The following is a 52,777-nucleotide window of genomic DNA, read 5'->3' as shown; positions in this document are numbered from 1 at the left end:
TCGGCAAGGGTGCAGTTTGGCACGGCAATCGCTCCTCTTTGTCGGGATTTATCACCAGGATGCGGCCGCCGTCTATCGCCGGATAGGGGGATTGACGGAGAAGCGCTGGAATGGATGAAGACGCCACATGCCTGAAATCTCGTCTCACCTGCGGCCCAATGGGTACTGTCGAGGCGGTCACGTTGTTACAGTGACAAGGGAGCTCGGCAATGAGCCCTTCAAGAGCCACAACCATTGCGCGCTCTGGTAAGTGCGGACGGCGAGATCGATCTCGCCCGCTGTCGGCGCCTCATCCTCTTCATCACCGGTCGCATGGCCGAATTCGATCTCGTGGTTGATAATTCAGATGTCCGGGGTGGGCTCGGAGCGGCCTTGCGGCGGCGCGGCGTTCCGAACCTGGTATTGTCGGGTGCCCGGTCGACACAAACGGCCCTAACCGGTCACTCACTCGCTGATACGCCGCAGCAGTGCAGGCCGCCATAGCCGCCGTTCACTGCGACTGCGAAGCGCATCAGCGAAAGACGTTGGCAATTCGGACTTTTCAGCCGTTCGCCCATGGTCATCGTTCTATTCCACGATCACCACTTGACCTGTCAGGGCACCTTCCACGCACTTGGCGTATGTTAGCCCAACGTCCTGCGATAGGACCGGCTTGTGCCCATGAAACCATTTGCCATAGCGCGATGCAGAAACATCCAACATGCCCGGACTCACCACGTTGATCCGAAGCCCGCGTGGCATCTCTATCGCCGCGCTTTTGACGAAACCCGCCAGTGCGCCGTTGGCTGTGGCTGCACTCGTGCCCATGCGGATAGGGTCGCGATCAAGAACACCGCTAGTCAGCGTGAATGATCCCCCATCAGCTATCGCCTCCAATCCTGCAAGAACCAAGTTTACTTGGCCCATAACCTTGTGGCGTAGACCAACCATGAACGTCTCTTGGTTGAGTTCTGAAAGTGGCGCGAAAGTCGCATCACCCGCACAAGAAATCACAGCGTCGAAATCTCCGATTTCATCGAACAATGCTTTCACAGCGTGTATATCAGCCATATCAACGCGATGGTCTCCGCTTGAGCGTCCGACCGTGATGATCTCGTGCCTATCGCCGAGTTCTTTGCAAGCAGCCTGTCCAACATCACCGGCCGCGCCGACCACGATAATCTTCATTCCCGCACCTCCAATATCTCTTCATATCTCTTTAGCTTTCGGTCGAGGATGGCTCGGCAGCGATCTAACTCCGTCTGTCTGATCTCAAGACTTTTCCTGTGTCTCAACAAAACGGCCTTGCGTTGTGGGACTGTCTCGTCACCGGATGCGTAGAGCGCTGCGAAGGCGCGCATTTGAGACATCGACATCCCCGTTGCGCGTAGTGATGCTAACAGCGCCAGCCAATCGGCATCATTTGCCGAGAACCTGCGCTTACCGTCTCGGCCCCGTTGGATGGGTGGGCAAAGCCCTGACTTCTCGTAGAACCGTATTGTCGAAATACTGAGTCCGGTATCCTCAGCAACCTCCGCAATTTTCATAACAATTTGACCTCTCAGCTCAGGTCCATACCGACCTGAAGCTACTTTAGGTCAAGCGAAAATTTGGAAACACTTTGCCAAAGCCGCCCTTTGCTGCTCTCCGATGAATGATCAGGTTGGGCCCGAAGCGACCTAGCGGCGGCGCGGTGTACCAATCCTGGTATTGTCGGATGCCTGGTCAACACAAACGGCCCTGAGCGGTCGTTCAACACCAGTTGGTTTAATGGCGGCTTTGCATCCCTGGTTCACGACCTTCGGATGCCACACCGTCACGAAAGGGAACTCAAATGGGAAATCCCGGTTCCCGTCAACTTTAACTAGTGCATAGAGCCAGAACTCAAAGACAATTCCAGCGTTTCCCTCGGTAGTTTGGGAGTGTAATCAATTGCCGGGTAGTGCTATATTATTGGGCAGAACAAGCAGGAAATTGCAGCCATTGACCTTGGCCGCCACACCAACAGCCGGCTGGGCCGATCGAAGTCTGATCGCTTGACGGATCCGGGCAAGGTGAGGGTGACGATGACAAAAACTACACGAAAGAAATGCATCATCGCGCGTTCATGCAGCAGAAGTAACAGGCTTCTGCGGGTCATTGTCGCTGCGGCTACGATTTGCCTTTCTCCGGTCCTGAAGGCTGCGGCGGCCGACCCGTTGGTGATCCGGGTCGGAGTGGCCGACAACCTTGCTCAGCGTATTAACGGCACGATCGAAAGGTACCCTCGACTTTGTGAGGATGACAGCTTCTTTTCCGACAAGTGGCTGCGTACGACCCTTGAATTTGTCATCCTTTGCAGGGCAGTCCGTCTAGGCGGGTTGGACGCGACTTACCAACTCATTCCGTTTCCGAATTCCGCACGTACCAGGTTCGAACTGAAAAACGGATCGGTGATGGTGATGGTCGACTTTCCCTGGGGCGATTTTGCACGGGACGAGAGTTTGTACCAGAGCGACGCCGTGCTGCCAGAAGGGAGCTTTGTTAAGGGCTTGTACACCCGTCCTGACCGTTCGGACGTCCTCGCTGTGAGATCGCTGGAAGATTTGAAAGCCTTTACCGCTGTGTCCAGCAGCAACTGGAAACATGATTGGGCAGCACTTGAGCTCATGGGCGTTCCCCGGATGGATGTTGCCGCATACGAGCAAATGGGGCGCGCGGTCGAGTTCGGCCGGGCAGACTACCTTATCGGTGAGTTTTCCGGCGCCGGCGACCTGTCTCAGTACATCAACGGCGTGCGGTTTGAGCCAGTTCCCGAGGTCAAGGTAGCGCTTCCCGGAACACGCCATATTGCCGTGTCGCGCAAAGTTCCCCACGCGGCAGAGGTGTTTTCCGCCATCCAGAAAGGGCTACGGATCTTGCGCGACAGAGGCCTGATATTGAAAGGCTATCGGACCTCTGGGTTCTTCAACCGGAAGGTTGAAAACTGGAACGTACTGTGTTGCGAACCCGCCAGTTAATCTCCACGTCCTCTTGGTGGTGCCGGGAGGGGTGGCTTTCGGACACGTTTTCGGCGAACCGGACAATCACAGCAACCAGGACCACGGCAGATTCCGGCCCAAAGCCGACATCCACCTGCGGAAATGATGCCGCGGCGCAATCCGCTGAACCGGTCATTTGTTGCACCGGCGAAGACCATTGCCGCAAGACGGTGGCCGTGCAGACTTAACGGTCACTGCGGTTTCGGAGAAACACCATCACCGATACCTTCCACCATCAGGCGGACAATTTTCCGGACGTCAGTCGCCGGAACCTCTCCCATGTGGAGCGCGCTTAGCATTAACTGTCCGAAGACCCCCAACATAACCAGTGCCATAAATTCTGCCGCTTCATCTTTCCGTATGCGCCCCTGCTTCTGGCCGAGCACCAGTATGTCTCGTACGAGGCCTTGAAATGAGGGGCGGTGTGGAGGCGGGACAAGTGTAGGCCGCTCAGAAGGGGCCAGAGCAAGCTTTGCCAGCGCAGCATTGGCGAGACACCAGTGTGCGCTGTCGATCAGCACCGTTTCGAGCAGCGCTACGGCATCTTGCTCCGCGGCAATGCACGCGCGATAGCCAGCGTCTTGGGCTTCCGCCCGCGCGATGAGAGTGTGTGCGATTTCTTCCTTTGAGCCGAAAAGGTTGTAGGCAGTCTTGCGCGTCAGGCCGGCACGGCTCGCAATCTCCTGAACCGAGGCACGGTCGAATCCCAGTTCCCGGAACGCGGACTCCGCTGCGTCGAGGATGAGAGCTCGCGAGCGTTCAGTGCGTTTCAGACTTGTCATGGTTACACAGTAGTGTAAATTTACACACGTGTAAATATAAGGAGAACCAAGCTATGCTCGAAGAGTTCGGACCAAATATCTGGATCTTCGATGGCCCCACGGTGACGGCTGCCGCTGGGTTTCACTATCCCACCCGCATGGCCATTATTCGCCTACGCAACGGGGAACTAGTGCTGTGGTCTCCCGTAGCGGTTTCACCGGAGCTGTGCGCTGCAATCGATACTCTGGGCACCGTGCGATATCTGATCCCGCCGAACTCTTTGCATGACAGTTTCATCAGTGATTGGCAGAGTAACTATCCGTAAGCGCTGTCTGCGGCCCACCGGGTTTCAGCTTGACGGCTTGAAGTTCCACGGCAGGAGTTCGTCGATCCGGCTTTTCGGATGACCGCCGGCAATGGCTTCGAGTGTGGCCTTGAGATAGGCGAATGGCTCGACATTATTGATTTTCGCGGTCTCAATAAGCGATGCGATGCGGCCCCAGGTGCGGCCGCCCTCGTCATGGCCGGCGAACAATGCATTTTTCCTGTTCAGGGCAATTGGCCGGATCAAATTCTCGACACTGTTGCTATCGATCTCGACACGGCCATCGTGAAGGAAGGTCTGTAAACCGTCCCAGTGACGATGGATATAGGCGAGTTTCTCGCCGAGGCGTGACTTGGCGGAGACCCGGAGCCGTTGCTTTTGCAGCCATTCCCCGAAGTTGGCAACCAGAGGCGCGGTGCGGGCCTGCCGGGCCGAGAGCCGCTGCCCTGGCGCCGTGCCGCGGATATCGGCCTCGACCCTGTAGAACTCGGCGATCCGGCGCAAGCCTTCGGCGGCGATCTCGGAGCCGTCGCGGTCGAAGACCTCCTTCAGTTTCCGCCGTGCGTGGGCCCAGCAATGGGCCACGCGGATCGGCTCGCCGCCCTTGCGGGACGGACGCGTCAGCCGGTTGTAGCCTTGGTAGCCATCGAGTTGCAGGACCCCGTCGAAGCCACGCAGGAATGTCTCCGCGTTCTCTCCGCGGCGGTCGGGCGCATAGAAGAAGACCACACCGGGTGGATCGTCCCCGCCCCAGGCCCGATCGTCACGGGCCAAGGCCCATAGATATCCGGTTTTCGTCTTGCCGCGTCCCGGATCCAGCACCGGCGCCGTGGTCTCGTCCATGAACAGCTTGGTTGACACCTTCAGATGCTCGGCCAGCCGGTCGACCACCGGGGCGAGGTGGAACGCGGCGGTGCCGACCCAATCCGCCAGCGTGCTCCGATGGATATCGATGCCCGATCGGGCAAGGATCTGGCTCTGCCGGTGCAAGGGTAAATGGTCCGCGTACTTGGCAACCAGAACATGCGCGATGGCCCCTTCCGTCGGCAGACCGCCTTCGATGAGATGAGCCGGTGCCGGCATCTGCGTGACGCCGTCGGTACAGGCGCGGCAGGCGTATTTGGGGCGGACAGTGACGATCACGCACAGCTGTGCGGGCACGATATCCAGCCGCTCCGTGCGATCCTCGCCAATCTTGTGCATCACGCCGCAGCCGCAGGGACATTGCAGGTTGTCGGGTTCGATCACACGCTCGATGCGCGGAAGGTCCTTCGGCAGGTTGCCTCGATTGCGACGGGCCGGACGGCGGGGTTTGCCCTCAGAGCAGAGCTGCGTATCCTGGCTTTCCTCAACCTCGGCGATGGCTGTCTCGAGGTCTTCGAAGGCCAGTTGCCGTTCGTCTTCGCTGAGCTTCTCCGACCTTTTGCCGTGAACCGCGTGGTTCAACTCCGCGACCAGGTGCTCCAGGCGCCTGTTGATCTCCTTGAGCGCATCCCGTTCCCGCAGGAGCGCGGCGACAGCATCACGCTGGTCAGCGGGGATCGCGGAAAGATCGATGGCGACAGTGGAAGGCATGGGTCGAGAATAACCCGGGGCGGCTGCGGATGCCCGCCATTTCCGGTACCTGATTCATTCTGCCGCAGCGGGCCGGCTGGTCTCCAGAGCCTTGACCTTGCGCCAGTCCAAACCGGCGAACAGGGCCTCGAACTGCGCCCGGTTCAACGTCATCACGCCGTCACGAACGGCTGGCCAGGTGAACGTATTTTCTTCAAGCCGCTTGTAGGCCATCACCAGCCCGGACCCATCCCAGAACAAGATCTTCAATCTGTCCGCTCGCTTGGCCCGGAAGACGAACACAGCGCCGGTGAACGGGTCCTCCTTCAGCACCGATTGCGTCAGCGCGGCAAGCCCATCGTGGCCCTTCCTGAAGTCGACCGGCCGCGTCGCCACAAAGATGCGGACATTGTGCGACGGCAGCATCAAGATGAAGCCACGAGCGCATGAACAATCTCCGCTACCCGCACCGCGGGCGTGTCGGCTGCCAGATCGATCGTCACATCGCCGAAGACGATGTGGAGCATGTCGGTCGATCGCGATGGAGCCTCCTGAGCCTGAGCGGCAGCTGGCTCACAAAGCACGAGTGGTGCGAAGGCAGTAGTTTCTTCAGCGGTCTCGGCGGCGGGCAGGATCAGCTTGCCCTGCTTGGCCAACCGGCGCCATGCCGAAAGGTGGTTCGGCTTCACTCCGTAACACGCCGCCACGCTGTTGACCGTGGCGCCCGGTGCCAGCGTTTCCGCGACAGCCTGCGCTTTCACCTCATCAGGCCATCGACGTTGACCCGACGCATAGAACTCGACACCAAGGGATCTGAGAAACGAATTTGTAGCACACATTGCGAAACGCACTCCCAACATTGAGATGCGTATCAAGTCGCAACCCGGATCAAGACGGGCAACGTGGGGTGCTGCCAACGCTTACAGTTTGATTGGGGTGAAATGAGAACTCCACCGCTCTTGAAGCTGCGCGAGGAGCGAAACGCCAAACGACTTCGCCATATTGCTTTGGGTCTTGGTATACGCCGAATGAACGAGCAGCATATTCCTGCAATGAAAAGCCGGATGCAAAGCTGAAGCTCTCATCAAGGGTTTGAGCACTCAGAATCCGGTCCATGCGAAAGTTCCGCATGCCTTCACCGCGATCAGGCTGGCGCGCCACCAGATAACTGCGATGTCCCAGCAAGAGGCCATGCGGCTCGATAATCCGTTCGGAAGCATCCCCCGTCCCATATCGTAGCCGCAGGCGGAACGGGCCTCGCAGACCTTCGATCACTGCATCCAGTACCGCTGGTGCCAAGCTGACGCGTGGGCCGGGCCGGGTGACCGATCCCATTGCCAAGAGGACCGCCTCAACGTCGGCTTCCGTGCGCAGGGCATCTTTCGGGGTCAGGCGTGCCAGCAATTCATCGCGTAGGTCATCGAGCGCGGAAGCGTGGCGTACACGGCCGTCACCGCGGGCCGCAAGACTAGCAATCTCCAGCGCCTCAATTGCTGTCTCCTGCCGAAGCTGGAGACGGCCGAGCGCCGGATCTACAATTCGCCAGCGCCGCCGACGGTCCTCGCCATCAATCACTTCCACGTTAGCAAATACCGTCTCAAGCGCATCAGTCATGCGCTGCGCCGTTCGATGAGAAACAGCGAATTCTTCGCAGATCTCCTCCAAACCGATCCCGATCCGCCGCGCGCCAGCTAACTGCGCCAGCCTTACTAGATCCCGCGCCTTTGAGAACGGCATGATGGAGCTACCTAACGTCAACTATGAGATTTATTGACACCCATGCACGTTATGGCTGTACTCACACCTTGTCGAGATAGAATAACCTTCAATGGAAGTCTGGGCGTTCATTGCATCATGAATCTCTGGATCCTGGATTTCCATCTTCTTCGCCGCTTACATCCAGAATTGGAACTGGCGTGGGCCGTTCGCAGTCACTTTGTCCCCCATACGTCTTGCCAGGCCTTAAATTCCGATGGCCTTACTTGATAGCGGGCAAAGTTACCCTCGTGCATTCCGATGAGCTCGTCCTCCACGATCTCAGTGAATCTGGCTCTATCTTCCGCCTCAATGCGACTGCTCGCCCAGGCTGATACCTCGGTTCCGACCTGCTTGCGCCCCACTTTCGCACGGATCAGCATGGCGACAATCTCGCGCAACTCGGCGCGATATTTCAGCCGGAACGGATCGGGTTCGCCGAGGGACTGCCGGACCGCCGCATACCTTGCAGCTGAGCGTTCATAGGCCCAGAAGAAAACGTCTCTAAGCAGCGATACGTCGTTGAGTTCATAGACGCCAAGAATTGCATCTGTGTAGGCGCGCTGAGAAACGTCAGTGAACGAAAGTGGTGCGAGGTTGCTGCGGATCAACGGGATATTTGCGGCTAGGCGCGAGACCCGTTTGTTCACGTCGTCAAACGGTTGCAAATATGGCAGCTGGACCATAACGAAAAATGCCTGTTCAAATGGATCCTCTATTGCCGCCGCCTTTTGCAGCATCTGATTAAAAGAAGCCTCGATCAGCTGAGGCACTTCGAGGGGATGAAAAACCGACTGATCAATACCAACAGGGACAAAGCGTAGGCGACCGGATGCCGAGGGATCCGGCAGTAGGTTGTTGGATAGCATGGCGTGAAGGTTCAGGAGTGTATATCTGTTGAAGTCGATCTCATCTGCGGTGCCGACCAGGAACTCGATCGCATCCTTATGGTTAAGGATCATCTGCGCTTCAATGTGGTTTCGGCCAGTAGCTTCTTCGCCAAATTCGATCAGGCGCCTCGTATCGAGCAAGGAATAGGTGTTGCCTTCGAGGCGGCTGGAGTTCCAGGCGAGGTCGATCAGTAACCGATTGAGAATGAGCTTCGCATAAGTGCCTGCCGGCTGGGGTGCGGTTTTGGGCTTGCCAATTTCCTGGAGACGTTCGCGCTCTTCCTCTTCAAGATAGAATGTGGAATTTGGTTCGTACTGATCGAGGAAATCGACGTTATAGCCGACAGGCTTTCTGGCTCCTGTTGGCTGTGTGATATAAGCACGAACCGCCTGCCCTTCCTCCGAAAGCCTGATCAGACGACCATAGTCATCTTCCTGCTGTGCTGGCTCGCCACCAGCAGGTTGTCCTGATGTCGCAAGGTGATACTGCGCCCATCGACCGCTGCCTGTCATACGCAGCAGCCCGACTTCCACGAGCTGTTTTAGCCGGTACTGAAGTGTGCGGCGTGGGATAGCTTCGGAGAGGCTCTTCGCGATATCTGGTGCGGAAATGCCGTCGGGATGTTCAGCAACGATATTCTGCAGCTCTTTCAGTGCGTCTTCAGGTAGTTTGTTCGCCATTGCCGAATTTCTTGCGCGTAGGGGGTAGGCGCAATTATCGTTGTTTAGGCGCAATTTTCAAGCGTAAGCGCAAACTTGCGCGATGGACGCAAGAATCATTGCGCGTAGGAACCAGGAAGGCCAACCTGAGAAAAACTGGTCAGGGGGACACGCCGTCAAAGACGTGATGATTGTGGTTGAAGAGCTTGCGCGCCGCTCTCAAATTCCCAGGTTCATTGGTGGCTTTACTTTGTATCGGAAGACCTAGAATACTAAGTTTATGCCGTTCAAATTTGTCCACACAGCAGACATTCATCTCGACTCCCCACTTCGCTCACTGGCGCTGCGCAATGGTGACCTTGCCGAACTGATTGGCGATGCCACGAGGCAGGCTTTGGTGACGATCGTCGACGTGTGTATCGATGAGCAAGTGGATGCGCTGATTATCGCCGGCGATCTCTATGAACCGCCCCGGGTTTACCGAAGAGATTTTGTTTCAAAGATTATGCGGCTTTATCAAGTCGGTTCAAGTTTTCAAAGAAGGCCTCCTCGGCTTCTGTGGGAGTTTTGTATTCGATGGCGCTGTGGAGGCGTTCGGTGTTGTACCAGCTGATCCATTTCAGGGTTTCCCATTCGATCTGACTGGCTGATTTCCACGGACCGAACAGATTGATGACTTCTGTTTTGAAGAGCCCGATGACGTTCTCGGCCAAGGCGTTGTCATAACTGTCGCCCACGCTGCCAACCGATGCGTCGATGCCGGTCTCCGCCAGCCGTTCGGAGTAGCGGATGGACAGATATTGACTGCCCCGGTCCGAGTGATGGATCAGCCCGTGCACCTGTCTTTGCAGCCTTTGGCAGATTGCCTGGTTCAAGGCATCGAGCACGAAGCTCGTGGTCATCGACGTGGAGACCCGCCAACCAACGATCTTGCGGGCATAGACATCTATGACGAAAGCTACATAGACCATTCCTTGCCATGTTGAGCAGTAGGTAAAATCCGAAACCCAGAGCTGGTTCGGGGCCGTTGCCGTGAAGTTCCGGTTGACCTTGTCCAGTGGACAAGGCAAGGCCGGGTCCGGGATCGTTGTCTTCTTCTTGCCCCGGGTTACACCCTGCAAGCCAAGCGACTTCATCAAACGTTCCACAGTGCAGCGGGCAATATTCCGGCCTTCTCTGCGCAGATGGTGCCAGATCTTGCGTGCTCCATAGCGTCCCTTGCTCATCTCGTGAACGCGCAGGATCTCCCGAGCATCCGCGATATCTTTCTTCGAACGCTCCGAGGCCAGATCCGGATTACGGGAAATGGCTGCGTGCGCGTAGTAGCTTGATGAGGCAATCGGCAAAACGCGGCAGATCGGCTCGACCCCAAAGGCTTCCTGATACTCTTCGATGAACGCAATCATTTGCGGAACGGGCGGTCGAGCTCCGCCTGGGCAAAATAGGCAGACGCCTTCTTCAAGATCTCGTTGGCTTGGCGAAGTTCCCGGTTCTCCCGCTCCAGAGCCTTGATCCGCGCCTTTTCCTCGCTCGTCGGACCGGCGCGCTCGCCTGCATCACGTGCGGCCTGAAGGCACCACACACGCAGGCTATCTTTGGAGCAGCCAAGCTTCGACGCAATGGCACGATAGGCCGCATTGTCACTGTCATAGTCGCTGCGGTGGTCTTGAAAGAGCCGAACACCGCGTTCGCGAAACTCAGCCGTATATTTGGGTGGAACTATCTTCTGATCCATAAGGGCCATCCTGTGAGAGTTTTACTCTCCGGTAAACCCGGGGCGGTTCATTGCGTCGGATCAGGACAATACAATCGAAAGCGTGCCGCCCTTATAAGGCGGCCGTTTCTCGTCTTCGCGTTTGAAAGCCTTGGTCCGGATTGATCGGGCCAAGGCTTGCTTGACGACCGGCAATTTGCATTCCCGCTTTCACCGTTGTCTTTCCTGGTGAAGATTTAACTGTCCAGCAATTAGCGTCGACCAGGCGAGTTCCCGCATCCTTATCGTCGCTCTCTTCCGAACCGCGACGCCGTCACTTTTTCAGTCATCTCCATCCTCCGGAAGAACATCGCCCGACCGCACCGCAGCGGCTCATTTCCACTGGTGAACACGATCTGCTCATCGGACCGCATCTGCAGAACTTCATGCGGCTGAATGAGAGGACGCTGAGAAAGCTGGCGGGAGCGGTTCCGCGAAACTTGCCCGCCGCGTGAGGACCGGCTGACCTGTTCGACCTCGATTGTCGTCAGGCCACAACGCTCGGAAATATACCGCGCCGTGTCCGGATCGTTGATCGCGGCGAAGGACACCCAGGAGGCGGATTCAAACCACTTGGAGGTTGCGTCGCGGCCGCCGAACGCCTCCCGCATCTGACCGAGCGACTGGAACAGCATCAGAAGCGAAATCCCATATTTGCGGCCGGCATCGCGTGCCGTCTCGATGATGCGCATGTAGCCGAGCCGTGCGGCCTCATCGAGCAGGAAGAGAACCCGACTCTCGATTTCGCCGTCGCGGTTATAGACGGCTTTGAGGAACGCGCCGATGATCACCCGGGCCATGCCCGGATGATTTTCCAGCGTGGACAGATCGATGTTAAGGAAGATGGTCGTCCGGCCGTTGGCGATGATGTCGGTTTTGAAAGTGTTGCCGGAGACGAGCGCGGCATAGGTCTCATAGGAGAGCCAGTGGGTTTCCTTGGCTGCGGTCGCATAGACGCCGGAGAAGGTTTGCGGTGTCATGTTGATGAAGGGACCGACAAGTTCCTTGACGAACTCGTTCGGTGCCGTGTCGTGGATTTCGGCCAGGAACTCTTTCAGGTTTTCTTCCGGTTTGGTGAGAATGCTGCGCACCGTGCGCAGCGACCGTTTTCCGGAGGTATTCTCCAGATCGGAAAAGACGACATGGGCGATCACGCTGGTGATGAGCTGTTCCGCATTGGTGCGGAAGAAGTCGTCCGCTCCGGAGGCGATCCGCGGCTTTTCCGACATGAGCCAGGCCGCAACCGTTGCCATGTCCTCTTCCATCGAGGAGCCGAATTGACCGATCCAATCGAGGACATTGAACCCGACTTGTCGGTTTTTCGGATCGAGGCAAATGACCTTCTGGCCCATCGCGTTGCGGCTGCCTGCCACCATCGGTGCAATTTCGGTCGAGGGGTCCAGAACGATCATTGAACCGGGATATTGGAGACAGGAGGGAATGACCACGGATGTCGTTTTGTATCCACCTGAGCCGGCAAAGACGATGCCGTGTGTGGAACCAAAGCCCTGGTCGAAGGCAACGAGGGGAGCCTTGCCACCCTTGCCCCAAGTGTTGTTGTGGCGCGGATCGAAATTGATTTCCGAAACGCTGTCCTGATCGACGCGATAGCGTTCTCCGATGACAATCCCTCCATCTTCCGGAAACATCCTTGCGGCGGTCTTACCGTCCATCCAATCGCTTTCGCCGTGGATGCTTCTGCGGCCGGAAACCCGTTTCGGCCGGTTGTCGCCGAAGGTACTGTTGCCCTTCAAGCCTACCTTCAAACCGAACAGACCGACAAAGAGCGCTCCGACTGCACCACCGATCGAATAGAGATCGGCGTACTGCAGAACCGACCCAGGCTGTACTTGCGCCGCGAAAGCATTGAGCCGTAGCGCCTCCCGGAGCGCAGCAATAGCAAAAACCGTCAGGCCGCCGGTCAGCACACCGAAGCCAGCCCATTTGATGTCGAGACTACCGCGCGCTGAGAAGAGAACGATGAGGCCCAGCCCGGCAGAGACAAGAAAGGGAAGGGTAAGCCCGGTCCGGCCGAGCAACAGATAGGCTTTCTGCGTCGTGGCGAAGGAAGCCAGCCTGGTTTCAATCCCGGTTAGACCCCACACCGCTGACAGCATAAGGGCTATCGGGATCAGGAACAGCAGCGCCCTTTTGAGTGTCATTCTAGAATGCGGCCTTTCCGATTGCGCGCCATCTGTCGCGCTCGTTTATGTCGCCAAGGCGCTTCGATGCATCCATTAGAATGCCGAGAAGGATGGCCTTGTCTGTCTCGCGAAGCCCGGCTTTGACGATGAGGCCGCCGAGCTGGATCTTTTCGCGTGCGTCTTTCTTGCGGTCCAGCAATCGCGTTCGCCTTATCCGGTTTTCAAATGTTCTGAATTGCCCTTCAATTCTGCGGAGCTGCAGCGTGAGCTTGTGAAGCGGCCGGCTTTTGAAATCGGGCGGCGAGGTCGTTCAAGGCTTTGGCGAGTTCGGCCTCATCGATGTCGAGTTCGGCGAGACCACTCTCCATGACGAGCTTGGCAACGCGCTCGGACTGCTTTTTGAGCACCTGTCTTTTCTTCTGCTGGAGCTTTGCAATCTGCGCTTCGATGTCGTCAATCTGCTCGGAGGCGGTTCTGGAATTGCGCGGAGCCATCGGATTTTCCTTGTTTTGAAATGGGTTGTTTAAAGGCAAGGGGCTCGCTCATAGCGCGTCATTTTCCTCAAGTCGAGCTTGGTTGCAGAACTTGTCGTGGATACAACCAGGAAGGAGTCCGCTGAATCGGAGCGAAACGGCCTTACGACTGACTTATGCGCTGATTGAAGATCCGGTTTTCCAGCCCGTGAGGGCCGCAGTCCGGTTTTGAGGAAAACCGGACGGAGCAGGCGAAGGCTTGAACGCGCTCCCCATAAAGCGCTGAAGAGAAAGCCGAAGCCTGTGGTAAACCGGGTCTGGGCGGTGGAGGACTTGCCACATCTCCTGCACGGCAGACCGGTAAAGAACGGCCTTTTAGCTAAAGCCAGGGCGGTGCTTCCAGCGCCCTATCGCCGCAAACGGCGATAGCTCTCAAGCGGAAACGATTTTCAATCGTTGAGTGCAGAGCGCACTTATAGGATTGCATCTGCAATCCTGTGCTGGTACGAAAGTTGAATTGCAACCAATGAGCTGCATTCCCCGTCTTCGCCGTTCTGGCGCTTTGTTTTCTCACCTTCCTGTTTCTTCGACCTAGCCTGCCTCTTCACATCCGGAATCCCTGCCCTCGATGGCCATCTACCATTTCCATGTTCAGGTGATTTCCCGGAGCGAAGGCCGGTCGAGTGTTGCGGCGGCCGCTTATCGGCATCGTGCTCAAATGACGGTGTCGAACGATTACGATCACAAGAGTTTCGACTACGCGCACAAGGACGGCGATCTGGTCCATGAGGAACTGGCGTTGCCCGATCAGACGCCGGAATGGTTCCGGACGCTGATCGACGGTCGGAGTGTTGCGGGTGCCAGTGAAACACTCTGGAACGCGGTCGAGGCGCATGAGACGCGTGTCAACGCACAGCTTGCCCGTGAGATCGTTTTGGCGCTGCCGTCTGAACTCAGCCGGGAGGAGAACATTGCCCTGGTGCAGGCCTATGTTGGGCAGGCCTTCCTATCGCGGGGCATGGTTGCGGATTGGGTCTATCACGACAAGGAAAACAATCCGCATGTCCATGTCATGCTGACGTTGGCGCCGCTCAACGAGAAGGGCTTCGGGTCGAAGTGGGAAACTCTTCTTGATGAGAATGGCGAGCCTGTACGAAAGGGCGGCAAAATTCAGTATCGAGCTTGGGCGGGCGACAAGGAAACGCTGAAGGCGTGGCGCGAGCTTTGGGCCGTTCATGCGAACAAGAGCCTGGAGCTTGCCGGACATGATGCCCGGATCGATCATCGCTCCTATGAGGCTCAAGGGATCGAGCTACAGCCGACATCGAAGATCGGTGTGCAGGCGCGCAACATTGTTAGCCAAGCAAAAGCGCAAGGGCGCGATGCCGGTCTGGAACGCTCGTCATGGCATGCGGAAAGCCGGCTTGAGAATGTCAGACGGATCACGCGCCGCCCGGAAATCGTCATTGACGCGATCACGCGCGAGAAGAGCGTTTTCGATGAACGAGACGTCGCAAAATATCTGCACCGCTACGTGGACGATCCGGGCAGATTCCAGGATCTGCTTGCACGCGTTCTGAATTCTCCGGATGTCGTGAAGCTTGCGGTCGAAGCGGTTGATCCGGAAACGGGCGAAATGGAACCGGCGAAGTTTACCAGCCGGGAGATGATGCGGCTTGAAGCGGAGATGGCGCGGCGGGCGGATCATCTTGTGTCCGTGTCCTCGCATGGTGTGGATGCGCGTTTGCGCGACCGAGTGCTTGTCAGTGTCCAAAAACTTTCGGATGAGCAGCGTGTTGCGATCGAGCGCATCACGGGTGACGAGCGCATGGCGTCGGTCGTCGGCCGGGCCGGGGCAGGCAAGACGACGATGATGAAAGCCGCGCGTCAGGTATGGGAGGCAAACGGCTATCAGGTTGTCGGCGCCGCCCTTGCGGGCAAGGCGGCCGAGGGACTGGAGAAAGAAGCCGGGATCGCCTCGCGCACATTGGCATCCTGGCAATTGTCCTGGGGCAGAGGCGAGGGGCTCCCTGACAGTCGATCAGTCTTCGTGATCGACGAAGCCGGCATGGTCGATAGCCGCCAGATGAGCGTCTTTGTCGAGATGGTCGCCAAGGCTGGAGCCAAGCTCGTTCTGATCGGAGACGCGGAACAGCTGCAGCCGATTGAAGCGGGGGCCGCCTTCCGCTCGTTGACGGATCGAACCGGTTACGCGGAACTTGGCACGATCTACCGCCAGCGCGAACAGTGGATGCGCGATGCGTCGATGGATCTTGCGCGTGGCAATGTCGCGAAGGCGATCCATGCCTATCAGGCCAATGGTCATGTGATCAGCATGCCGCTCAAGGATCAGGTTTTCGGGAACCTGATCGACGACTGGTCCCGCGACTACGATCCGTCGAAGTCGATGTTGATGCTGGCGCATTTGCGGGAAGATGTGCACCGGCTGAACCGGATGGCGCGGCAAGTGCTGATTGACCGCGGCGTGATCGAAACGGGAGAAAAATTCCGCACCGAGGAGGGTGATCGGTTATTTGCCGCCGGCGACCAGATCGTGTTTCTGAAAAACGACCGTGACCTGAACGTAAAAAATGGAATGATTGGCCGGGTCATCGAGGCGGGCGAGGGGCGCATCCTCGCTGAGATCGGCGATATCGGTTCCGATCAGATCCGGTGCGTCGAGGTCAACCAAAAGACCTATCGCAATGTCGATCATGGCTACGCGACAACGATCCACAAATCGCAAGGCGCCACCGTCGACAAGGTGAAGGTGCTGGCAACGCTCTCCCTCAACCGGCATCTGACCTATGTGGCGATGACCAGGCACCGGGAAGACGTGAAGCTCTATCACGGCGCGTTGTCCTTCGCGAAGAGTGGCGGATTGATAGAAGTGCTTTCCAGGAAGGGCGCGAAAGATACGACGCTCGATTATGCGGGCTCGGAACTCTATGCCCAGGCACTCAGCTACGCCAATAGCCGGGGGCTCTATGGGCTTCGGGTCGCCAAGGCGTTGGTCCAGAACCAGCGTCGCTGGTTTGCCGAGCAGAAGGCAAAACTCTCGGAGCTCGGTGAGCGGCTCTTGTCCCTCGGTGAAAAGCTGGGGATTGGCTTGACCGGTCTTGAGCGAGGTCTTGCTGGGGAGACGAATACCGTCCAAAGACAGTCGCGCGAACATCCTACCACATCACAACCCTGGATCGCGGGCGTGAAGATGTGGGCCATGTCCATTCCTGACGCTGTGGAGGACAATTTGCAGTCGGATGCCACGTTGACAACTCATTGGGCCGAAGTTCAGAACCGCGCCCGGCTTGTTTTCGAGCAGCCGGAGCAGGCCGTCAAGGCGATGCGGATCGAGGACATCTTGAAGCTGGACGGCGAAGCGCAAACCACGGCTCGCGACAGGCTCGCGGAAGAACTGGTCAATGCGCCCGAGCAATTTGGTGCGCTGCGCGGCAAGACCGGCTTGCTGGCAGGCAAGGTTGCCCGCGAGAACCGCGAGCAGGCATTAAACAACATTCCGCAGCTCAGCGATGATGCGAAAACCTATATCCGTCTTAGAGCCGAGATCGGCGATTTGCGTTCCGTAGAACTGGAGCGCGAACGCGATCTGTCACGTGTCGATATTCCGGCGCTGTCACCTGCGGCCGAGACGGTCTTGTCGCGGATCCGCGATGCCGTCGACCGGAACGATCTCAATGCCGGCCTGTCCTTCCTTCTGGCGGACAAAATGGTCGAGGCCGAGCTCGGCGAAGTTGCCGCCAAGCTGGACCAGCGGTTCGGGGAGAGGGCGTTTGTCGGCACCGCCAAGCCGGAGGGAGTTGCTTTTGAGAAGGCGGCTGCGCTGGCTGCCGACGACGATCGGGTTAAGCTTGCTGAGGCATGGCCGAAGTTCAATGCCATCCAGAAAATCAACGCCAAAAGGCAATCTCACGAGCAAGCTCAGGTGCAGGCCTTGAAAAAGGATCTTTCCAAGGATCAGGGCATGACCCGGTGATAAACGAGGTGAGGCGGAAGGGTCGGCGAGGGGCTCTGCTGATCCTGTCGCTTGCCGGAATGGTAATTGGCGGCATCGCCGCCGCCGGTGCCCTCGGAGGATACCGGATCAACACAACACCGAGCTTTCCACTTGGGCTTTGGCGGATCGATGCGCTCTCCCGCGAAGTTCGCGTGGGCGACACCCTGTTCATCTGTCCGCCTGCAGATGCGCCGGCGATCAAATTGGCTCGCGAACGGCTCTATCTTCCCGCGGGTTTCTGTGAAGGCGGGATAGCACCGCTCATCAAAACCGTCGTCGCCCTGCCCGGGCAAACCATCGCCATGGAGGGCGACCAGGTTGCCATTGATGGTGAGCGTCTTGTGCATTCTTCCGTTCAAGCGAGAGACGGCCTGGGGCGCGCATTGCCGACCTATGCTGGGGGCGTCGTTCCCGCCGGCGCACTCTTTGTTCATTCCAATTATGTGGCTTCCTTTGACTCAAGATATTTTGGACCCATCCCAGCGAGCGGTATTCTCGGACTGGCGCGAGAAGTGTTCACCTTCCAACCTTAACTTTGCGCGCAGTCTGTTTTGTATTCTGGGAGGCATGGCGACCGGCACAATCGGCTGGTCCGGGAACGTGCTCCTGTTGCCGGCCGGAATGCTGTTTCCGGCTTTCTGGGCTTACGCCCCGTCGCGATCCGTGGCGGCACTGGTCGCCGCCGCGCACTTCCTTGGAGCATCTCGGGGCTTGCCGCAGGGCGCCAGTATCTTCTTCGGTTCCCAATATGCCATCGGCTTGGGGCTGTGGTTCGCGGCGTCGCTCGTCTTTGTCATCCTTCACTCTGCGCTTTGGACGCGAAGATCCGGTTGGCCACGAATACTGCGCTACCTGATCGCAAGTGTTCTGATGAGCCTGCCGCCCTTCGGGATTATGGGTTGGGCCAGTCCGATCACAGCGGCAGGCGTGCTTTTTCCGGGGTGGAGCTGGTTGGGGCTGGCAGCAACCGCGATCCTGTTGCTTGCGATGACCACAAGCTTTTGCCGGATCGCGGTCCCAGCTGTCGCCGGATGTGCTGCTTGGTCCGCCGCATTCTGGACGCAACCAAAGGTAATCGAAGGCTGGACCGGCATCAACACCACTTTTGGTTACGAAGGGGCTGGACAGCCTGCCGGTTATGAGCATCAGCGGGAATCCATTGCCATGGTTCGCAAGGCGGCCGGGCAGGGGGTGAATGTCGCCGTCCTGCCCGAGAGTGCTCTGGGGCTATGGACCCCGACAACGGAACAGCTTTGGAAAGACGCTTTATCCGATCTACCCGTGACGGTGATCGGAGGAGCCGCGGTTGTTCAAAAGAGTGGTTACGACACGGTGATGGTGGAGATCTCAGCGAAGGGATCGCGGATCCTCTATCGCGAACGGATGCCGGTACCTGTCTCGATGTGGCAGCCCTGGAGGCGGTTCACGGGGGAGAGCGGCGGCGCGAACGCCTACTTCTTCGACAATCCAGTCATGCAGGTCGCGGGCATCCGCGCCGCGCCTCTGATCTGCTACGAACAACTCATCATATGGCCCGTCCTGCAATCTATGGCCACGGGCTCAGACATCATCCTTGCAATCGGCAACGGCTGGTGGACCGGTGAAAGCAACATCACTGATATTCAACGCGCTAGCGTCACGGCATGGGCGAAGCTGTTCGATGTGCCGCTGCTGATCGCATTCAACGAGTGAACCCATGTTAGATGCTGCCCTGATTGACCAATGTGCCGATCCTTCTCTGAAACCCGCTATCATTGAAGAATTCATCGCCGCCGCGGGTTCTGAGGATTCGTTGAATGTGACCGTTCGAACTGGGTCGAAGACGTTTCTGGTGCCGAAACCCAAATCACCGCAAGAGGCCGTGAAACTGGTTCAGGATCATCTCGGCAAAGCCGTTGTCCGCGTCGGGATCACGCAATATCCGATTGGCATTGGCATCTCGGACAAGTCCCAGGTCTCCGCGGACGTGTTCGACACCTGCAACAACATCAAGATCGGGACGGCGCTGTTTGCCCTCGTCTACCGGGTCGTTACAAAGTGGTATGGCACACCGGTTCAGGAGGCGTTTGAAGATGCGATCGAGGCATATCAGACCGGGTATTTCGATGGGGAGTATGTGTTCACGGTGGAAGACCCAGGCGAGAGCGTTGGACTAGCAGCTCCGGAACCAGCAGCCTTAGAAGAAGGTGGTCTGACACCAGACACCGAAAATACGGGTTCGGACCCAAAGGAAGAACTCCGGCAACGGCTGTGGGCGCAGGATCCGAACAAGGCGGATATTAGCGTCGATCTAACCGGGATCGGGGACTTCAATAGAGAATGATCCGAGACATCTCTATCGCATTTACCTGGTTTCCGCATAGTGAATCGCCCCGCGTTTTCTAGACGCCTTCAATGTTCATTTCGTGCTGCCGTTTAAACTCGACGGGTGAAAGCATCCCGTTTCTGACGTGTTTGCGCTTTGGGTTGTAGTACATCTCGATGTAGTCGAACACATCCTGCCTCGCGTCTTCGCGCGTTTTGTAGGTTCGTCGCCTTACCCTTTCTCGCTTGAACAGGTTGAAGAAGCTATCGGTGACAGCGTTGTCGTGACAGTTTCCGCGCCGGCTCATGGGATGTGCGAGGTTGTGAGCTTTGAGGAACGAAGCCAAGTCCATGCTTGTGGACTGTAAACCCTGGTCCGAGTGGATTAGAACCTTGTGTTTTGGTTTCCGCCGCCATAAGGCCATGAGCAGGGCCTGCAACACGACATCCATGGTTTGGCGGCTCTGCATCGACCCGTTGCCCGACAGGCGTTGCACGGCAACGCCGAGAGGAGGCCCACGACGCGGCGGGAAAACAGGTCGATCACGACGGCAAGATAGGCAAAGCCTTCCAGTGTCCTGAGTGGAGTAAGAAGCGCAGTAGCGCTTCTCCTCCCCGAACCGTACGTGCACCTTTCAGCGCATACGGCTCTCCATTCAAACTTGGCCCATGGCCATGGCAACATCATGATAGCGCGAGGTGACGGTGCTGCGGGTTTCACTCCGGAAGATATATGGATCGACCTCCGGATTGCGCCAACGGAATTGAGCCTTCGGGCTTGAGACAAGCCGTTTCAAGTCTTTTCCGATGGCTTCACCACGTTCATTGCGACCGTAAACGAGCCAGGTTTTCGCCTTGCCCGGTTCCGGGGGCCTAAACCACTTCCGCATCAAGGGTTTGATACGGCTCCGGTATTTATGCCCCAGCCAGTGCGCCATTTTCCAGAATACGACATGGGCGATTCGCCGGAAGACATACGCCCTGAAATCGGTGAACTTATAGAACGCCGCCCAACCCGCCAACTGACGGTTCAGGCTGGCGATCATATCGACCGCACTGACACTATGATTGCCGGAAAGGGTCTCGGTCTGTTTGCGGACAAACGCCTTGGCCTTTCCCTGGGTATCGTCGTGACAACGGACATGCGTCCGTTCGACCCTCGCTTGCGAATGATCCGGTGCCCCAGAAAGACGAACCCGTCATCGACGTGCGTGATATGGGTTTTCTCCATATTCAACGTCAACTTCAGGCGGTCCTCCAGAAAGGCCCGGCATTCTTCACGTATCTCCATAGCATGGGCCTTCGTCCCCTTGACGATGACGACGAAGTCATCGGCGTAGCGACAGTAGGCTATCGCAGGTTTCCATCGCCGGTTCTCCCGAACCGTAATGGGTCGTCCCTGCTGTATGCCGAAGTTCCATGCCCAGCGATCCTTGCGGGTCTTCCGGTTCAGGTATTTCGCCTCCACCCAGAAATCAAACTCGTGGAGCATGATGTTGGACAGGAGCGGTGACAGCACGCCACCTTGCGGAACACCTTTGCTGGCAGCCCTGAACAGGCCACGGTCGATATGACCCGCCTTAAGAATGCGCCAGAGGAGATCGACAAACCGACCGTCCCGCACCCGCCGCCGCACGCATTTAAGAAGCAGCCGGTGATGGACCGTGTCAGCGCCGGAAGCTGGAGTTTCCCGGCTGCTATCTCGGTGACGGGCTGGGGATGCCACCGGGATTATGAAGTGCGATCGGGACGTTGTATCCGATCGCTGAATGAGGTCGTTCCTCATTGTAGTGTCTACGCCAATCCTCCATCTTTTCGCGGGCATCCGCAAGCGTCAGGAACCAATGGGCGTTCAAACATTCCGCCCGGAACTTGCTGTTGAAGGCTTCGATGAAGCCATTATCAGTCGGCTTGCCGGGCCGCGAGAAGTCGAGCGTGACCTCATTTGCATAGGCCCACAGGTCAAGATCACGGGAGATGAACTCGCTGCCGTTGTCCACCCGGATCGTCTTCGGGTAGCCAATCAGGCCGCACACCCGCTCCAGTGTCTGCACCACATCCTCGCCGCGGTAGGTGAAGCGTGGATCGGTCGCCGGGCAGAGCCGTGAATGGGTATCGACGATGGTCAGAATGCGCAGCTTCTTGCCAGTCGCCAGCTGGTCGTGGACAAAATCCATCGCCCAGACGTCATTCGGCGCAACGGCTTCCTGGCGGTCTTCACGCAGCTTTGCTTTCACCCGCCGTTTGGGATGCTTGTTGCGCAGTTGCAGGCCCAACTCATTGTAAATCCGGCGCGTCTTCTTCATGTTGATGAACCATCCCTCGCGGCGTAACAGCACATGGACACGCCGGTAGCCGTAGCGCACCCGCGTCTCGCAGATCTCCTTGATCCGTAGTTCCAGGCCGGCCTGCCCAGTGCGGCGGGACTTGTAGTGGTAGGTCGAAGTGTCGAACTTCAGGGCCTTACAGGCCCGTCTGATCGATATCCCCCAGTCTGCCAGCATCCCGTCAACAAGCTTGCGCTTCCGGACAGGCCTCAGAGCTTTCGGCGGATGACGTCCTGCAGCATCTCGCGGTCCAATGTCAGGTCCGCCACGATCTTCTTGAGCCGATTGTTCTCGTCCTCGAGTTGCTTCAGCCTGGAGTGCTACCCAACGTACCCCCGGGACGGGCTAGAGTTTTCCGGATCAAATCAGGAACACGGGCTGGCTGCGTGTTCTGATTTCATCAGGTCCATCGGCACCTTGTTACCGATGGCGCCGTGAGGTCTGTGTTCGTTGTAGTCCTTGCGCCAATCCTCCAACTTTTCGGCTGCATCTGCAAGGCTCAGGAACCAGTGCGCATTCAGGCACTCCGCCCTGAACCGGCCATTGAAGGCCTCGATGAACGCGTTGTCCGTCGGTTTCCCAGGCCTTGAGAAGTCCAGCGTGACGCCCCTTCGATAGGCCCAAAGATCAAGATCCCGGGAGATGAACTCGGAGCCCTGGTCGACCCGGATCGTCTTGGGGTAGCCAATCCAGGTGCAGGCAATTTCCAAGGTTCTCACCACATCCTCGCCCCGATAGCTGAAGCGCGGATCAAGCGCCGGCACATAGCGGGAATACGTGTCGATCACCGTCAGAACGCGGATCTTCCGACCGGTCGCGAGCTGGTCATGCACGAAGTCCATGGCCCAGACATCGTTCGGCCCGACTGCTTCCTGCCGGTCTTCGCGCAGCTTTGCCTTCACCCGGCGCCTGGGATGCCTGTTTCTCAGTTGCAGACCCAATTCGTTGTAGATCCGTCGCGTTTTCTTCTGATTGATCATCCAGCCCTCCCGGCGCAGCAAAACATGCACGCGTCGGTATCCGAACCGGACGCGCGTCTGGCAAATCTCCTTGATCCGCTGTACCAAAGCGGCCTGACCGGGCCGACGGGATCTGTAACGGTAAGTCGTCGGGTCAAACCGGATCACCGCGCATGCACGGCGAATGGACACCGACCAGTCCGACCTCATCTCGTCGACCAGCGTTCTCTTCCGGGCAGGCCTCAGAGCTTTCGTTTGACAATATCCTGAAGCATCTCCTTGTCGAGCGACAGGTCCGCGACGATCTTCTTGAGCCGGGCATTCTCCTGCTCCAGCTCTCTGAGCCGCTTCATCTCCGACGGCATCAGACCCGCATACTTCTTGCGCCAGTTGAAATACGTCGCCTGGCTGATGCCGGCTTCACGGCAGATCTCCGCAACAGGAACACCTTCTTCCCCGCGCTTGACGATGAACGCCTTCTGCGCGTCCGAAAACTTCGATGCCTTCATCAATTCCGCTCCTTCCCAGCCAGGAAAATCGTCGCGGAAAACTCTAACCCAAATCGGGGGTATTTACCGGGAGCACATCAAATTTGACGTGCCACCCGCAATTCGGTTCGTTCTGAGCTGGAATTTTCCAATCATGATTCCGTTGACGGGAGAAGGAGAGTTTCATGAAGAAGTCGAAGATTTCCGAAGCGCAGATCGCCTTCATCCTGCGCCAGGCGGATGAAGGCACCCCCGTCGCGGAAGTGTGCCGCAAGGCCGGCATCAGCGACGCGACGTTCTATAATTGGCGCAAGCGCTACGGTGGCATGACGCCGTCCGAGGTGAAGCGGATGCGACAGCTCGAGGACGAGAACAACAGGCTGAAGAAGATCGTTGCCGATCTAACGCTCGACAAGGCCATGTTGCAGGACGTGCTGTCAAAAAAGCTTTAAAGCCTGCTCGCCGCCGCCGTCTTGTCAATGAGGTCCGTGAGGACTGGAAGGTGTCCATCCGCCGCGCCTGTTCGTGTCTGCGGATCGACACCTCACTCTATCACTACAAGTCGAAGCGGGGCAATCAGGCAACGTTGAAGGCCCGGATCAAGGAGATCGCGGCGACGCGGGTGAGATACGGCTACCGGCGTGTCCATGTACCGCTACGCCGGGAGGGGTGGCCAGTGAACGCCATACGGATCTATCGCCTCTACAAGGAGTTGGGTCTTCAGATCCGCAACAAGACACCGAAGCGGAGGGTTAAAGCGAAGCTGCGCGAAGACCGGGCAGAGGCCGTGCATTCAAATGACTTCTGGGCGATGGACTTCGTTCATGATCAGCTCGCCACAGGCCGCAAAATCCGCGTACTGACAGTCGTCGATACCTTCTCGCGCTTCTCGCCGGTGGTCAATCCGCGCTTCAGCTATCGCGGTGAGGATGTCGTGGCGACGCTGGAACAAGCGTGCCGGTCCGTCGGCTACCCGAAGACGATCAGGATCGACCAGGGATCGGAGTTCCTCTCCCTTGATTTGGACCTTTGGGCCTATCAGAGAGATGTTGACCTGGACTTCTCCCGGCCGGGCAAACCCATCGAAAACGCCTTCATTGAGTCTTTCAACGGCAAGTTCCGAAACGAATGTCTCAACGCGCACTGGTTCCTTACGCTTGAGGACTACAACACCGTCCGTCCCCATAGCGCCATCGGTAACAAGCCGCCGAATTCGCTCATGAATGGCTCGTCGCCGGCCTCCCCCCTCTGAGCCGACACCTCCGGAAATTCCGGCCCGAGGCGATCCAAAGACGGGGAGCACGTCAACACCGTGGACAGAGCTAACCAATAAACACGGACAATCAGGGGAGCAGGTCAAAATTTATGGTCAACTTGTTAGAAGAAAGTAAACTAGATCGTTATGATTCACCACGAGTAGGCGGTATACTACCAGCAAGCAGCTTGGCCAAATAGTTCTCAGGAACCTGTGTCTGATCGTCCCATTTCTGTGACCACTGAATCATCGACAGAAACACAGGAGCCAAATCGCATCCTTTTTCGGTCAGCAAATAAATGGATTTACGTGCATCCTCTGGATCGGCCTTCTTTTCGAGAATCTCAATGTTTACTAGGTGCTCTAAGCGACTGGCCAGGACATTCGTTGCTATACCCTCTTCTGAATTTATAAAGTCGGAATAGCGCATTGCTGAGCCAAACATTATGTCTCGAATGATTAACATGCTCCATTTGTCACCAATTGCAGCTGCCGCAAATCGGAAGGGACAACCTATCCATTTTTCTTTAGAGATTTTTGCCATAGCGTTTGAATAACACAATTGAATTTAGTTGTAAAAAAGAAGTGGAGGTTTCATGAGTGAAGGTGGCAAAGCTTTTTTCAAATTGTATACAAAATAGTCCATGTTGCGTTAGTTGCCATTTTCGTTGAATAGCTACGAAGGCTCAACCAAAATTTATCAATTGGTATTGTTATCCTTGGAATAGATCTGGGAAAGATTTCATGATTTATCATTACAGTCTTAGCGTAATTGTAAGCCCTTCATTCAGAGAATGGAACGAGGTTACAAAGAATCCACTTCAAGGCAATTGGTTTCGTATCAATGAATACCTCGTATTTTTTGGAACTGAATAAATTCAAAAAATTCATAGTGTTGCGTGAAAATGCAGCTCCTTGCAAGCCTGCAGAATTGTCTGAAACAGGACGCGCTTCCTCTAAGTAAGCTATCTGCGTTAATATGAGGACGTCCAACCAACACCCCTGAGAGAGCGATCATTCGGTTGGACAGTGTCAATTGCTCCAATGGACCGGTAGAGATTTATCAAAGCCATCGAGGGCTTCTATGCGTTGCGCCCAAGAGTGACCTTTTGGAAACTTCTTATGGAGATCAACAAAACCCAACTCTTCCATAATATATGTATGTTTCTCGATCGCTCTAGCAAGTAGGCGAACTTCTGGATAAGAAACAGCGTCTGCAGCACTCGGAGTGTTGCCGGCCATGAATTCGTCATCTACCAGACGGTTTTCAAGCCACTGCAATTCATATACTACTGTATCTGCGGCGTCTTGCAGTTCTGGCGTAACTTTATCTGCGCCCTTGAAGAAGATCGGGAGCAGCAAGCCATTCATGGCTTTTCTCAGTTTGTCCGTCGTGTCCCGGGTAACCGACCAAATTTTTGCATGCTCTTCAGGACTGCTGCCAAAAAGACGGCCGCTCAGGATATTTCCGATCTAACCACGACAGAATTGCAAGCGAGTCAGTGATAACAGTTTTACCTGCAACAAGTGAGGGAACGCGACCTCGTGGGTTGATTAGCAGATAAGAGTCTGACTTGTGTTCACTTTTCGATAGGCTAAGATATTCAACCTTCATATCCAAGCCTTTGATTACCATACCAAGCAAAACGCGCCAGCCCCGTGGGGAGCCACTGATTGTATAAATGGTTGGTTCCATACTCAAATCCTTCCATATGGTTAGTGTTTCACGAGCATCCTAAGCACAATAAAGTCTTCATTCACTTTGATGACGTTTGGTTGTCCGATCGGAATTGTTGAATCGATGTTTACATTTCCATCTCAGAAATTTCGGCTCGGATAGACTGGCAGCCTAACGGATTAATCGGGCAGGTATTCGTAGAGATGCTTCTAATTAAAGCTGCCGACGCAAGTAGCCTCGAGGAAATACAGTAGTCGTGAGGCTCGTCCTGGGATATTTTGCAAGTCATAATAATTTGATATACGATTAACTTGTTTTATGCAAGTGATTATTGTCTCCAATTTGCGGCCAATGAGCTGCTCCTCGTTCTGTCCTCGCTTATAAGTCATGGAGTTAATGCACCGGCGTGCTGCCCGATACATCCGCGGGGTGGACTCGAGAAAATCGGTCCAATTGAGTGCTACCCAACGTGCCCTAGGTGTGGACTCCAAAAAGGTTGTTCACTCGCATTGAAGATCTGAGACTGGTTGGTGACCAAACACAATCAGCTTCAGGATCGAAGGAATGAACAACCCGCATAAGAATGCTCGCACGTGTTTTTACATTCGAGAACAAATCGTTGAGCGCTATCAGAACGGCGAGACGGCGCCTTCGATTGCAGCTGCGTTCGGGATTTCCGTACGCACGGTCTACAAGTGGCTGAAGCGGTTTCGCGAGCACGGTCCTTCCGGGCTGATCGCCCGCTCCAGTGCACCCAGGACCTGCTCCAATGCATATATGCCTGGTTGGCGGAACCTGATTGTCCGACTGCGCCAATTGCGGCTGACAGCAGACGCGATCGGTGAAGTGCTCGGCTTCCCAAGATCCACCGTGGCTCATGCTCTCAAGGTCTGGGGTCTGAACCGCCTCAGCCTGCTCACACCTCCAGAGCCGATTCGCCGCTACGAACGAGATGCTCCTGGTGACCTGCTGCACCTGGACATCAAGAAGCTCGGACGCTTCAACAAGACCGGGCATCGCGTCACCGGCCACCACAGGCGCAAGCGCTCAAGGGGCGTCGGCTATGACAATGTGCATGTGGCCATCGACGATCACAGCCGCGTTGCCTATGTCGAGGTACTGCCGGACGAGCGTGGCTACACCTGCGCCATGTTCCTTGTCCGGGCCGCCAGATGGTTCGTCACCAAGGGGATCATCATCAAGCGGGTCATGACGGACAATGGCGTGGGCTACAGGTCGAACCTCTTCGCCACGACGCTCCAGCAGATCGGCGCGAGACATGTCCGCACCAAGCCCTACACGCCGCAGACCAACGGAAAGGCGGAGCGCTTCATTAAAACCCTGCAAGCGGAGTGGGCTTACGGCGTACCGTACAGAACTTCAGAACAAAGAAATGCCGCCTTGCCCCGATGGCTCGATATCTACAATTGCCAGCGACCGCACGGCGGCATTAACTTCAAGACACCGATCAGTCGTCTGATCCCCAATCAGTGAACAACCTCATTGGAAAGCACACCTAACGCCTTGCTCCGCCCATCTGCAAAACCGGACATAGACCGAGTTCCAATTCGCGGAGCGCTCGTGCATGTTCCGCTGAGGGCGGCCAACACGGAGGACATGCAAAAATGCCGATGAAATAACTACGATTATCCTGAGCCAGGCAAGACTTTCGGCCTCGCTCTGAAGGAAGCATTGCTTCAATCAATCCCCATTCTGCATCCTTCAAATCGCTACGTGCCAAGACTGCCTCCTAAAGGATTGTCTTGAATCACAACCCAGCTGTATTGGGAATCGCCTTTGTCAACACGACCTACGCAAATATGGAAATTCGGCCTAAGAGCTTTCTCCCAATCAAGTGCAGAAAAATTTAGGTCAGCACCGTCTGTTCCTGCCTAACTATCCTATTCGGTACAAGGCAAGCATAGCCGCAGCGCATCAAAGCGATCTGATTATAGGATCGCTCGGGTCTTCGATGGGGTAGAAAGGCGCCGATCTCTCGGGAATCCAGAATAAGCCCACTAGAACCGGCTTCCAAATTTGGCGGAACAAATGAGTATGCAGCCGGTGCCACAATTCCTCGAGCTATTCTGACGACACCCACCGATAGCACGTCAACTATCTACACCGAACACTAGGATAGGCGGACATTTATCTCCGATCACCTTCTGTTATGAACTAATTGCTTTTCAATTGAGGCTAAGCTGGAGATAAGGCTTCAGCCGATACCTTCCAAGAAACACTTGAGAACTCTATTGTACTCTTCTGGTGTTTCATAATAAGGCGAGTGGCCTGCATCGATCTCGGCAAACTTCGCAGCTGAAAAATACGATGCCAGCTCCTTGAGTACCTTTGGCGGCCAGAATGCATCGTCCGCCCCGGAAACTATCAGGACCGGACAAGCGACGTCCTTGCACACCGCAACGTCTTTCAGAACTTCGGAACGGAACATGTTTCCGTAAAGGTCATAACCGCGTATCTGTGTATTGAATGCCGAGATCTCGCGGTAAAGGAAGGCATCCACCGGTTTTTCTTTGCGAAACCTACCGCCCAGAGCAACATTCGACCCTCCAACCGCCTGGATCTGCCGAATGATGCTCTCCATTCCCGACACGCCGCTTGACAGGTTGATGCCCGCGATCGTGTCACCAAGGGTCAGGGACTTCACTCGGCTGGGGTGATCGACCGCGAGCTGCATGCCGGTCCACCCGCCCATGGACTGGCACACGATATGCGCAGATTCAATGTTCAACGCATCGAGCACCGAAATCGCGTCCTTGCCGTATTCAACGAGGCTGAAGTCTTCACGAATGCACCGGGAGCGTCCAAAGCCCCTGTGGTCGAAAGAGATACATTGATAGTCCGGCGAAAAAAACTCGAACTGTTTCCACCAGATGGACGCGTTTCCGCCTGCGCCGTGGCAAAAGAGGATCGGATCTCCTTCGCCTAGGCTGGTAAAGTAGATAGGGACGTCGTTTTGAGTCATGGGCATCAGGAAAACACTCCAAGGAAACCGCCTATCAGCAGCCAGATTGCGTAGATGATGAGCCCGGCTCCAACAGCGCGGGCGAGCAGATCCGCCCGTGGTGCGGCCTTTTCGATCAGAAAATAGAGGGTCAGCGCTGCCATGACGTGGATGTTCATAGTGCCCACGGCAAACATCAGCGCCATCAGGAGCCAGCAACAGCCCACGCAATAGAGGCCATGAGCCCACCCCATGGTGAAGGCGCCGACTTGCCCCTCTTTCCAATGGTTCATGATATAGGCCATTGGAGATCTGCAGTGGTTGAGGCACATCTGCTTGAACGCGGAGAACTGGAACAGTCCTGCTGCAAGGTAGATAAAGGCAACAAGTTTGTTGTCATTCAGAGCGGACATGGGCTGCATCAGACCCGTCTGTTGCAGAAGAAACTGCAACAAGGAACACGCAATACCGAATGCTGCCCAGAGGGCCAGATATCCCGAAACGAATATCAGAGTCGAAACAAACGGTAGACCAGCGTCCCGCCTCTTCTTGTTTATGCCGGAAAACGCTAACACCATGCCAGTAGTCGACGGCACCATCATGCCAATCATCATAATGATCCACATAACGGCGAGAAATCCAACGGCTACAAGTTGGCCAAAAGTTATGGATTTCATGCTCCGGTCCATATTCGGCATCGTCGTCTCTTGCGCCACCATGTGGTTGCCCGACACCGCCATGTCTCCCATGTGCATGCCCTGCATCGTTTGAATGCCGGTCATGTCCAAGAAGCTTGACTGGACCAGCAGATAGGCCCAGGACGCAGCGCAAATGACGATCAACACAGCGAAGATCACCAGCCGATCTCGGTAAAGGGTGTTTTCTGTAATCGTAGGATTGCTCATCGATCAGACTTCCGGGAAATTGAGTTTCACAGGTTCCGGCCCTTTCAGGTCAAAGGGCATGTGCTTGCTGCTCTGTCCCTTATTGTTCCAGATGAAGCCTGCATGATTGACGAAACTCATGACTGCCTTACCCCAGGTTGCAAGGGCGCCTGCACCCACCTCAGACCCTGTCGGATTGGTGGTCTGTACTAGTTGGCCCGGCCAAGTGGTTGGTCCCGTCAGGGCCTCGATATGTGCGCCGGCGTAACCGGGGGCCTCTGCCTTCCAGTAGGACATGTCCTCAGCCATCTCGAAGTTGATCGGCACATAGTCAACTGCAGTAATTTCCGCGATAGTGGAAAAGATATGAGCCATGAACCCGCCTGCGTCCTTTGAAAAGATGACGCCAAGGGCCTTCCGCTGCTCGGGTGTTGCCCGCTCATCCACGAGCATCGTGACGGTCATCTTGCACTCACCCGCCCAAAGCGCGCCGTAGAAGACGCCGGGTATCATGACGGACAGGTCGTCGATGCGAGTATCGCCATATGCCCCTTCTTTGATGTGATAGATCACGAAGCCCTCGCAGCGATTATCCGTTGGGCGTTCGGCAAACTCACAGGGGCAGCCGACATCGCAGCTGCAGCTGTCGAACCAGTCACCTTTCATCCACCAATTCTCTACGTGAGTCATATAAACCTCCGGCTGATTGACAAAACGTTACACGGATGTAACGTTACATTCGTGTTATATAAAAGGTCAAGGTTGATTAGATGATCCCGCGCGAAACTGGTTTGGCGGCTACACATGTGGAACTGGCGGAGGAGCCGCAACCTCCCCTCCTTCAAATGATGAACATTCGGAAGACATTCCCCGGTGTCGTTGCTCTGGAAGATATCGAGCTGACCTTGGAGAAGGGGGAGACCCATGCCTTGCTGGGCGCAAACGGCGCCGGGAAAAGCACGCTCATCAAGATTCTCGCCGGGGTTCACGCCGCAGACAATGGCCGGATTTACATGAATGGTGAGCGAACCGGTTTCGAAGGCCCTCTGGATGCGCAGCGTGCCGGCATCCGGGTTATCCATCAGGACCTCTCGCTTCTGGAAAACCTTTCCATTGCAGAGAACATTTTCCTTGGACGGGAACTGCGCGGCGCACTGGGTGTCTTAGACCATAGGCGCATGCGCAAGGAAGCCATGGTCGCACTTCAGAAAATCGGCGTGCAACTCTCCCCTGAAACATCCATCTCGGATCTCTCCATGGGGCCGCGCCAGCTCGTTGAGATTGCCAAAGCGCTGGTCGAGGAGGTCAGTGTCCTTATCCTGGACGAGCCTACCGCATCTCTCAGCGAGGTGGAAGCTTCCAAGCTCTTCGCCATCCTGCGTGATCTTGCGAATTCCGGCGTCGGACTAATCTATATCAGTCACAAGCTCGAAGAGATCGCGCCGCTCGCTGACAAGATAACCGTCCTCAGGGACGGCCGCAGGGTTGGCACCTTCTCGGCGGACCAAATGAGCCGATCGAAGCTCGTATCCTTGATTTCAGGAGGGATTAAAGCGGAGGCACTTTCACATGTCCGAAACGTGGGGGCTGAACTTCTTCGTGTGCGGGGCCTGACGTGCCCCGGTGTGTTTTCAGACATCGATCTTTCGGTGAGATCCGGGGAGATCACCGTTATCACGGGACTTGTCGGGGCCGGAAGATCCGAGGTTCTGGAAACCCTGTTCGGGTCTAGGATGGCCAGTTCCGGTCAGATCTGCATCAATGGATCGGAAGTACGGATCAGGTCGCCGAAAGACGCTGTGTCGTATGGCATTGCGCTCATACCGGAAGACCGGCGCGCAAACGGACTGTGTGTCGACACTACTATCGAAGACAGCATCTGCCTTCCAAACTACGGGAAGTTGGCGGGGCCGCTTGGCGTAGACCGAAAACGCTGCCGGCAGGCAGCGGACCGGCAAATCAATGCCTTGATGATCAAGGCACCCGATGCGCATTCGAAGGGGGGAACCCTGTCCGGAGGCAATCAGCAGAAGGTTGTGATCGCCAAATGGATGGAAAGCAACGCCCGGATATTCCTATTCGATGAACCCACCCAGGGCGTCGACGTCGGCGCAAAATCGGAAATCTATCATCGACTGAACCAGCTCGCAGGAACCGGACACGCAATTCTCGTGGTGTCTTCGGACCTCGAGGAAGTTCTCAAACTTGGCGACCGGATCCTTGCCATGCATCACGGACACATCGTTCGGGAATTTGAGCGCGCCGGCGCAACCGCGAACGGCATTATCGACGCAATCACCTATGGAGCTTCTTAATGACTATACTCACTCGGGATACAGGGATCCGTATCCGAACGGGCAGGTCTGTCGACCCGGCAATCATCGGGCCATCCGTCGTGCTGTTGACCATGCTCGCTACTTATGCAGCGCTAAGCCCGCATTTCCTGACATTTTCGAACTTTTCAAATGTTCTGGTGCAGGCAGCTCCGCTTGTTATCCTCGCGACCGGGCAGACATTTGTTGTTCTTATAGGTGGTCTCGACCTCTCCCAGGGATCGATTGTCAGCCTCGTTAGCGTCGTCACGGCAGCTGTGATGATGAACCATGGCATTGAAGTTGCTATCCTTGCCGGCTTAGGCTCGGGTACCTGCGTCGGCGTGTTGAACGGCTTTCTGGTTGGCAGGCTGGGATTGCAACCATTTATCGTTACGCTAGGCATGCTCTACATGGTTGCCGGCGTTGCCCTGGTGCTATCCGAGGGATCGGCAATCTTCGGATTGCCGCAACCGGATGTCGAAACCTTCTTCTGGTTCGGCGGCGGTAAAATCGGTTTTTTACCCGTTCCCCTCATCATCGCCGTTCTGGTCGTGCTGGGAGCACGTCATGTCCTTGGCAGCCGTGTGCTCGGTCGTCACACCTATGCCGTTGGGAGTAACGCCTCTGTGGCTGCCCTCTCGGGTGTCGATGTGCGCCGTACGAGAATGTGGGTCTTCCTAATCAGCGCCCTCCTTGCCTCTCTCGCTGGCTTCCTGCTCAGCGGCCGTGTCATTTCCGGCCAGCCATTGCTGGGCGCGGGCGACCTTCTGCTGCAGTCCATCGGTGCAGTGATCATCGGCGGAACGAGCATCTTCGGCGGTCGCGGTGGTGTGTTGCGCACGGTGCTCGGCGTGCTCGTCATCGCCTTCATGGTCAACGGCCTCAATCTCCTGGCAATTTCCACCTTTACGCAACAGGTCATAATCGGCGCGATCATCGTCTTTTCCGCATGGCTGAATACTCTCGGAAAAACAAGAGCGTAACTCAATTTCATGGACAAAAAGGAGCAATTGTTATGTCCAGAAAGAACAGCGTGTTTTTTAGACTGGCGGGTCTTTGTCTCACAGGCATTCTATCCCTGAGCGCAGGGGCTATCCCGCAGACAATGGCAGAGGAAAGAGAAATTGCTGTTCTCCTGCCGGCGGCAGGTGCGCCATATTTCCGCATGAAAGCCTATGGCTATGTCGACGAAGCCAAGCAGCATGGCTTCAAGGTGTCCATCTTCGATGCGGGTGGTTTCGGAAACCTGCAAAAGCAGATAACCCAAGTCGAAGATGCGGTGACCCGCGGTGTATCGGCGATCATCCTGGTCCCAGCCAGCTCCGAAGGAACCTCGCGCGTCGTGGACCGCGCCGTGGAGGCGGGTATTCCGATCATCAATGACGGGATCGCGACAGAAAGCTCGAACCTGACAAGTTTCGTTGGCGAGCCCAGCTATACAATGACAGAATTGCTGGCTGCGCATTTGGTTGAGAAACTGGGCGGCAAGGGCAAGGTCGCGATCCTGACAGGCCCGGGCGGGCTGGACCTCACAAGGCTCCGTAACGAGGGGCTGATGAACTATCTTGCCCGTTTTGAAGGGATCGATGTCGTCGCGGAAAAGGCGACGCCTGTGTCCTCGTCAGATGCATTCACAACAACACAGGACTTCCTACAGGCCAATCCTGACATCAAAGGGATATATGCTTTCACCGGAGCCATGGCGATTGGTGTCGTGCAGGCACTGAGGGTTTCGGGCAAGACGCCCGGCGAGGTAACTGTTGTCACGGCGGACCTGGAACCGGAAACGGATCGGCTCATTCGAGAAGGTTGGATCAGTGCCACCGTGATCAGTCAACCTGTTGAAATGGCACGGATTGCCGTTCGAACTGCAGTTCAGGCTGCGGACGGTGAAACTGTCAACGCAGAAATCCTGACGCAGCCAAGCATTGTCACGAACGCGACCATCGATGCTGTCGATCTGTCCGGCCAGTTTGTGCCGGAAGACTGGAACTGATCCACGAATCGAACCGCACTGGCCAGCCAGTGCGGTGTTCTTTTTCTCAGCTAGTCTGCATCAATCGGTCAAGTAAGCGGTAAGCTGCAGTTCAACCAGCCCCCCGTCAGGCAGACTCGATGCACCGATCGCGGTTCGAACGTGGCGCCCGCGATCCCCGTAGAGCTCCAACAGAATTTCCGAAGCGGCGTCGATCACCTTCGAATGCTGCGTGAAACCGCTCGCGGCGTTTACATAGCCTGTGACTGTTGCAACCTGCTCAATGCAATCCAGCGTTCCACGAGCGAGCTTAATGAGCGCGAGGCAACGCAGCATGCAGACCTGCGCCGCCCTGCGGGCATCATCGATCGGGTCGTCCGGCCCAAGATGGCCTCGAATGACGTCTCCGTCGACCCTGGAAAGCTGGCCAGAGGTTGTAAATAGGCCGTTGTGTTGGGTCCAGGTCTTGTATCTGCCGTTAGGTTGCGGATCATTTGGCAGATACAGAGCCAGTGCATTCAGCCTGGATTCAACGGGGCATGAAGCGTCTTGCATGGATCAAGTCCTGTTCGTCCCTGAGCAAAATGGCTCTGACGGCGGGAGGGTTGCGCGAGCGATCTCGTCGATTACCTCATCCGGCGGAATGCCATCGCGAAAAATGAGACGGAAATAGATGGCGCCAAGCATCCTGTCGATCGCCAAGTCGATATCGAGAGCCGGGTCGATCAGATCGCGCGACTGCCCGCGCAGTATCGCTTTCACCAGAAACAAGCGACGGCCTATTTCAATCTTCTTGAAGAGGTTTCCCAATTCGTTGTCGCGACGAAGTTCGGGTATCAGATTGACTAGGACGAGATATCCATTGTTCTTGCGCAGCAGGGCCGTAAAACCCTTCAGCATGGTCGCTACGTCGACTTGCGGTGAGCCGGTGTCAGGGACTTCCGGGATCGCTTCCTTGAAGAGCATTGAAAGCGTGTCAACGACCAGGCCCTGCTTGGAACTCCAGCGCCGATAAAGCGCGGGACGGCTGGAGCCTGCTTCTTCCGCAACATCCGAGAGCGTTAGGTCGCGATATCCCTTGTCTCCGATCACCTTGACCGTTGCATTCAGAAAGGCCGCTTCAAGATTCTGGTTCCTAGGACGGCCGACCTTTGACTGGCTCTTTTTTGTGCTCATCTTCTTAGAGGCTGCTTTTTCTGATTTTCGTCAAGCTTCACAGACAATAGCCGCCGTACCGTCAAATGACAGACCCTGCGGACAGGGGTCTCGGGAAGTATCCACATTTTCCAAAAGGACAATGTCGGCAAATTCGGCAAGCGCTGCAACGGGCAACAACCCTTTAGCGCTAGCCGCATTAGACCGGATCAGGACGTTGAACTTTGCCGAGCGCGCCGCCAGGGCCGCTTTGCGAGCCTCCGTAAATCCTCCTGCAGCCTCCAGGGAGAGTTCGATCCAACCAAATCGGGAACCGAGACGCTGCAAGTCGGAAGAAGTGCAGAAAGCGGCGGGAGCACACAGCTTGTCAAGTGAAGCTGCAATGCCCTCGGCCAAGATGGTATAACGAGACGTCGCTCCACATATCAGCTCCGGTCCATCGCTGGACAGCCCGGCAAGCATCTCAGGTAAATCCTCGGGAGGAACAGGCTCGCTAAAATCCAGAAGCACCTTGCCCTGCGGATTGAGATCTCGAAATTCCGCTAGCTTCCGACTGGCATTTTCTGGGGCGCAAGACAGAAAAACCATGCTGTTTGTTGCAGCCGCGGAAATATTATTTGCCGGGAACGCGGTCTTGTTGAGAGCCATGCGGTAGGAGACGTCCAACAGATATTCGTTTGATGATACCTTTTCTTGGCGCCTGATATCCCAGATGGCGCAATCCAGAGCACATCTGGCCGCTGTTGCAGGAAAGATGTCATTGAGCTCAGCCCTGGTGATGCCGGTTTTGAGGAGCTGTCGTATTTCCTGGAGTTCTTTGAGGGTCGAAGAACAAGTCTCTCCTTGAAAGCCAACAGGGCAAACTTCCGAACGGCCACAATACTGATCAGTATGGAGCTCAATCTCGATATATTCGAACTTTGCGCCATTTAGACCAGTCCTTGAAACCAATGAACTTTTAAATTCGGTGAAAATCAATTCAAAACACCATTTCCTAAGTCTAGATAGAGTTGTAGAGAAACATTATTGCCTTATGTGCGCTCAAGATGTCAAAGCCGTGAAATAATCAACGGGAGTCGAGCAACAGAGGATTCTGTTGCCAGACCACGCGGTAGCACGACAAGTTTACATGGCAACCGGAAAAGCAACGTTCGTCACGCCGCTGACGTTCACCTGGTTGGTTTTAAGTTTGGTAAATGTGCGAATACACTCTGTTCCAAGGTCTTCGCCCATTCCGCTCAGTCCGTGTCCCTCGTAAGGAATGTTCCAGCGGATACGGTTGATGCAATTGGTCCAGAGAATTCCCGCATTCAAGTTCTCCGAAAGCCGCCTGGATCGGGCAAGATCGGAAGTCCAAATGGTCGCTGCCAGTCCAAACTCAGTGTCATTTGCGATATCCACCGCATCCTGTTCCGTCTTGAACGTCAGGACGCATGTGATAGGACCGAAGATCTCCTCTTGCGCAATCCGCATGTCACTTGTGACATCTGTGAAGAGTGTCGGATTGAGGAAATAGCCGCTTTCGCATCCTGCGATCACGGGCGCATCCCCGCCAAACTTGAGGGTTGCACCCTCTGAAACGCCTAGATCAATATATTCCCGGACCTTGTCGTATTGACGCTTTGAAACGAGTGGTCCCACCTGTGTCTCGGCTCGAGCCGGATCTCCTACAGTCACCGTTTTCTTCAAACGCTGCTCGAGCTTGCTCAGGAATGCTGGAGCGATTTCTTGCTGTAATAGTAAGCGTGTTCCTGATGTACAGATCTGGCCTGTGTTCCAGAAACTGGAAAAAAGCGCACCGTCAACTGCGGCATCAATATCCGCATCATTGAACACAATGTTGGCTGTTTTTCCGCCTAGCTCCAGATGTGCGCCCTTGACCTGCCCTGCAGTGCTCGAAAGGATTTTTCGGCCAACAGCCGTGCTGCCGGTGAATGTGATCTTCTTGACGAGAGGATGCTGAACCAAAACTTCTCCGGTGACGCCATCACCCTGGACCACATTGACGACGCCGGCTGGAATGCCGGCTAAAAGGCAAAGTTTGGCGAATTCGATGGCAGTTACTGGTGTTTCTTCCGAGGGTTTCAAGACCACCGAATTTCCAAGGGCAAGAGCCGGTATCGACTTCCAGACGGCGAACAAGAACGGTAAATTCCATGGCAAAATGGAAGCCACGACACCATAAGGTTCTCGAGTAGAATATGAGTGGTAGCCAGGATCGTCTGCATAGACAGAGCCTAGAGCCTGTTCAGGCAGCGAGGAAAAATACGAAACAAGGCTGGAAGCTCTCATCACATCCCTTCTCGCGTTGACCATGGGTTTGCCACAGTCCCGCATTTCCATCATGGCTAAGAAGTTGATGCGCAGCTCGATGTCCGCAGCCAGCTTTCGCAGAGCTTGTGCACGTTCTGCCGGCGGTCTTTTGGACCAGATGCCGCTGACAAAGGTCGAATGTGCGTTTTCAACCGCGGCACTTACGTCGTCGTCGGTGCCATATTCGACCATCGCATATTTGGTGCCGCTTGCCGGATTCACACTTTCAAAGCGTTTCGATGACAGCGATTGTTGTTCTTCTCCGGCATAAAAATGCGAGACGTTGAGGGAATGCATTCCGCAGCTCCATATGTTCGATTATTACGTTACTAACATGTAACGTAATGACGCATGTGTCAATCTGTGAATCATGTTGCTCGCCAGAGCCGCGTCATTCTGAATGTCGCGACCCAAACACTACGAACTAACTCGGGAACAATGCAATTGGATCGCAGATGTCTTGCCCGGCAAGGCTGGTGATCCGGGCCGTTCCGGGAACGACAATCTCATTTTCGTCAATAGTGTGCCGCAGGTGTTGCGGCCCGGTCCTCACTGGAATGACCTGCCTGAGCGCCACGGCAAGTGGAAGACCGCCCACAAGCACATTACTCGCTGGGCGAAGGCCGGGGTTTGGGAGCGTGTATTCGATCACCTGATCAGTGATCCGGATAATGACTATGTCAGTATCGGCCCCTGCCTTGAGTGACTAACTCACAGAGACCTAGACACCAAGCACCCTGAAGACGGGCGCTGCGGGCGCAACATCTTCTTTCGTCAAGACCCCCCCGGCCGAGGCTTGCTCGTCCAGTTGCGCAACGTTCAAAAATCGCCTTTGATTGGTGACAAAAAGCGTGCGCCCCTGAGGACCGCCAAGGATTGGCATTGTCGGGCGCGTTGCAGGAACGCTTAGCCGCTCCAGTTCGCCTTCACCGAGCGACAATTTGCGAACATCGCCTTCACCGATCACGGCGACCCAAAGGTGGCCATCGCGATCGAAACAGGCACCGTCCGGATGGGCACCATCCTCGAACTCATGCACAACGTGCGCAGATTGGACCTCGCCACTTGCCGGGCCAGTGCGAAGGAACTCCAGACGCCGGGATGGCGTGTCTACAAAGGTGAGACCGGTTCCATCGGGATGCGGTGCGATAGCATTTGGAACAAGGATATTCTCGCGAACCGTATGGATGCTGCCGTCCGTGTCGCGTCGATAGAGTCGGCCAATCGCACGGCCCTCACCGGTCATATCCATCGAACCAAACCAGAGCCGCCCCTGGGCGTCAGGCTTGCCGTCGTTCAACCGTACGGTGACACGGTCAGTTTCGGTGTCGCTGACCTGCTGCAGGGAGCCGTTTTCAGGATGATGGACGAAAAGCCCCGTTTCAAGGCCAATGACAAGTTTTCCGCTTTCCCCAAGCGCGACAAAGCCGGGTTGCCAGGGGAGAAGCGTGGCACGTGTCGTGCCTTCCATATTGGTGCACAGAAGACGCTGCGCCTGAATATCAATCCACCACAGACATTGGCGGGTGGGATCCCACAGCGGAGACTCTCCGGTAATGGCGTGAGGATTTGAAAGAAGCTGAAAGGTCATCAGCTTACAAACCAAAACGCACAGCTGGCATGCCGATGACTTCGGTTTCAATACGGATTAGGTTGCCGGCCTGTGGCGCAATACTCGAGTAACCTGCCGGCATGCGCAGATAGGTCGATGTCACGTAAAGGGTTTTTAACTCGGGACCACCAAACGTGAGTGCTGTTGGCATAGGGACCGGTAGATCGATCTTGCGATCCAAAGTACCATCAGGCGAATAGCGGTTGACCGACCATCCGCCATACATCGAGGCCCAGACAAAGCCCTCGGTATCGACTGCGATACCGTTCGGAAGACCAGTTTCCGGTGACCCCTGCACGAGAATGTTTCTATTGCCGAGTGTACCATTTTCCAGAAGCGGATACTTGCAGAGCGCGCCACTTTTGCCGTCGGACAGGTAAAGCCATTTTCCATCGGGAGACAGGGCCGGATTCTTGGGCAATCCGGCATTTTCAAGCATCACATCGACGGACAGATCCGCACTGATCCGGTAGAGGCTGCCAGTTCCCGTGGCGTTGTCGAGCGGCATGGTGCCAACCCACAGATTGCCGTCCCGGTCGAGGCCCGCCGAGTTGAAGCGGTTGTCCGGTTTGTCTTCTTCCGGATCGAACAGCAGTGTAACCTGTCCGCTCTTGGGGTCGAGCAGCTGGATGCCTTGCCGTCCTGCAAGTAAAAGGCGCCCACTTTCAGTCAAGCTTAGCCCACCCGTCAGGTCCTCAAGTAAAATCCGGTTTGGCTGAAACGTGCCATCGTCGAGCCAGCGTAACGCAGGCGCTAAGATGTCCAGCCACCAAAGTCTATTTTCAACCGGACACCAGATCGGGTTTTCTCCCATGAAGTCGCGCCCGGTATTGAGAACCTGGAGCTCAACTTCAATTTTCTCCGGCTTGGGGGGCAATTTGGCAGGGCTGTCAGTACACGAAACATTGCCGGATGCCCGCTGCGCAGCTTCCTTCACCAGTCGCCCGGTTTCATGAAGTTCCTCTGCTCGTTCCGGACTGGTCTCAAAATGACAGCAAAGTGCTGCAACGGGGTAGCCGCTGGAATCCACGATCGCTGAGGCGACCGACTGGGTATCATCCTTCGACAAGGCATAACCAAGCGCCTTCGCCTGGCCAAGAGCCGGTATAGCTTTGCCGCTGCGTTCTTGATGGGGAAGACGCGCGGCGATGGCCAACCCTGGTGCCGAAGTCGCCGCACGAATGCGCGGCCAGACCCTGACGACACGGGCATTGCCCGCATCAGGATCCTCGAAATAAAGCACGAAGACGAATTCCCCGTCCTGCACATAGAGGCAACATGGCCGGTTGAGCAGGCGCGACAAGCGGCTGATTTCCGGCTTAGCGGCGCGGATGACCGAAGACTGGTCGATTGTCCGGCGAGCCAGGTCGAACACTTTCGACCCGAGCGCATAGCGTTTGCCGTGCTCTTCAAACCGCACCAGCTCCCGGCTCTGCAATGCGGCCAGCAACCGGTGCAGCGACCCTTTTGGAATGTCGAGTGCCTTCTGCAATTCCGCGAACCGCATCGGGGCCGGTGCGGCGCCGATGGTCATCAGAACGTCGAGGCCGCGCACAAGCGCTTGTGCGCCGGGGACCTCCGGGGCGGTTTTTTCGGGAAGTGAATCTGTCTGCGTCATAGCGTGAAACTATTTTCATTCGCTCGCCTGTTCAAGTTCTAAAATTGATACATATTGACAATCACTATTAAAAATGTTCCGTATTATGGAACTAATTTCGATAGAGGGTGGAAGAAGTGAGTTTTTTGGAAACTCATAGGCGGTTTGAAGTAACGGCGGTGGAGGCCTACCAGGCCCCTATCTCCGCAAAAACCACCTGGATTTTGCTGCGCCTAAGCTTTGCCTCCGGCGTCAGCGGCTGGGGAGAGGCAACCCTGTTCGGCTGCGAAGCGGACCTGGCCACTCTTGTCGCAAGGCTGCAGGCGAGCCTGAAGGTCGAGCCCGCCCGCGATCTTGCGGACCTAGTCAACCGCATCCTCCAGGCCGACATGTCAGGCGCCCGCGGCGTATTCGCCTCGTCGCTGGAACAGGCCTGGCTTGATGGGCTCGGTCGGTTGGCATCGGCGCCGGTCCACTGCTTATTAGGTGGAGCTGAGCGCGACCACGTGCCTTTTTACGCCAATATCAATCGCGGGATCGCAGACCGCTCGCCGACAGGGTTTGCCGAGCGCGCAGAGCGAATTTTGAAAGAGACAGGGGCGCAGGCACTCAAGATTGCCCCGTTCGACGGTCTTCGCTGGGACCGTACGCCTTTGAAAGAGCAGTCCAGGTTGATCGACTCGGGGCTGCAGCGCGTTGCCGCCGTTAAGGCGAAGCTCGGCGGCGGACAGCGGTTGATGGTCGATTGCCATGCCCGGTTCAGTCCGTTTCTGGCAGGACCGCTTTTCGGTGAACTGGGCGCCCTTGGGGTCTATTGGGTCGAGGAACCCTGCGCGATGATGCATTTGTCGGCGCGCGAGCAGAGAAGCCTGCGCCACACCGCCAATGCGGCTGGGTTGATGCTTGCAGGGGCTGAAACCGTAACGCGCCTGGAAGAGATGCAGGACGTGCTTTCCTGTGAAGGGCATGACGTGGTTCTGCCCGATCTCAGGATGACAGGAATTTCAGCCGGTATGGCCATGCTTCGCCTTGCTGCCTCGAAGCAAGTTTTTGCCAGTCTGCACAATCCGGTCGGACCGGTTCTCGATGCCGTCTCCACACAGGTCGCTTTGGCCGCCCCCTCGTTTCTCATCCTTGAGCGTCAGATCGGAGAGACCCCGAAGTTCGATGAAATCCGCAAGACAACGGTCAGCTGCGTCGATGGGGCGATCGAACTGCAAAGTGCGCCAGGGCTTGGTTTCGTCCCCGAGATTGCCGCCCTGGAAGACCTAAACGCCGCGCGATCGGACGGCGCGCTGAGTTTTTCGGGCATGGCAGGAGCCGGTCCCGATGCATAGGAGCGACAAAAACATGCAGGGAAAAGCAACGCAATGGGACTTCACCGGGCACCGCGTTCTTGTGACCGGCGGCAGCCGCGGAATTGCTGCGGAGCTTTCCTACCAGCTTGCAATGCATAGCGCGGACGTTGCGGTCAATTTCAGCGCCGCCGCCGATAGCCGCTTCGGCCGGGCGGAAGCGGCCCAGAGCCTGGTCAGCCGGATAAAGGCCGATGGCGGCCGCGCAACCTGCGTTGAACAGGACCTGATGCTTGAGGATGGAGGCACTCAGCTCGCCACAAAAACGCTCGACGCAATGGGCGCCATCGACACGCTGGTCCTGTCCGCATCCATTCAATACCATGTGCCTTTCCTGCTGCAGACGCCCAAGGATGTGTCTGAACAGCTCCGGATCAATCTTCAATCCAACATCGAATTGCTCCAGACCCTAATGCCGCACATGGCGCAGGCGGAATATGGGCGCATTCTGGCGATCGGCTCCATTCAGGAAGTTTCGCCTTCGCCGGAAATGCCGATCTACGCAATGACCAAAGCAGCCATGAAAAACCTGGTCGAGAACCTGGCCGTTCAGTCCGCCAGCCGGGGCATCATGATCAACAACATTGCTCCCGGCCTGATCCAGACAGACAGAAACGCGTTCCGCCGCAGCGACCCGTCCGACTGGGACCGTTTGCAAAGCACTGCCAATCCCGTGGGCCGCGCCGGACTGCCCGGTGATCTGACCTCTCTCGCCCTTCACCTGCTCAGTCCCGAAAACACGTTCACCACCGGCGCCACGATCTATTCGACAGGCGGCGGACATATCCCGGTCGGCACGGGGGGACATGCCGAGCTCGTTTTACCGAAATCAACAGAAGAGACAGCGAATCGAATGGAAGTTTCACCACAGGTCTAATCTAATCTCATGGGAGGAGAAACATGAGTATCTTGAGGAAATCCGGCCTGGCCGCCCTGGCTTTGGCAATGAGTGCCAGCGTCGCGCTGCCTGCCTGGGCGCTCGACAAGGTCGCGCGCGAAAAAACCCTGATCCTGATGCCGGACGACGGCGGCGCACCGCAATTCAGAAATCCCGGGCAGCTGAACCCCTATTTGCCCTCCAATCTGACATTCCGCTGGTCGGGCGCTCCGATCATGGAGCCGCTGTTCTACTACAATTCACTCGAAGACAGGATCATTCCCTGGGTCGCGGACAGCTTTAAGTACAATGACGATTTCACCGAAGTTACGGTGAAGCTGCGCGAAGGGGTGAAATGGTCAGATGGAGAGCCGTTGACGGCAAACGACATCGTTTTCACGTACAACATGCTTCTTGAAAACGGCAAAGGCCCTGGTGGCCTGATGCACTCCTCCGATGTTGCCGACAGGGTTGCTTCGGTCACGGTGACAGACCCCTTGACCGTGTCCATCAAGTTGACCCGACCAGACAGCCGCTATGCGTTCCGTCATCTCATCAATCATTTCGGCAAGGGTCTGTTCTGGCTGCCGGAACATGTCTGGGCCGATAAAGACCCGCTGACTTTTGCCAACTACGCCGAAGACGGCAATCTGCCGGTTGTCTCGGGCGCCTGGCAGGTCGTCAGATCTACACCTGAACAGATTATTCTGGATCGCCGAGACGACTGGTGGGGTGCGGAAACAGGATTTCGGGATCTGCCCGACGTTGAACGTGTCATCAGCATTCCCAAAACGGGCCACGACAGAGCGGCCCAGTTGGTTGTTTCCGGCGACGTCGACATGACAGGCGATCTGGTCTCGGCCGCACTCACCAAAAGCGTAGTTGAAAATGCTGAACATGTGACAACTTTCTCGGGTGACGTTCCGCCCTATGGCAATCTCGATTGGTGGCCGAATTCTCTCTACATGAACCACAAGACCGGAACTTGGGACGACGTCCGCCTCCGCCGCGCGTTGAACTACTACATCAATCAGGACCAGCTGGTTGAAATTGCCTATCTCGGCGCCAATCCGGTCAGCCGCACACCGTTCCCGGCTTTCGGGTCCATGGCTCCTTATATCGAGGACAGCATTGAACTCGCCGACAAATACGAGATCGGTGTGTTCGATCCCGCCAAGGGCGATGCGCTCATGGAAGAAATGGGCTACGTCAAAAACGATGACGATCTTTGGGAAAAAGACGGTAAAACCATCAACGTCTCCTTCCATGGCCTTGCCCTGTTCGAAGCTGTCGGCCCAATCATTGCCCAGCAACTTCGCTTTGGCGGCTTCGACGTCTGGTTCAAGACCAATACGGACAGCCGCGGCCTGATGGTGGAAGGCAAGACCGAGTTGTCGATCTTCGGTCACCGCGGCGGTGTCGCCGATCCTTATGACACTCTCGACCTTTATCACTGCAAGAATGCGGTCGAGATCGGCAAACCACTGTTGATCCTCGACCGTTGGTGTAATGAGGAATACTCCGCCATCGTCGACAAGATCGGCCTGATCGCGCCGGATGACCCGCAAATGCGCCCGCTCGTCAAAGAAGCGATGGAAATCTGGTACGAAAATGCCGTCGAGGTTCCGCTTAACCAATGGGTGCACCGGATCCCGTACAACACGACGTATTGGGACAACTTTCCGTCGACCGAGAACCCCTACATGCAGCCGGCCTTCTGGTTTGCTTCCGGGCAGTTCGGCTACGTGATGCATAATCTCGAAGCAAAACAATAAAGCTCGGCCCTCCGCTGGTCCACCTCCCTGGGCCGGCGGAGCACATGATCACCAACGGTGGCATCGATGTACCTGATCTATCTGACTAAACGGCTGATAATGCTGTTTCTTGTCGTGGTGACCGCCGCGACATTGAATTTCTTCATTCCGCGTCTCAGCGACAAGAACCCGGTTCTGGAGAAAATCACTGAAATGTCCGAAAGCTCGGCGCCGGGCAGCGTCAACATGCAAGAGCTTCTGGTGATATTCAACGAGCGCTTCGGTCTCGATAAGCCACTGATGCAGCAGTATTTCGACTATCTCGGCGATATGCTGACACTCGATCTGAACTATTCCATCACCAGTTATCCGACCCGTGTCGCGGACATGATCCTGGGTGCTCTGCCCTGGACGCTCGGGCTGATGGTGACCGCGACCCTGATTGCATTCCTTCTCGGATCCGTCCTCGGTGCGCTCACTGTCTGGCGCAAGGACATGCGCCTGCTGCAGTTCTTCGTGCCCGTCGTGATGGTGTTTTCAGCGATCCCGTTCTATCTGATCGGTCTGATCCTGATCTACTTCCTGGCCTATAAGGGCGGGTATTTTCCTATTGGCGGCGGCTATTCTCTCACCGCCTTTCCCGCCTGGGACTGGGACTTCATCTCGGATGTCCTTTACCACTCGATCCTGCCCGGTGCGTCGATCGTGGTCGCCTCCATCGGCATCTGGGCGCTCGGCATGCGCGGCATGATGGTGACCGTGCAGGGTGAGGATTACATGAATTTCGCCGAGGCAAAGGGTCTGAAAAACCGGCGCATGTTTCTGCGCTATGCCGTGCGCAACGCCATCCTGCCGCAGGTGACCCAGCTCGCGCTCTTCATGGGACAGCTTGTGACCGGGGCCATCCTTGTCGAAATCGTCTTCGGTTATCCCGGCATGGGCAGCCTGCTTCTGCAGGCAGTCGACTATCTCGACTACTACACGATCTACGGCATCGTTTTCGTTCTGATCCTGGCCGTCGCCCTGTCGATGCTGATCCTGGATCTCTTCTACCCGCTTCTTGATCCGCGCACCCGTTCGCACCGCGCGTGAGGACCATCAAATGACGTTGGCAGCCATGGTTTCAACCGAACGACAACCGAAGAAGCTGGAGTATCTGAAAGGATATCTGGCCCGCAATCCATCGCTGGCGATCGGGATCTTCATGGTCGGGTTTCTGATCCTGTTTTCCCTTCTGGGCAGTTTTTTCGTCGACGAACGCATGGCGCAGCCGCTCTCGGCACTTCCCTCGCAACCGCCGGGCCTGAACCTGCTGTTCGGGTCCGACACGCAGGGCCGGAACCTGTTTGCCGTGCTTGTTTACGGGACCTGGCTCACGGTCAGGCTTGGGTTGATCGCAGGTGCAATCGGTATTCTCATTGGCGGCAGCCTTGGCTTTATCTCTGCCTATTTCGGCGGCTGGACGGACCGGATCATCAATTTCTCGACGGATGTTCTTCTCACTGTTCCGGCGCTCCTGATCCTGGTGATCATTGCATCGGCATTTAAGGACGGTATGACCCCGACAATGATGGCCCTCATCATCGCGGCCCTGGCCTGGCGGCGGCCAGCCCGGCAGATCCGGGCGCAGGTGCTGGTCATGCGCAATGCCGGCTACGTCGACACAGCCCGCATTTCGGGTGCCGGGCCCTTCGAAATCATCTTCTTCGAGCTGGTCCCGAACCTTATGCCCTACCTAGTCGCCTCTTTTGTGACCGCCGTTTCGGCAGCTGTTCTTGCCTCCATCGGGCTGGAGGCCATGGGGCTTGGTCCGCAAAACGCACCGACGCTTGGAATGAGCATCTATTACATGATGAACTTTTCCGCCTTTCTTCTGAAAATGTGGTGGTGGATCATTCCGCCGATTGCCGCGCTGATCATCCTATTTGTCGGCCTCTACCTCATCAATACCGGCCTCGACGAACTGGCCAATCCACGGCTGCGCAGGAGGGCATGACCATGCTGACTATCAAGGACTTGTGTGTCGACTTTCCGGTCATAGCCGGCGTTGTTCATGCCGTTGCCGATGTCGATATCTCGCTCAAGGCCGGAAAACGTGTAGGGTTTGTCGGCGAAAGCGGCTCGGGCAAAACCACGACCGCGCTTGCGGTCATGCGCATGATCAAGAAACCCGGCCATGTCTCAAAAGGCGAGATCCGGCTGGGCGACACAGACATTCTTTCCCTTTCGCCGGAAGAGATGCGCCAGACCCGGCTGTGCTGGATCAGCTATATCCCGCAAGGAGCCATGAATTCTCTCAACCCGGTGATGCGCATCGAGCAACAGATTTGGGACGGCATTGTAGATCACGAGGGCACATTTCCGATACGGGAGTTGCGGCGGCGCTCAGACGACGCCATTGCCGGGGTCGGCCTCCCGGCCCGCGTGGGGCGAATGTTTCCACACGAACTTTCCGGCGGCATGAAACAGCGTGCCTGTATCGCCATCGCAACTGCCTTGAAACCCGAACTGATCATCGCGGACGAGCCAACTTCGGCCCTTGACGTGATCACCCAGCGCCAGGTCATGGAAACTCTCGAAAAAGCGCAGGAAGCAATCGGTTCCGCGCTCATCCTGATCGGTCACGACATGGGGCTTATGGCCCAGTGCGTCGACAAATTGATGGTGATGAAAGACGGCAGAATCGTCGAACGCGGTGCGATCCGGGATATTTTCACGAAGCCGGAACATCCTTACACGCGCCAGCTGATATCGTCCGTACCCTCCATTGGCGGCGAGAGTTTTTTGCCCAAACTTTCCGCGGAACCGGTCGCGGGTCGGCGGAGTGGGGACGCGCCGCTCCTGGAGTTCGACGGCGTTTCAAAGGTCTATGGCGGCGGCTTTTTGTCCAAAAAAGGCAACACCGCGCTCTATCCTCTAAGTTTTGCCCTCGACGGCAGGAAGCCAAAGATCATTTCCATCGTCGGTCAGTCGGGGTCGGGAAAATCGACCTTGGGCGGGCTGATGCTCGGCTTTAGCCGGCCTACCACAGGCGAAGTAATGTTCGAAGGGCGGAACATTGCAACGCTTGGCCGGGCGGCAACAAAATCCCTGAGAAAGGACATCCAGGCCGTCTTTCAGGATCCCTACGGTGCCTTCAATCCCTACTACCGGGTTGAACGGGCTCTATCTCTGCCGTTGAAGCGGTTCGGCATTTCAAGTGACGCGGCCGATGTCCGTACTCGTTGCGCGGAGGCCTGCAGGGGAGTGGGGCTCGATCCATCGAAGATTTTCGGACGTTTCCCGCACGAGCTCTCCGGTGGCCAACGCCAGCGCCTGATGGTTGCAAGGGCGCTGATGCTGTCGCCCAAGCTCCTGATCGCCGACGAACCGGTCAGTATGGTCGATGCCAGCCTCAGGGCGTCGATCCTCAAGAACCTATACGACCTCAAGGACAAGCATGGCATATCGATCGTTTACATCACACATGATTTGGCGACGGCCTACCACGTCAGCGACTATGTAATTGTCCTGCATGAGGGACATGTTGCCGAGGCCGGCCCGCCGAAGGACGTGATCGGCAACCCACAGCACCCCTACACGCGGCTGCTCGTCAATTCAATTCCCTGGCCGGATGTCGACAGGCAATGGGGGACTTCCGCCTCCGCGAAAGAAGAGATCGAGGCCTTGATGAAGGAGGCAAAGGGTCATCCTCCGGTGGACCGCGGCTCGGTACCGGGTTTCGAGCTTGCGATGGCCTCATGAACTCTCGGCAAGACACAAGACCAAACATTCTCTTTTTCATGCCCGATCAGCTCCGGTCTGATTTCCTTGGCTGCTACGGTGCGGGTTTTGCCCGAACGCCCCATATCGATGCCCTGGCGGCGCGCGGTACACTTTACGACAGATGCCTTTCGCCGGCGCCGATCTGCGTGCCCGCCCGTGCGAGCCTTTTGACAGGTACGACGTCACTCGAGAACGGAATACTAAACAACGGCGCCTGGCTGCGTCCTGACCGCAGGGAATGCGGACTTCACAGCTGGCCCGAATTGTTATCGGAAGCAGGCTACCGTACCTATGCGGTCGGCAAGATGCATTTTTACCCGTGGGATGCTTCAGAAGGGTTCCAAGTAAGATCTATCTCCGAGGACAAGCGGCAGATCGGAATCCTGGACGACTATGCGCAGTTTCTCGCGAGCCGTGGGAAGCACAAACAGCATGCGCGCGAATTTGCTGGCTACCACGAAAATGGCGGTGCCTGTCTCTCCCCCCTGAAACCAGACGAACAGGTCGATCTGTGGTGCGCCGACCGGGCAATATCCATATTGGAGCAGCATGACGGTTCGCAGCCCTTCGCAATGATGATCGGCTTCCCATCTCCCCATTGTCCCTATGATCCACCTCCCGAAATCGCCGATCTCTTCGATCCCGCCGACATGCCGCCGCCTCTTCCCGAAACGCGGGAAAGCGAAGCCCTTAGGCCCTGGTTGATCGCCAATATGAAAAACCCATGGGCGGATATCGACTATTCGGTCTTCACCGACGACCAGAAGGCGAAGGTCAGAGCGCATTATTCGGCGCTCATCCATATCGTCGATAAGGCCGTCGGCCGGGTGATCGCTACCTTGGAAAGGATGGGGCTGCACAAAAACACGATTGTGGTCTTTTCTTCAGATCACGGCGATTTCGTCGGCGACTATTCGTTGGTTTGCAAGAACTTTTTCATGGATCCCTCGATCCGTGTTCCGATGATCGTAGCCGGGCCCGGTGTGCCATTTGAAATACGTTACGACACGGTCGCTTTGAGCGATCTTTACCCGACATTCTTGGAACTGGCGGGCGTTTCACCGCGCGAAAACTGCAGTTTCACAAGCCTTTTGCGGCCACCGCGGGAGGAGCCACGCACAATCTGTGGGGCGACGCATCGCGGCTTCATGATTGAAAAGGGCAGGAAAAAGCTCGCCCGCTATGTCGGCGGCGTTGTTACGCTCCATGACATGGAGGCGGACCCGGGCGAGCAACTCAATCTCGCCGACGATCCCGGCTGGCATTTTACGCGCCAGGAATTGGATGCGTTTCTTACTGAATGGCAAGTCCAAGAGAGTATTAAGGGTCATAGCGAGAAAGCAATCGTCTATTCAGCGGAAAGTAAACCTGAACTGGGAAACGAACCCGGCATACTGGGTCCAGGCTGGCGTCGGCCCTATCCTTTTTCGTCAGAGACCACACGATCATGAGACCAGATGAGATTGGTGGCGTTTTGCCGGTACTTTATTCTTTTTTCGATGACGGTGGAAATCTCCGGCTCGACGGATTTCGGCATCAGTGCGAACACTGCCTGGCAAACGGGGCTAATGGCGTCGTTCTTTTCGGATTTGTGACGCAATTCTACAGGCTGAGCTTTGCTGAAAAAGTAGCCGCGTTGCGGGAAACAGCTAGGAGCTTAGAGGGCAGGGGGACGCTCGGCGTCACAATCATGGAAGCGTCGGTCGCAGGGCAAATGGAATTAATCAGGGTAGCACGAGACGAGGGTGCTGACTGGGTAATCCTTCAACCGCCGCTCGGCCCGCCTGCGCGAGCCCCAGATTGGATGGAGATGCTTAAACCACTAATTGATGAAGCAGGAATCCCGGTTGCAGTTCAGAATGCATTGATCGCAGGTACTTGTCTTTCCAACGGCGACCTGATTACTCTGCAAACCGAATGCCCGAACCTTATGGGGGTTAAGGCAGAAACTTCCAGCGAAGATGTCGCTGCCTTCGCTCGAAACTGTCGTGATCGCTTTCGCATTCTCACAGGCAATTGGGGTGTCGAATATCCATTCTTCCTGCGGTCAGGGGTTCATGGTGTCATTCCGGCCCCTAATTTTGTCAAAGAACAGGTCGCCTTGCACAAGGCGGCAATCAGAGAAGATTGGGAAAAAGTTGACCAAATTCACGCTCAGATTTTGCCACTGATGCAATTTATCAGGGAACGACCTGCTCCGGAGGAGCAAATCATCCTAGGGAAGCAGGCGTACAGCTGGAGGACAAGTTACACCGTTGGAACGAACCGAAAACCAGGACCAGCGTCCATTAATAGCCACATTTTGGCCCATGCGCACAATCTGCTTGGTGCAATGATGCGTCAAAGTGTCGAATGATAGCGGTGAACTTATTGATGGCAAATATTGAATAAATTAGAAAATACTAAAAACATAACTAACTCTATTTTACTTCTTGTTAAAATATTTTGCAAAAATATGAAATTTTTAAATTAATCGGCATTGTATCGCAATAAATATTTAATTATTTGAGAAATAAATATCTTAAGCAATAAAACTTCTTTGCTTTTTATTGTCAAATGCTCGATTGAAAAATCATAGAATATGATTTTTTTCGAGAAATTTTAATTCAAATACATGATACTTTTACAGGAAAAACTTTTACACTGAATAATCCTACCATGTATTTTAATGCATCGAAAATTTTTAATTTACTCTAAATAGATCGCGAGAACTGAAATATTTGCATGGAAGCTGTTGATAGAACGAGTAAAATACGTGGAGGCTGTCTATGACAATAAAAAACAGCTTTGAGAGGTTACTATTCGTCTTCGTAACGACGCTTGTCTCGGTAACAGCCTCGCTATTACTGTCTTGGGCAGCTTCAGCAAACGGTCTAGATAGGGCTACACTTATTCCAGCAGTCGGAGTTCCGCTCATGGTAGCGCCTACTGTGTCTTTCTGGATTGCAACAATGATGTTGCGTATTCAAGACCTAAATCGCCAGCTTTTGTTCTTGGCTCGTCATGACGATATGACTGCTTTGTTGACCCGTAGAGCATTCTTCGAGGAATTTGGCACGACTGGTACGAGTAAGGCTGGGTCAATAATTGTCGCCGACATAGACAGATTTAAGGCGATAAATGACACTTATGGACACAAAATTGGAGACAGAGTAATTCGCGAAGTCGCGAATATACTGAAGGACAAAGGTAAATCAGACGGCATTTCTGCAAGGTTTGGTGGCGAAGAATTTGTTTCGTTCTATCCCGACGAATGCCTTCAACATGCGGCAATTCGTGCTGAAGCAATTCGGTCCGCTGTTGAAAACCAATCCATTCAAGTTTCAGGAAAAGAGCTCGGCATCACGCTGTCTATTGGTGTGGATTTCTTCGATGGAACCCGTCCCCTTGACGAGGTCTTGCATGCCGCTGATCAAGCTCTTTACGAAGCAAAAAAGACAGGTCGAAACAAGGTAGTAAGCAATTCTGCGTGATAGCCGTGTAAGTATTTGAAACTTTGTTTTGCACGCTAACAATTATTTACTTTTTGTGTAGCGCGCAGGCTAAATCTCCAAAGGAAAGCATGTACTGAAACAATATTGAGCCGACGTCACCGCTTGTAGGGCAGGTTACTCAGCTTTGGTTTTGGATGGCGTTTGTTCCTACATCTTCTGTTTTATGGGCAGGCCGTCCTTGAAGGCCCGTGCCTGCGTCGGGGTTCTACCGATCATGATGCGGCCTTGATGCAGGTGCCTGGTATTGTACTGGACAGTAACCACCCGGTTGCTACCGCCTGCCTGAATTGAGCCCTTTATTGTAAGAGACGTGCATAACGACGTCGTTTGCGACGTGTCTTATGCGGGGTTGTCGATGCGTGGTGAAATTCTTGGGCT

At 55.9% G+C, this 52,777-nt stretch carries 45 protein-coding genes, 8 pseudogenes and 1 other annotated feature; of the genes and pseudogenes, 23 read left to right on the top strand and 30 right to left on the bottom strand.

Annotation, left to right across the window (positions count from 1 at the left end; genetic code table 11):
• Positions 1–567: 567 nt before the first annotated feature.
• Positions 568–1,167 (bottom strand): short chain dehydrogenase, encoded by a 600-nt coding sequence (locus tag M0H32_RS26655; protein WP_248159547.1) that lies wholly within the window; start codon positions 1,165–1,167, stop codon positions 568–570.
• Positions 1,164–1,526 (bottom strand): MerR family transcriptional regulator, encoded by a 363-nt coding sequence (locus tag M0H32_RS26650; RefSeq protein WP_248159545.1) that lies wholly within the window; start codon positions 1,524–1,526, stop codon positions 1,164–1,166. Before M0H32_RS26650 ends, M0H32_RS26655 begins: the two co-directional genes overlap by 4 nt.
• Before the next feature lie 519 nt (positions 1,527–2,045).
• Between M0H32_RS26650 and M0H32_RS26645 the strand changes: the two genes are divergently transcribed.
• Positions 2,046–2,978, top strand: coding sequence for a type 2 periplasmic-binding domain-containing protein (locus tag M0H32_RS26645; protein WP_248159543.1), 933 nt, complete (start codon positions 2,046–2,048; stop codon positions 2,976–2,978).
• A gap of 212 nt (positions 2,979–3,190) precedes the next feature.
• Here the strand turns inward: M0H32_RS26645 and M0H32_RS26640 are convergent, their stop codons facing one another.
• On the bottom strand, positions 3,191–3,781 hold the full coding sequence (locus M0H32_RS26640; protein WP_248159541.1) for a TetR/AcrR family transcriptional regulator: 591 nt from the start codon (positions 3,779–3,781) through the stop codon (positions 3,191–3,193).
• 53 nt (positions 3,782–3,834) lie between these two features.
• On the opposite strand from M0H32_RS26640, the gene M0H32_RS26635 reads away from it, so the two are divergent.
• Entirely contained in the window at positions 3,835–4,086 is a 252-nt protein-coding gene (locus M0H32_RS26635; RefSeq protein WP_248159539.1) for a DUF4336 domain-containing protein, read from the top strand.
• A gap of 24 nt (positions 4,087–4,110) precedes the next feature.
• Here the strand turns inward: M0H32_RS26635 and tnpC are convergent, their stop codons facing one another.
• From tnpC to M0H32_RS26610, 5 genes are all read right to left on the bottom strand, one after another.
• Entirely contained in the window at positions 4,111–5,661 is a 1,551-nt protein-coding gene (gene tnpC / locus M0H32_RS26630) for an IS66 family transposase (RefSeq protein ID WP_248159537.1), read from the bottom strand.
• Positions 5,662–5,715: 54 nt separating this feature from the next.
• Positions 5,716–6,066 (bottom strand): IS66 family insertion sequence element accessory protein TnpB, encoded by a 351-nt coding sequence (gene tnpB, locus M0H32_RS26625; RefSeq protein ID WP_197923137.1) that lies wholly within the window; start codon positions 6,064–6,066, stop codon positions 5,716–5,718.
• A complete protein-coding gene (tnpA, locus tag M0H32_RS26620; RefSeq protein ID WP_248159535.1) occupies positions 6,066–6,479 on the bottom strand; it encodes an IS66-like element accessory protein TnpA in 414 nt (137 codons plus the stop codon). The genes tnpB and tnpA overlap by 1 nt, the downstream gene beginning before the upstream one ends.
• A gap of 49 nt (positions 6,480–6,528) precedes the next feature.
• On the bottom strand, positions 6,529–7,377 hold the full coding sequence (locus tag M0H32_RS26615; RefSeq protein WP_248159533.1) for a helix-turn-helix transcriptional regulator: 849 nt from the start codon (positions 7,375–7,377) through the stop codon (positions 6,529–6,531).
• Between the two features lie 194 nt (positions 7,378–7,571).
• On the bottom strand, positions 7,572–8,966 hold the full coding sequence (locus tag M0H32_RS26610; protein WP_248159532.1) for a Fic family protein: 1,395 nt from the start codon (positions 8,964–8,966) through the stop codon (positions 7,572–7,574).
• A gap of 259 nt (positions 8,967–9,225) precedes the next feature.
• Between M0H32_RS26610 and M0H32_RS26605 the strand changes: the two are divergent.
• Positions 9,226–9,412, top strand: a pseudogene (locus M0H32_RS26605) (metallophosphoesterase family protein); the annotation flags it as partial.
• Between the two features lie 36 nt (positions 9,413–9,448).
• On the opposite strand, the gene M0H32_RS26600 reads toward M0H32_RS26605, so the two are convergent.
• The 4 genes from M0H32_RS26600 to M0H32_RS26585 all read right to left on the bottom strand — a co-directional run bounded on the left by M0H32_RS26600 (position 9,449) and on the right by M0H32_RS26585 (position 13,336).
• Positions 9,449–10,680 (bottom strand): IS3 family transposase gene (locus M0H32_RS26600; protein ID WP_248159531.1). Its coding sequence is split into 2 segments (ribosomal slippage): positions 9,449–10,386 and positions 10,386–10,680, totalling 1,233 coding nucleotides; the frame shifts between segments, so codons are not numbered across the junction.
• Positions 10,277–10,393 (bottom strand) — a sequence feature (AL1L pseudoknot). (Overlaps the previous gene by 117 nt.)
• Before the next feature lie 260 nt (positions 10,681–10,940).
• Positions 10,941–12,860, bottom strand: coding sequence for a Ti-type conjugative transfer system protein TraG (gene traG, locus M0H32_RS26595; protein WP_248159530.1), 1,920 nt, complete (start codon positions 12,858–12,860; stop codon positions 10,941–10,943).
• Between the two features lies 1 nt (position 12,861).
• Positions 12,862–13,056, bottom strand: a complete 195-nt coding sequence (gene traD / locus M0H32_RS26590) for a conjugal transfer protein TraD (RefSeq protein ID WP_248159550.1) — start codon at positions 13,054–13,056, stop codon at positions 12,862–12,864.
• Positions 13,057–13,084: 28 nt separating this feature from the next.
• Positions 13,085–13,336, bottom strand: coding sequence for a TraC family protein (locus tag M0H32_RS26585; RefSeq protein WP_248159529.1), 252 nt, complete (start codon positions 13,334–13,336; stop codon positions 13,085–13,087).
• Positions 13,337–13,943: 607 nt separating this feature from the next.
• On the opposite strand from M0H32_RS26585, the gene traA reads away from it, so the two are divergent.
• Genes traA through M0H32_RS26565 form a run of 4 tightly spaced genes read left to right on the top strand, consistent with a single transcriptional unit; the run spans position 13,944 to position 19,653 of the window.
• Positions 13,944–17,309 (top strand): Ti-type conjugative transfer relaxase TraA, encoded by a 3,366-nt coding sequence (gene traA, locus M0H32_RS26580; protein WP_248159528.1) that lies wholly within the window; start codon positions 13,944–13,946, stop codon positions 17,307–17,309.
• A 59-nt stretch (positions 17,310–17,368) separates the two neighbouring features.
• Positions 17,369–17,863, top strand: a complete 495-nt coding sequence (traF, locus tag M0H32_RS26575) for a conjugative transfer signal peptidase TraF (RefSeq protein WP_248159526.1) — start codon at positions 17,369–17,371, stop codon at positions 17,861–17,863.
• On the top strand, positions 17,784–19,022 hold the full coding sequence (locus M0H32_RS26570) for a conjugal transfer protein TraB (RefSeq protein WP_425607367.1): 1,239 nt from the start codon (positions 17,784–17,786) through the stop codon (positions 19,020–19,022). Before traF ends, M0H32_RS26570 begins: the two co-directional genes overlap by 80 nt.
• 4 nt (positions 19,023–19,026) lie before the next feature.
• Complete coding sequence (locus tag M0H32_RS26565; protein WP_248159524.1) at positions 19,027–19,653, top strand: lysozyme family protein; 627 nt, start codon at positions 19,027–19,029, stop codon at positions 19,651–19,653.
• A 58-nt stretch (positions 19,654–19,711) separates the two neighbouring features.
• On the opposite strand, the pseudogene M0H32_RS26560 reads toward M0H32_RS26565, so the two are convergent.
• The 5 genes and pseudogenes from M0H32_RS26560 to M0H32_RS26540 form a co-directional block, all read right to left on the bottom strand.
• Positions 19,712–20,226, bottom strand: a pseudogene (locus M0H32_RS26560) (IS3 family transposase); the annotation flags it as partial.
• Positions 20,227–20,290: 64 nt separating this feature from the next.
• Positions 20,291–20,683, bottom strand: a pseudogene (locus tag M0H32_RS26555) (group II intron maturase-specific domain-containing protein); the annotation flags it as partial.
• Positions 20,677–21,420 carry a reverse transcriptase/maturase family protein gene (locus tag M0H32_RS26550; protein WP_248159523.1) on the bottom strand — a complete coding sequence of 248 codons (744 nt, stop codon included), beginning with the start codon at positions 21,418–21,420 and terminating at the stop codon, positions 20,677–20,679. The gene M0H32_RS26550 and the pseudogene M0H32_RS26555, both read right to left, overlap by 7 nt.
• Positions 21,332–22,275 (bottom strand): annotated as a pseudogene (locus tag M0H32_RS26545) (IS3 family transposase); the annotation flags it as partial. The gene M0H32_RS26550 and the pseudogene M0H32_RS26545, both read right to left, overlap by 89 nt.
• 51 nt (positions 22,276–22,326) lie before the next feature.
• A protein-coding gene (locus tag M0H32_RS26540; protein ID WP_248159522.1) for an IS3 family transposase occupies positions 22,327–23,429 on the bottom strand; the annotation gives its coding sequence in 2 pieces (ribosomal slippage) (positions 22,327–23,168 and positions 23,168–23,429; 1,104 coding nt in all).
• A gap of 164 nt (positions 23,430–23,593) precedes the next feature.
• On the opposite strand from M0H32_RS26540, the pseudogene M0H32_RS26535 reads away from it, so the two are divergent.
• A pseudogene (locus M0H32_RS26535) lies at positions 23,594–23,746 on the top strand (transposase); the annotation flags it as partial.
• Positions 23,713–24,660 carry an IS3 family transposase gene (locus M0H32_RS26530; RefSeq protein ID WP_248159521.1) on the top strand — a complete coding sequence of 316 codons (948 nt, stop codon included), beginning with the start codon at positions 23,713–23,715 and terminating at the stop codon, positions 24,658–24,660. The pseudogene M0H32_RS26535 and the gene M0H32_RS26530, both read left to right, overlap by 34 nt.
• Positions 24,661–24,808: 148 nt before the next feature.
• On the opposite strand, the gene M0H32_RS26525 is transcribed toward M0H32_RS26530, so the two are convergent.
• From M0H32_RS26525 to M0H32_RS29795, 3 genes are all read right to left on the bottom strand, one after another.
• The gene (locus M0H32_RS26525) at positions 24,809–25,207 is read right to left on the bottom strand and encodes a winged helix-turn-helix transcriptional regulator (RefSeq protein ID WP_248159520.1); all 399 of its coding nucleotides are present in this window, start codon (positions 25,205–25,207) and stop codon (positions 24,809–24,811) included.
• 488 nt (positions 25,208–25,695) lie between these two features.
• Positions 25,696–26,034 (bottom strand): glutathione binding-like protein, encoded by a 339-nt coding sequence (locus M0H32_RS26520; protein ID WP_248159518.1) that lies wholly within the window; start codon positions 26,032–26,034, stop codon positions 25,696–25,698.
• 58 nt (positions 26,035–26,092) lie between these two features.
• Positions 26,093–26,359, bottom strand: coding sequence for a glutathione S-transferase family protein (locus M0H32_RS29795; RefSeq protein ID WP_425607366.1), 267 nt, complete (start codon positions 26,357–26,359; stop codon positions 26,093–26,095).
• Between the two features lie 546 nt (positions 26,360–26,905).
• Here M0H32_RS29795 and M0H32_RS26515 point away from each other — a divergent pair.
• Positions 26,906–27,861, top strand: a pseudogene (locus M0H32_RS26515) (IS481 family transposase).
• On the opposite strand, the pseudogene M0H32_RS29790 reads toward M0H32_RS26515, so the two are convergent.
• From M0H32_RS29790 to M0H32_RS26500, 4 genes and pseudogenes are all read right to left on the bottom strand, one after another.
• Positions 27,860–28,082, bottom strand: a pseudogene (locus M0H32_RS29790) (transposase); the annotation flags it as partial. The pseudogenes M0H32_RS26515 and M0H32_RS29790 sit on opposite strands and share 2 nt — an antisense overlap.
• 474 nt (positions 28,083–28,556) lie before the next feature.
• Positions 28,557–29,330: an alpha/beta fold hydrolase gene (locus M0H32_RS26510; protein WP_248159515.1), complete on the bottom strand. Its 774-nt coding sequence runs from the start codon at positions 29,328–29,330 to the stop codon at positions 28,557–28,559.
• Positions 29,330–30,208: a DUF2182 domain-containing protein gene (locus M0H32_RS26505; protein WP_248159514.1), complete on the bottom strand. Its 879-nt coding sequence runs from the start codon at positions 30,206–30,208 to the stop codon at positions 29,330–29,332. The genes M0H32_RS26510 and M0H32_RS26505 overlap by 1 nt, the downstream gene beginning before the upstream one ends.
• 3 nt (positions 30,209–30,211) lie before the next feature.
• Positions 30,212–30,877: a DUF1326 domain-containing protein gene (locus M0H32_RS26500; RefSeq protein ID WP_248159513.1), complete on the bottom strand. Its 666-nt coding sequence runs from the start codon at positions 30,875–30,877 to the stop codon at positions 30,212–30,214.
• A gap of 80 nt (positions 30,878–30,957) precedes the next feature.
• On the opposite strand from M0H32_RS26500, the gene M0H32_RS26495 reads away from it, so the two are divergent.
• From M0H32_RS26495 to M0H32_RS26485, 3 genes are read left to right on the top strand one after another with little or no spacing between them, the layout of a single operon-like run.
• A complete protein-coding gene (locus tag M0H32_RS26495; RefSeq protein WP_248159512.1) occupies positions 30,958–32,502 on the top strand; it encodes a sugar ABC transporter ATP-binding protein in 1,545 nt (514 codons plus the stop codon).
• The gene (locus tag M0H32_RS26490; RefSeq protein WP_248159511.1) at positions 32,502–33,485 is read left to right on the top strand and encodes an ABC transporter permease; all 984 of its coding nucleotides are present in this window, start codon (positions 32,502–32,504) and stop codon (positions 33,483–33,485) included. The genes M0H32_RS26495 and M0H32_RS26490 overlap by 1 nt, the downstream gene beginning before the upstream one ends.
• A 32-nt stretch (positions 33,486–33,517) precedes the next feature.
• On the top strand, positions 33,518–34,498 hold the full coding sequence (locus tag M0H32_RS26485; protein WP_248159510.1) for a sugar ABC transporter substrate-binding protein: 981 nt from the start codon (positions 33,518–33,520) through the stop codon (positions 34,496–34,498).
• Positions 34,499–34,558: 60 nt separating this feature from the next.
• On the opposite strand, the gene M0H32_RS26480 is transcribed toward M0H32_RS26485, so the two are convergent.
• From M0H32_RS26480 to M0H32_RS26465, 4 genes are all read right to left on the bottom strand, one after another.
• The gene (locus M0H32_RS26480; protein WP_248159508.1) at positions 34,559–35,032 is read right to left on the bottom strand and encodes a RidA family protein; all 474 of its coding nucleotides are present in this window, start codon (positions 35,030–35,032) and stop codon (positions 34,559–34,561) included.
• 3 nt (positions 35,033–35,035) lie between these two features.
• Positions 35,036–35,653: a TetR/AcrR family transcriptional regulator gene (locus tag M0H32_RS26475; RefSeq protein ID WP_248159506.1), complete on the bottom strand. Its 618-nt coding sequence runs from the start codon at positions 35,651–35,653 to the stop codon at positions 35,036–35,038.
• A gap of 30 nt (positions 35,654–35,683) precedes the next feature.
• Positions 35,684–36,610 (bottom strand): hypothetical protein, encoded by a 927-nt coding sequence (locus M0H32_RS26470; RefSeq protein WP_248159504.1) that lies wholly within the window; start codon positions 36,608–36,610, stop codon positions 35,684–35,686.
• A 147-nt stretch (positions 36,611–36,757) separates the two neighbouring features.
• On the bottom strand, positions 36,758–38,242 hold the full coding sequence (locus M0H32_RS26465) for an aldehyde dehydrogenase family protein (RefSeq protein ID WP_248159502.1): 1,485 nt from the start codon (positions 38,240–38,242) through the stop codon (positions 36,758–36,760).
• A gap of 103 nt (positions 38,243–38,345) precedes the next feature.
• Here M0H32_RS26465 and M0H32_RS26460 point away from each other — a divergent pair.
• A pseudogene (locus M0H32_RS26460) lies at positions 38,346–38,633 on the top strand (transposase); the annotation flags it as partial.
• 33 nt (positions 38,634–38,666) lie between these two features.
• On the opposite strand, the gene M0H32_RS26455 reads toward M0H32_RS26460, so the two are convergent.
• Together M0H32_RS26455 and M0H32_RS26450 are read right to left on the bottom strand one after the other, a co-directional pair.
• Complete coding sequence (locus M0H32_RS26455) at positions 38,667–39,536, bottom strand: SMP-30/gluconolactonase/LRE family protein (protein WP_248159500.1); 870 nt, start codon at positions 39,534–39,536, stop codon at positions 38,667–38,669.
• Positions 39,537–39,540: 4 nt separating this feature from the next.
• Positions 39,541–41,175: an SMP-30/gluconolactonase/LRE family protein gene (locus M0H32_RS26450; protein WP_248159498.1), complete on the bottom strand. Its 1,635-nt coding sequence runs from the start codon at positions 41,173–41,175 to the stop codon at positions 39,541–39,543.
• A 107-nt stretch (positions 41,176–41,282) separates the two neighbouring features.
• Between M0H32_RS26450 and M0H32_RS26445 the strand changes: the two genes are divergently transcribed.
• The 9 genes from M0H32_RS26445 (at position 41,283) to M0H32_RS26405 (ending at position 52,378) form a co-directional block, all read left to right on the top strand.
• Positions 41,283–42,491 (top strand): enolase C-terminal domain-like protein, encoded by a 1,209-nt coding sequence (locus tag M0H32_RS26445; protein WP_248159496.1) that lies wholly within the window; start codon positions 41,283–41,285, stop codon positions 42,489–42,491.
• A 13-nt stretch (positions 42,492–42,504) separates the two neighbouring features.
• Positions 42,505–43,386, top strand: a complete 882-nt coding sequence (locus M0H32_RS26440) for an SDR family NAD(P)-dependent oxidoreductase (protein ID WP_248159494.1) — start codon at positions 42,505–42,507, stop codon at positions 43,384–43,386.
• Positions 43,387–43,409: 23 nt separating this feature from the next.
• Positions 43,410–45,161, top strand: a complete 1,752-nt coding sequence (locus M0H32_RS26435) for an ABC transporter substrate-binding protein (RefSeq protein ID WP_248159493.1) — start codon at positions 43,410–43,412, stop codon at positions 45,159–45,161.
• Between the two features lie 66 nt (positions 45,162–45,227).
• Complete coding sequence (locus M0H32_RS26430; RefSeq protein WP_248159492.1) at positions 45,228–46,232, top strand: ABC transporter permease; 1,005 nt, start codon at positions 45,228–45,230, stop codon at positions 46,230–46,232.
• A gap of 10 nt (positions 46,233–46,242) precedes the next feature.
• Positions 46,243–47,136 carry an ABC transporter permease gene (locus M0H32_RS26425; RefSeq protein WP_248159491.1) on the top strand — a complete coding sequence of 298 codons (894 nt, stop codon included), beginning with the start codon at positions 46,243–46,245 and terminating at the stop codon, positions 47,134–47,136.
• 2 nt (positions 47,137–47,138) lie between these two features.
• On the top strand, positions 47,139–48,884 hold the full coding sequence (locus M0H32_RS26420; protein ID WP_248159490.1) for an ABC transporter ATP-binding protein: 1,746 nt from the start codon (positions 47,139–47,141) through the stop codon (positions 48,882–48,884).
• Positions 48,767–50,356 (top strand): sulfatase family protein, encoded by a 1,590-nt coding sequence (locus M0H32_RS26415; RefSeq protein WP_345779381.1) that lies wholly within the window; start codon positions 48,767–48,769, stop codon positions 50,354–50,356. The genes M0H32_RS26420 and M0H32_RS26415 overlap by 118 nt, the downstream gene beginning before the upstream one ends.
• Positions 50,353–51,261 carry a dihydrodipicolinate synthase family protein gene (locus M0H32_RS26410; protein WP_248159488.1) on the top strand — a complete coding sequence of 303 codons (909 nt, stop codon included), beginning with the start codon at positions 50,353–50,355 and terminating at the stop codon, positions 51,259–51,261. The genes M0H32_RS26415 and M0H32_RS26410 overlap by 4 nt, the downstream gene beginning before the upstream one ends.
• 412 nt (positions 51,262–51,673) lie before the next feature.
• Positions 51,674–52,378, top strand: coding sequence for a GGDEF domain-containing protein (locus M0H32_RS26405; protein WP_248159487.1), 705 nt, complete (start codon positions 51,674–51,676; stop codon positions 52,376–52,378).
• Positions 52,379–52,777 lie beyond the last annotated feature (399 nt).

Source organism: Roseibium sediminicola (assembly GCF_023156505.1).
GTDB lineage: Bacteria > Pseudomonadota > Alphaproteobacteria > Rhizobiales > Stappiaceae > Roseibium > Roseibium sediminicola.
The sequence above is the reverse complement of the archived record's forward strand: the minus strand, read 5'-3'. Positions and strand labels throughout refer to the sequence as shown.

Coding starts and splice junctions, on each gene's coding strand:
- M0H32_RS26655 (WP_248159547.1), bottom strand. CDS start 1,167: ATGAAGATTATCGTGGTCGGCGCGGCCGGTGATGTTGGACAGGCTGCT.
- M0H32_RS26650 (WP_248159545.1), bottom strand. CDS start 1,526: ATGAAAATTGCGGAGGTTGCTGAGGATACCGGACTCAGTATTTCGACA.
- M0H32_RS26645 (WP_248159543.1), top strand. CDS start 2,046: ATGACAAAAACTACACGAAAGAAATGCATCATCGCGCGTTCATGCAGC.
- M0H32_RS26640 (WP_248159541.1), bottom strand. CDS start 3,781: ATGACAAGTCTGAAACGCACTGAACGCTCGCGAGCTCTCATCCTCGAC.
- M0H32_RS26635 (WP_248159539.1), top strand. CDS start 3,835: ATGCTCGAAGAGTTCGGACCAAATATCTGGATCTTCGATGGCCCCACG.
- tnpC (WP_248159537.1), bottom strand. CDS start 5,661: ATGCCTTCCACTGTCGCCATCGATCTTTCCGCGATCCCCGCTGACCAG.
- tnpB (WP_197923137.1), bottom strand. CDS start 6,066: ATGCTGCCGTCGCACAATGTCCGCATCTTTGTGGCGACGCGGCCGGTC.
- tnpA (WP_248159535.1), bottom strand. CDS start 6,479: ATGTGTGCTACAAATTCGTTTCTCAGATCCCTTGGTGTCGAGTTCTAT.
- M0H32_RS26615 (WP_248159533.1), bottom strand. CDS start 7,377: ATGCCGTTCTCAAAGGCGCGGGATCTAGTAAGGCTGGCGCAGTTAGCT.
- M0H32_RS26610 (WP_248159532.1), bottom strand. CDS start 8,966: ATGGCGAACAAACTACCTGAAGACGCACTGAAAGAGCTGCAGAATATC.
- traG (WP_248159530.1), bottom strand. CDS start 12,860: ATGACACTCAAAAGGGCGCTGCTGTTCCTGATCCCGATAGCCCTTATG.
- M0H32_RS26585 (WP_248159529.1), bottom strand. CDS start 13,336: ATGGCTCCGCGCAATTCCAGAACCGCCTCCGAGCAGATTGACGACATC.
- traA (WP_248159528.1), top strand. CDS start 13,944: ATGGCCATCTACCATTTCCATGTTCAGGTGATTTCCCGGAGCGAAGGC.
- traF (WP_248159526.1), top strand. CDS start 17,369: ATGGTAATTGGCGGCATCGCCGCCGCCGGTGCCCTCGGAGGATACCGG.
- M0H32_RS26565 (WP_248159524.1), top strand. CDS start 19,027: ATGTTAGATGCTGCCCTGATTGACCAATGTGCCGATCCTTCTCTGAAA.
- M0H32_RS26550 (WP_248159523.1), bottom strand. CDS start 21,420: ATGAGGAACGACCTCATTCAGCGATCGGATACAACGTCCCGATCGCAC.
- M0H32_RS26525 (WP_248159520.1), bottom strand. CDS start 25,207: ATGGCAAAAATCTCTAAAGAAAAATGGATAGGTTGTCCCTTCCGATTT.
- M0H32_RS26520 (WP_248159518.1), bottom strand. CDS start 26,034: ATGAATGGCTTGCTGCTCCCGATCTTCTTCAAGGGCGCAGATAAAGTT.
- M0H32_RS29795 (WP_425607366.1), bottom strand. CDS start 26,359: ATGGAACCAACCATTTATACAATCAGTGGCTCCCCACGGGGCTGGCGC.
- M0H32_RS26510 (WP_248159515.1), bottom strand. CDS start 29,330: ATGCCCATGACTCAAAACGACGTCCCTATCTACTTTACCAGCCTAGGC.
- M0H32_RS26505 (WP_248159514.1), bottom strand. CDS start 30,208: ATGAGCAATCCTACGATTACAGAAAACACCCTTTACCGAGATCGGCTG.
- M0H32_RS26500 (WP_248159513.1), bottom strand. CDS start 30,877: ATGACTCACGTAGAGAATTGGTGGATGAAAGGTGACTGGTTCGACAGC.
- M0H32_RS26495 (WP_248159512.1), top strand. CDS start 30,958: ATGATCCCGCGCGAAACTGGTTTGGCGGCTACACATGTGGAACTGGCG.
- M0H32_RS26490 (WP_248159511.1), top strand. CDS start 32,502: ATGACTATACTCACTCGGGATACAGGGATCCGTATCCGAACGGGCAGG.
- M0H32_RS26485 (WP_248159510.1), top strand. CDS start 33,518: ATGTCCAGAAAGAACAGCGTGTTTTTTAGACTGGCGGGTCTTTGTCTC.
- M0H32_RS26480 (WP_248159508.1), bottom strand. CDS start 35,032: ATGCAAGACGCTTCATGCCCCGTTGAATCCAGGCTGAATGCACTGGCT.
- M0H32_RS26475 (WP_248159506.1), bottom strand. CDS start 35,653: ATGAGCACAAAAAAGAGCCAGTCAAAGGTCGGCCGTCCTAGGAACCAG.
- M0H32_RS26465 (WP_248159502.1), bottom strand. CDS start 38,242: ATGCATTCCCTCAACGTCTCGCATTTTTATGCCGGAGAAGAACAACAA.
- M0H32_RS26455 (WP_248159500.1), bottom strand. CDS start 39,536: ATGACCTTTCAGCTTCTTTCAAATCCTCACGCCATTACCGGAGAGTCT.
- M0H32_RS26450 (WP_248159498.1), bottom strand. CDS start 41,175: ATGACGCAGACAGATTCACTTCCCGAAAAAACCGCCCCGGAGGTCCCC.
- M0H32_RS26440 (WP_248159494.1), top strand. CDS start 42,505: ATGCAGGGAAAAGCAACGCAATGGGACTTCACCGGGCACCGCGTTCTT.
- M0H32_RS26435 (WP_248159493.1), top strand. CDS start 43,410: ATGAGTATCTTGAGGAAATCCGGCCTGGCCGCCCTGGCTTTGGCAATG.
- M0H32_RS26430 (WP_248159492.1), top strand. CDS start 45,228: ATGTACCTGATCTATCTGACTAAACGGCTGATAATGCTGTTTCTTGTC.
- M0H32_RS26425 (WP_248159491.1), top strand. CDS start 46,243: ATGACGTTGGCAGCCATGGTTTCAACCGAACGACAACCGAAGAAGCTG.
- M0H32_RS26420 (WP_248159490.1), top strand. CDS start 47,139: ATGCTGACTATCAAGGACTTGTGTGTCGACTTTCCGGTCATAGCCGGC.
- M0H32_RS26415 (WP_345779381.1), top strand. CDS start 48,767: ATGGGGGACTTCCGCCTCCGCGAAAGAAGAGATCGAGGCCTTGATGAA.
- M0H32_RS26410 (WP_248159488.1), top strand. CDS start 50,353: ATGAGACCAGATGAGATTGGTGGCGTTTTGCCGGTACTTTATTCTTTT.
- M0H32_RS26405 (WP_248159487.1), top strand. CDS start 51,674: ATGACAATAAAAAACAGCTTTGAGAGGTTACTATTCGTCTTCGTAACG.